The following is a 55,589-nucleotide window of genomic DNA, read 5'->3' on the forward strand; positions in this document are numbered from 1 at the left end:
GCTCGAGGCTTTCCCGCTCTAGTTCGCGCTCTAAACGCGCTCGAGCTTACTGACAATTTACATAACTACGCCTTACTCACAAGCCAAAACCGGGCTTATGTCGGGTCTATTTTGTGTGAGTTTTCTTAAACGCGCTCCAAAAGACTGATTTCTGCGCTTAGCTACGTCTAACTTGTAAGCAAAAATCGCTCACGGCGTTAGTCTAGGCTATGCTCAAAATCAACCCGTCTTTTTTCGCGCTCTGGGTTTGAAACGCGCTCACTAGAGCAAAGCTCTCACCTAACTACGAATTATTCATAAGCGAAGTGCACTTATTTCATAATTCTAGGTTAGTGCTCGAGGCTTTCCCGCTCTAGTTCGCGCTCTAAACGCGCTCGAGCTTACTGACAATTTACATAACTACGCCTTACTTACAAGCCAAGTTCGGGCTTATGTCGGGTCTATTTTGTGTGAGTTTTCTTAAACGCGCTCCAAAAGACTGATTTCTGCGCTTAGCTACGTCTAACTTGTAAGCAAAAATCGCTCACGGCGTTAGTCTAGGCTATGCTCAAAATCAACCCGTCTTTTGTCGCGCTCTTTTACTTAAGATTTAGTCTGGCGGTTGTCAGGTTGGGTAGGAGTTGTTGGTTGATGAGTGTGTGGCTGTTGATGAGGTAGGTTGTGTCGGTTAATTCGGTGAGTAGTTTGGTTAGGTTGCTGTATTCCTTTAGGCTTTTAGACATGATTTTGGCGAACATTAGGCTTTTTTCTTCAGACATTTTAAATAAAATTTCGGTTTCGAAGTCGTTGGCCATTAATAGGTCGTTTGCGGTAGGTTCAAATTCGGGATTATTTAAGATTAAGGAGATGCCATACTGGCTGCCTTGTTTCAAAGTTCTAGCTAAGGGGCCTTTCATGTTAAAATTCAAGGCTTTGGCATTGTCGATGAAAACGGGTAGAGGATGATACATACTGCCAGAGTTGCGGGCTTCTGCTGCAAAGCCGCTTAGCAGGTAATCCAAGACGAATTTGCGCAAAGGTAAGGAAAATGAGCTGCAACGGATGACGTGCAATTCTCCTTGGCCGTCAAAGAAGTGCCGCCATTTTAAGGTTTCTTGATAAGTGAATGGATCTTGATCAATCAGGTCTTTGAGCTTTGTTAAAATGGCTTTATCAGATAAATAAGTGGGTAAATTAGAAAATTTAAAGGTTGCCGTTTGTTTGGTTAGTCCGGTCAGCATGGCTTGGTTAATCTGTTCCACTTGACTGCCGCTTAAATTAAAAGCTGGTCGGCACATGTCGGTGAGTTGGTTAATTAAGGCTAGGGTCGTGGCTTCAGCGTAATGATTGTTAATGCTTTGACGGATAACGGCAAAAGGATCCAAATGAATTGGGGTTTGATTTAAGCTGAGACTTTTTACTTTAGGGAAATCTTGAGCGGTGAAATAGGCGCGATTTTTGTCTTCTGTTAAGAAAATAACCGCACTTAGATTGGCTTGGGTCATTTGTCGTAGGATCTGTTGGATGAATTTGAATTTGGTAGGACTATCATCCCCGAACAACAATAAGTCTCTATCGGATAATTCGGTGTTACCATAAGGCCAATTGACGATCATTTCACTCGTGGTACTCTTGCCTAGGTAAAACTGCATTGTGGCTGGACTTAAATTTTTAACGGGCAGCGGTCGAGCTGGCTCGTAAGTGGTATTGCCAGCGGTCAAAGCCGCTTGAGGGGATGTCCCATCCGTTTCGGCAGCGTTGGCGTCTGAAGCGGCTTTTTTAGCATGGTGGTTAGTCAGCCGCGTTTCATTTGTGAGATGGGTTTGCAGCAGATCTTTAAGCTGAAAATCAAATTCGGCGCTTTGAATGAGTTTTTGAATTTCCTCAGGGGTATTCAAGACATAAGTGTAAATATCGCTCAAAGGGACGTTAACGATAGTATTGCCGGTGACTTCATCCCGTTGTACGGTTCTAAAGGCATTTTGCGTACTGGCAACAAAACGAAAAGCATCCCCATAATAGCGGTGCAGGCGATGACTTACTTCAAAGTCGGCTCGGAATAAGGCATCTTTAACACTATCTATTTTTTTCAAGATGGTTGGGGCAATGGTGTCTTTAGGCAGTTGCTGTAGGCTCGTTAAAAAGATCCGAGCTAAAAATAGTTTGGTGTAGTCTTGCATAAATGAAGGCCCTAAATCTTCAATCATCGTGGTTAAATTAGCTTCAGCAAACGGCTGAGGGCCTAAAATAATTGGCAGTAAATACATTACGGGATGGGCAATATTTTTAAGATCCAAGCCCATCAGCAAAATGTCATCGGTTGCTAAACCAACTTTGGATAAATTATTGACAGTCAGTAGATTATCGTTCGTATCTAGGCCAAAATCACGGGCGTAATGCCGCAGTATTTTGATGGAAATCGGCAGCCATAAGAAATCTTTTTGATAAAGCAGCCCACTAATTTCTTTGTAGGCAGTGATCTGCTGTAAGCTGGATTTTAAAGCGTTATCTGAAGTATTCACGTCCCAAATATCATTAAATAAATTGTGATAATGTAATAAATTATGAATTTGCGGGATAGCGGCAGCCACTTGATTATGCTGGAAGTATTGCTGCCAAGTCGTGACCTTATTCGTATTTTTTGTAACAGAAATAACATCAAAGGCCAAGGGTTCTACGGCATGGTAACGGTTTAATTCAAGTTTTGGATTATCTTGAAGTTTAGAAACCAGCTCAGCTTTTGGCATAAAGAGCGTTGTTTGATAGCTGCTGGCAATGATCTTATCAGTTTCTTTATCTTCCACCACAGTTTCACGAATGGCCCAGGAATTATGGAGAATATAAGGTGATAACTGATGGTGACAAATCAAGGCCAGTGTATTCCAGATCCCCGCAAAGGTAATTAAGTTGGAGACCGGCCGCTCCAAGTCTTTAGTACCAAAGCCTTGAACGCCGATATTTTCAATCATTGTGGTCTGTTTATTAGGAATCAGACCGTCTAAAGCGAAACTAGGTTTCATATATTGATTCAGCTGATTTAATAATTTGATTTGAGATTGAGGCTGATAAAAAGAAATATGATAAATGGACTGTTCTGTTGTGATCGTTTTAGCAGCATAATATAAACTCAAATTTTGTTGAATCCGCTGAATTAATGCTTGCCAATCAGCGGGATTTAATTCAGTTTTGTCTACCGGTTCGCCTAAAAGATTTTCCAGATCAGTCATCGTTTTTACGGTGAAGAATTTTTCAAACACTTGATCGTCCGGATAATTTTGGAAATGCAGTTCTAATGGGGGGATGATCTCATAATAAGGGCTATGGTCAGCAGTCTTGAAATATTCAATGATGCCCTTTAGAATCGTGCGATCCGGATAAATATGGGCAAAGCGAACGACAAGGGGTTGATCCGCATTTAATTGGAATAAAAACGTATTGTGGCGTCGAAAATTTGTTAAAATTTCAGCTAGAATATGGGCGTAGTTTGCTTTGAGATGATTGGTTTGTTTTGCGGTGAACCGAATCCAATGGTTAAAGTACGAGGTATCTGCTTGATATAAGCTACCTTGCATCATCAAATAAGGCAGGAGCCCCGCCGGTGAAATTTGCGTTTGAATTTTTTCATTGAGGGTTACATCGTCTAACATTTCATCATAGACTAAGCGATAGCTCAGCAGTAATGGCGAAAACGGTGAGAAATAAAAAGCATGTTTCGTTTTAATCGCGCCAATGTAAAATAAATTACGGATTGTTTCCGGAAAGGCAATGTCGTGAAGATGGTTATCGATATGCTGTTGAATTTGCGCTAATAATTGGGTCACGTTATCTTTTAAATATTTTGTCCAAGTGGTTAGACTTAAGGTCATTTCGTTATCCAATAAAAATTGGCAAATTTGGTCTAAAGAGGCTTGAATATCTTCAGGCAGTTTTAAAGGTAACGGTTCAAAATCACCTTGATCATTAAGTTCACCATAAAAATGCTGCTTTTTAATCATTTGCGTTTCAATGTTTAACAGCTGTTGCTGGCTGGCATTCAAATAGTAGACTTTATTTCGTTCAATGAGCTTATCTTGATCAAAATAAATCCCATTTGGTGCTTGGCGGCGCAAATTTTCAATAGCAAAATTAGATAAACTCTGTTTCACAATCCGTTCATGGCTGAACTGAAAGCGCAAAGGTACAAGATGATCATAAATGTTCAACGTTAAAATCGTGAACTCAATTTTAGATTGTTGTTTTAATAGTTCCGAGAAATCTAATTCAGTGGTTTGGCTAATAAAAAACTCTTGCAAGTTTTGTTCAGAAATTGGAATTCGTACGGGATTTTGGTTATTGGCCCCTAGAAAAGTAATCGCTGGTGCATCTGTGTGCAGGACAATTTGATAATAACCGCGATTAGAAACGTCTAGACTGAAAAATGGCGCAATAGTTAAAAAGTATTTTGGATCAAACGGTAAGATAGCAAATTTAAAAATTAAAGGTAAGTGTTCTGAACTGGAACCGTAGTGAATTTGACCATAATAAATTTGATTCGGATCAACGTGTTCAATATTTACAATAATCGTCCGGTTAACAATCTTAATCAGATCGCTGAGGTCGGTTTTGCCTTGAAAGAAAAAAGACTGGTTGTGATCAATGGCATCCGGGTCTAAAGGTGCATTAAACGGTAATCTTAAAATAACTTGATCGCTAATCTGGTTTGGCTTTAAGAAGGCCAAAATACTATATTCTTTAGCACTGTGATTTTGTGTTGGTTCATCGGCATAGTGTTTTTGCTGCAGCCAGAAAGTGAAGTGTTGATTCAGCCGTTGAATTTTGTCGGCTTCTAACTGGATTTTAATGCCCGTTTTCTTTAAGAAATTTTGCCGAGCAGCCGTAATTTGATCATAGGTTAAATCGGACCAATTGGCTAAATTCTGATATTTTTGATAATCCTTTGGGTTTTCAAAGTAGACATAGTTATCAATATGCTGTTCGGGACTGTTATTAACGATAATTTGTTTTAATTCTGAAAACAGCTTTTGATTGCTTAATAAGCGCTTGGTGGTGGTCGCTGCGCTCGTTTGTTTTAATTCTGGGTCGTAAAACATTTGATGGGCAACGTAATCGGTAGCGGTTAAAGCGTCTTTTTTATAGAGTTGATAAATGGCCGCCAACTGCTGCGGTAATTGATCGGTTTTAGTTCTCAAAACCCGGTGTAAAATATCAGATACGACGGCACGTTCACCGGCTTTTAAAGGGGAGGCTGCATTGGCCAGCTTTAGACCGTTTAAAATATTATCTAAGGCAAAAGGCCCGCCGCTATCTTCTAAATCCCGCGCATTATAAATAATGTTAGGTGTGGCTTCGGTGATCAGATAAATAATCATAGTTTGTTTAAAAATAGCTTGTTGGCGTGTGACGAGATGCTGTAAATTTAATAGGAAATTGGTATGTGTGCGTTGACCTAATGGGACAATAATAGCCTTAAGCTGGTCTTGTTCTAATGCAATCGTTTGATAAATACTATGGCCGTTATTTACAATAAACGGTTTGACAGGCATTGTTTTTGTTTGTTGAATTTCATTAAATAATTGATCAACCGCTGCTTGGCTTTCCAGGGCTAAATAATAACGGCTGCCCGCTTTAAAATGGCCATCGTGGAGCCAGTTAGTAAGCTGTACGACTAAAAAATCAAAATAATCTTCGTCCAAGGTCACCCCTCCTTGTCTTTATGAATTGGGAACATTTTCAGTGATTTTTAAAGATGCGATTAGTGCCTGGGCAAATTGATCAAACTCAGCGACACTTTGACGGTCTTGCGGTCGTAAGACATAATTTTTTGAAATATGATAAAACAACTCAAATAACGCTAAAGTTAGCTGAAATTGATAATGATGCTCACCGACAGAATCTGTGGCGGCTAAGTGAATGGTAATCGTTGTCTGCGCCACGGACATATAATAAATTGAAATATTTAAAGGATTAATTTTTTGCTGTTTGGCTAGATCAATATTTGCGCCAGCTGAACCTGGTGCATGATACCAGGCTTTTAACCCGGCATAACAGTATTTTGCTAAGGCCTCGTTAAAGTACCCTTGTTGAACTTGTAAATAACTATTTAAATAAAAATCATAAGTTTTATCAGTAAAGAGTTGGGCATTATGGTCGAATAAAAACAAGATTCGGAGCAATAGTTTTGTATGCACCACATCAGAAGTGGGTTTATCAACATAATAACTATAAAAATCGCTGACCCAGTTGCTTGGTAAACTGTGATTGTTTAAGGCACTTAAGACATATTCGCTTTTATCGGACACTTTGTGAAAGCTCCCCAGCAAAATGGCGAGTTCCGGATTGCGCAGAACTATCGGATCACAAGCTGCAAGGCCTTTTAAAATTCGTGTTTGCGGCTTGGGTGGAAACATTAGGAAAAACAAGGTGTTATAAAGTGGCGGTCGACCAATGTTTGGCATAGCAATATCGTGGAGAAAGGTTAAAATTTCACGAATGGAAAAAATAGCGTTATCCGCTAACTGGGCTTTGATGAGCAAATATTTAATGCTGCTGAGCACTTGCGGATGTGTCAAAATATAATAATTTGTGTGCAAAGTAGAGTGGATATTTTGGTTGGTATCCGCTTGATAGGCTTGGTAAAAGGGATTCTTATAAGCATTGGCCGCAAAGATCTTACTTGTCAGCTGATCAAATAGGGCATTTTGAGTTGAGATACTATCCAAAGGACAGGCGGGTTCATCGTCCACAAAAATAATTTGAATGGTCCGCGTAATGACATTTCGTGGTTGATTGTCTAAAATCTTAGTGGCTTGGATTAAGTTGACTAGTTCAGTGTAGGTGCCTAATTTATTCGCCAAACGGTAAAACCGTTTTAATAGATCCGTATGAATAGTCATCAACTGATGGTAAGTCGTTTTAGCAGTGAGCCCCCGGTCGCTGAAGTTATGAAAATCTCGTAACAGCCGTTGATCCATCGGGACTTCAGCGTTGTTGCCTAAACCGGCATCATCTTTAACATGTAAATTTGGGAGTTCAAATAATTTTGATTTTTTAGTGCGTAATGCTGCTAATAACTGTGATTTGCCAGTCCCGCTGGCGCCACAAATCAAAGTTAGACTGCGATTGCTGCCTTCAAGCGTTCCTAAAAGATCGGTTAAGATGGTCTCAGCAGGTAAAGGAACGTTTAAGTAACTTTGTAAATCCGTTAACTCGGTATAGCCGTCCACAACAGATATTGCCGAGGAAATATCCAATTGGCTAAACAATTGGGATAATCGACTTTCGTTAGACGTCTGGGTATCTTTTGCAGCGGCTGAAACTTGGTAGTAGTCCAGTAATTCTTGTAGCACCTGTAATGTTTTTTGGTCAATCATTTCGGGACGATTTATAAATTGCGTTAAGTATTGTAATCGTTGTAAAGAACGTTCAGGAATTAGATTATTTTGATTTAAGAGTTGTAAAATATCGTTAAAGTATTGTGGGGTGATAGGTAAAGCGCGAATAATAGGAAATTGATATTTCAAAGCTGCGATTAATTTTTGCAAAAGTTGGTCAAATGTTACTCGGTTCTTTGCCATGGCGCGATACCTCCTTTTTGAAGTTAACTTGCCTAATATTAACATTTTAATGAAGCTTTATTTAAGCATAAATTGTTGATTTTTCAACGAGATATGATCTGTGATTTAGTGAACGAAATAGATCATAAAAATAATGAGTTTTTATAAGAAAATTGGCCCTATAGGAATAAATTGTAGCAAAAAATAGCAATAAATTACATAGAAAAAGAGATTTAATTCGTAGACGCGTTAAGGACATTTTTTTACGGACAAATAAATAGAACCAGACTTTTCCCAGATTTGGGGATTGACTGGTTCTAATGTTGTGGCGTTAAGGTGTGCATAGCTACTGAATTGGGTTTCTCTAGAATTTTTAAGAAATTTTAGCGCTATTTTGTATTAAATTGGCTTTTAATAATTCTAAGTTCGCTTCACTTAAAGTGGGCGTGCTGTCTTTGACTAAGATCATCAGTGCTTTGATAAAAAAATGCGTTTGTTTTTGATAAAAAAGACTTTTCTGTAAAGGCGTAAGATCAAGTGTTGTTAGATCAAAACCAACTTCTTCAAACAACCAATGGGCTATTAAAGGATTCGCGAGGAGATAGTCAAAGTCTTTGATCATTTCAGTTTTATCAGACCAAAGCTGTTCGGGTAAGATTTCACGATGCGTCAAAATTTTATCATAGACATAATCTTGATAGCGTGATAGCTTTAAGTTTTGATTATTAATAACTTGCTTTTCTAAAACTAAAAGATCTTGATAGTTCAGATTTTTCATCCTAAACACCTTCTTTTTTGGAACCTGTGCGTTTAAATAACTAAGTTAATATGAATTATTTAGTGTAATTATATTTTAAGACAAAATAATGTATTGGGACTTCCAAAAATTTTAATTTCTACTAGGCTTTTTGAAAGTATTTAAAGTAAACGGAGGGATAGATTCATGGCAGTAAAAAAATATTATGCAGTGGCCCGGGGACGTAAAGTTGGTATTTTTACCGATTGGCCGACAACCGAAAGATTAGTTCGCGGCTATCAAAATGCCCGATATAAAAGTTTTACCGATCGTGCCAGCGCTGAGGCTTTTATTCAAGAAAATCAGCACAGCAGTCGTCCACAAGCAGTAGGTAAATCGGCCAAACCAGCAAAATCAGCTGAGGTTGTTGACCTAACCCAAGCAACAGCTGTATTTTTTACCGATGGCGGTTCACGGAATACCGGTAACGTTGCCGGGGGGCATGTGAAGGCCACAGATAAAGCAGCTTGGGCTTATTTAATCGAGTATCAAGGGCAGAAAATTGCAGATTCAGCTGGCGAATATGGTGCGACCAACAATCGGATGGAGATTATGGCATTGCGCAATGCGCTGCAGAAATTTATTGCGCTAGATTTGAATCACGAAAAATTGATTGGTATTTTGGACTCGCGCTACGTGCTGGATGCGGTTAACAAAGGCTGGTTGCAAGGTTGGCAGCGGCGGGGCTTTAAAAAAGCAGATGGGACACCACCGCTAAATGTGGCATTATGGCAGGAAATCAGTCAGTTGTTACCGGCATTCACCGCCTTAACTTTAACTTGGACAAAGGGCCACGCTACAAATACAGGGAATGTTTATGTGGATCAGTTGTTGAATCAGACGATGGATCAAATGCAATAAAACAGTTATTGGTGATAAAAAAAGGGCTAGATCAAATTTTGATCTAGCCGCGCAAACGCTAACTTAATTTTTAGAGCGTCACCGTTTTAAATATAAGCCGCCGATTAAAAGTAAAAGGCAGCCACTGGTAATGAGGCTGATAATCAACCAAATTTTAGCCCAGTCAGGTCCAGTTGCTGTTTGAATTTTTTTTTCGTCCACCGCTTGTCGGGTTTGGTTACTGATCGTAAAGGTTCGGTTTAAATGAAAAACCTTCGCACCAGAAGTAAGCCGCAATTTTAACCGATAAGTACCAGTGGGTAAGGGCTGCTGGTTGGTGGCGATTTTGTGTCTTAAAGTGGAATTGGGTGCCATTTCAAAATCTTTAACCATTTGGCGCAGTAAGGCTTTAGTGGTGCCTTTTTTATAGACGGCAGCCTCTATTTTAATTTTACCGAACATAACGGGACTGGCATTATGGACAACGGCCACTAATTCAGGTTGGCCGCCAGCAGATTGCAGCGACACCTTGTCCAAACTAAGTTGAGGTAAAAGTGGGGTTTGTTTTTCAGCACGAATCATGATCGGAATAATCATCGAAAATTCATTTTGAATTTGGGTCGTCGTTTTTTGTGCCGCTTTAGGCAGACGATGAACATAAATACTACCTAAAAGGGTCCCGATCAGATCAGTTTTTGGTAACTGAATTTGATAAGTAACGGCCTGTTTGGTGTTAGGTGCTAATGAAAACTTTTGGATCGCTGATTGATCCGAGACAAGCAGTTCGGGGAGAGTATGGGCCAAACTTTTATCTTTTGGCTGATCTGTAGGGATGTAATTGATTCGACCATAACTGGAAGTCGTGGCTGTTAACAAGCGGGCTTCAAAGTCTAAAGTCTCCGTAGCGCTTAAATTCGCCACTTGGGTGGTCAATGTATAGCGTTGCTGGGGTTGGGCAATGAGTGAGAAATAATCTAGGGTCGTATCTGATTGTGCGGCGCTATGAATCGGGGTAATTGTAAAATCAGCGCCAGCAGCCGTTACGGTTTTGGGGGCTTGTAAAGCAATAAAGCAGCTTAAAGTACTTAAGATTAGAAATAACAGCCCTTTTTTTAAAAACATGAAACGCTCCTTATCAAAATGTTAGGGGGAAGTTTAACTAATAATAATCATAATATCTAAAATATAATACTATATTATGACTAAAAAATCTAGATTCAAAATTATAATAGTGGGCGATTATTTTTGGAATAAGTGATTTTAAAGGTGATAGGGCACGAGATTATTTAAGTAACGAATATTTTTAGAATATATCCTGTTGAGTTTCGTTTTTTGACAATTTCAGCAAACAGCTTATACTATTTAGTGAAATTAGATACAATTCTTTTTTAATATGTCGCATATTCGGCAACATTATTCAGCGGCTGACCACTTTGGGCAGTCGCCTCGTTTTTTTTTGAAATAAGTTATAAATATTTTTAGGATAGGGTGCAATGGAAAATAGAAAAAAATTCAGCTGGTCGATCATCTTTTCGATATTATCAACATTAGTGTTGACCGGCGTTGTAGTGGCTGCTTTTCATCTACTCAGTGATCAGACGTATATGCAGGGACCAAGTTTTTGGCTTGTCTGGAATACAAAGGTATTGGCGGTTTTGGCCAGTGTGGGCGTTCCAATAGTGATTGGCATGACTTATACAGCTAAGTCGCCGATACCGCATCGGGGTGTTTTGTGTCTGTTAATTTTGGACTTAATAGTTCAAATGCTGACACCAACTTTTAGCGCTCAAATTATCACTGAAACAGAACTATATTTACTTCGGGGCAGTACGGGTATCTTTTTAGCTTATATTGGGTTATTAATCATCGGGCCAACAATTATTAAGGAACTTGATCGGCATGAACTAATTACAATTCGTCGAGGGATTATTATAGTTTTTACCATCTTTGTTGTTGGTAATGTGGTTTTAAATCAAGATATTTTAGGCTTTCGGCAAGGACAAAATTTAATTTGGTATCTTTACTTATTTGTTATTGGTTATTGGCTCAAACGTGAAGATTGGTCCCAGGTCAAACGGCGTCAACTATGGCTAGGCTGGAGTGTCACCCTTATTGCTTCGGGGCTTTTCGCATGGCTGACAACGAACAAAGTTTATTATGATCCTCATCATGGCTTATCGTTATCAGACCATTATTTGGGCAGCATTATTAGCAGTCAGCCGCTATTTTTGATTTTTGCAGTGCTGACCTTCATTTTGATCCGTCAAAAACTAAAACGATCAATTATGGTGACGATGCCATCGCTATTATCATTTGGTTTTGTACTGATTTTGGCGAATAATCCGAAATTATTAATTGTGACCATGTCCGGCCTACATCATAGCGTTTGGACGTTGCCCATCGGCGTACATTTATTACTAATTTTAGGTTTAGCTGCTATTTTTGTGCTGGTTGTCCAGCTGGCATATCAGCAGCTGACACGGTTAAATCAAAATATCTTACCGCTAAAAAATTTTAAATTTGATCTTAATCACGTGCACCAGTATTTAAAACGGGTCTTAGTAGCTTGGCATTTTTGGCTGCCATTGGGTCTGGCCTGGCTCATGACGGTTTTATCCATGGGCCGGCTGTGGTCGTGGGATTGGAGTATGATTCAGTGGCTGGTGTTGCACCGTGAAGCTATTATTTTTGTGAACATTGCCATTGTTTTTGCTATTTTTGGTATTTTCTGGGCGTTGTTTAATACTTACTGGTATGCGTTTGCGTTTACTTTTGGCGCTTATGCGATTTGGCTGATTGCCAGTTTTATTAAGATTGACTATCGTGCAGAACCGATTTTACCATCCGACATGTCCATGCTGACCTCTGTTTCCGAATTGTTGAATATGGTTTCCAAAAATACCATTATTTGGGCGGTCATTGGGCTAGCGCTGTTGATCGGTTTGGCGATTTTTATACAGCATATTGATCGGCCGCATTTGAGGTTGAACTTGAAAAAAAGAGTGGCTTTATTATTAATTGCCAGTGCCGCTCTAGCTAGTTTTTATACCGCCAATCATCCCAAAACACCGATTGCTTTATTGTTAGATGAAATTGAAGACCGGCCTTACTTTTTTGCGCAGTTACGAGGGGCTAAGTTAAATGGGACGTTACTGCAATTTGCGAATAACTTAGATGTTAAGATCATGGCAGAACCTAAGGGGTACTCTGAGGCTAGGATGCAAGCTTTGGCTAAAAAGTACCAAAAAGTCGCTGATGAAATAAACAAGACACGTTCTGAAACGAATTTAAAAGATCAGACGGTCATCTTTAATTTGAGCGAAAGCTTCGCCGATCCATCACGAGTGCCGAATTTAAAAGTCAGCAGTGACCCAATTCCTTTTGTGCACCAGATGAAAGCTAACACTGCTTCTGGCTTAATGTTAAGCAGTGGTTATGGCGGCGGGACAGCCAATGTGGAATATCAAACACTCACTGGCTTAGCGATCAATAATTTCTCACCTACCTTACCAACGCCTTATTCACAGCTCGTACCTTATCAGACAGTCTCACCAGCATTTACCAATTTATTTAATTACAAAGTGGGGATTCATCCTTTTTCGGCGAATCTCTATAGTAGAAAGCAAGTTTATAAGAAATTTGGCTTTAATAAGTTTTACCATCTAAATGGCGGTGATCCACTGTCTTATACGGCTAAAATTGATAACAGCCCTTATATTTCAGATGCATCGGCTTATGCTCAGACATTAAAAGTTTTAAATGATCATCAAGGTGGCCAGTTTATCAATTTAGTGACGATGCAAAATCATATGCCGTTTGACGCTTATTATAAAGAAACGAATTATACGGTCAGCGGGACAGCTTATACAAGTGATACCCGTAAGCAGCAAATTGAAAACTATATCCAAGGGATTCACTATACGGATACAGCGCTAAAAGAATTTATTCAAAAAATTGATCAGTTGCAACGACCAATTACTTTGATCTGGTACGGCGATCATTTGCCGGGCATCTATAATGGCAATGCGATGCAAACCTATGGACTGCAATTACATGAGACAGACTATTTTGTGTATAGTAATCGCTATAGCCGTCAGCAAGATCGAACGCTGCCGAAGACAAAAATTGTCAGTCCTAACAACTTTCCAGCGATGGCGCTAGCAAAAATGAATATGAAAGTTTCACCTTATTATGCCCTACAGACAAAAGTCTATACGGATTTGCCGGCGATGACTTTAGATTCCTTTAATTCAGCAAAAAATAATACGGTTAATGCCAGCTCGGAATACGTCTCTGAAACAGGTAAAGTAGTCAGCAAATTGACTAAGAAACAGCAAACCCTAATGGATGATTACCAATTACTGCAGTATGACATAACCGCTGGCGAACAGTACGCTTTAAAGAATAATTTCATGACCCAGCCAAAATAAACGAACCTGAACTAGCGCAGAAAAATCTAGCCGCTACAATAAATAGCTTGCATTAAAAGACACAAACTTTTAATGCCGGCTATTTTTAGTTAAAAAGCCGATTAAATATGTGATTTTAGCATTTAATTCTATGATGATCGTGCTATACTTTGTTATAGTAAGTGAATTAAAACACAATAGCTTAATTTGGAGGGCTGCTTTTTGACAACTGATAATATGATCTATAAGAGAAGATCTATCCGTGATTTCCGTAAAGAACCATTACCAGATGAGGTGATCACAAGTATTGTAGAAGACGCCAGTCATGCGGCTTCATGGCAAAACACCCAATCATGGCAAGTGTATGTCGCTAAAGGACAAGCTTTAGCACAAATTCACACCCAGTTTTTGGCTGCAGCACAAGCGGACCAGGCCAGTGTTACAGATTTGACGACACCGCATATGGCCCAGCGTTCAGCATTGTCTAAGAGCAACATTGAACAATGGCGGACCGCGGTGGAAGCTGCAGTGGGCCAAGGCGATGCCGCTTGGGCGAAGTTTGCTCAAGCCGGGACCGACTTTTTTAACGCACCCGCAGTGGCCTTTATTACGGCCAGTTCTCAGACGAGTGAATTTACAATTTATGATATGGGTGCTTTCGGTCAAACGCTTATGTTAGCTGCGGCTGATCGAGGTGTCGGTTCGATTGCGGCCTATAATTTAGTGAAGTATCCGGAAATTATTAAAAAAGTATTGGCTATTCCGGCGACCGAAGAAGTCGTCATTGGGATTGGTCTGGGGTATGCTTCTGATAGTCCCATCAATGATGTTTATACAAAACGGATGTCGGTTGCTAATATTTTGCATATTAAAGACTAAGCTAAACCGTAACTTCAATTAAAAAAATCATGAAAAAAGGACTGGCCAAATTTTGACCAGTCCTTTTTATTAACCAAATAAATTGGTAAAGAAGTTTTTAACATTTGTCCAAAGCTGTTGGAAGAAGTTCCGATTTTCTTGAGTGTCTAATTTATTGAAGATATCCTTGGCATTCGCCACAATATCCGTCGATAATTTTTTGGCCTGTGCCTTAAAATCAGAGGAACTTAAGGCCCCAGAGTCTCGAACCTCTACTAATAGGTTAACAATTTGCTGTTTTTGATTGTTGGTAATGACATTTTGCAAGTTGTTTTTTTCGATTTGATTATTAACAATCGTTGTAATGTCACCTGTCGAAATATTAGTGCCTTCTTTAGCCATCTGAGTTTTAGCGCCAGCCACGGCATTATTTAACTGTTCGTCGGTGTAGCCATCTTTATCCTTATTGGCATCGGTAATATCACTGAGCGTATTGATTTCATTTTGAGCGGCGTTCACTTGTTTTTGATTTAAGTTGGCACCATTTTGCGCAAAGGCTGCATAGACGCCAGCTAACGCGCCAGAACCGTCAATTGGGACGGCTGAAGTGACATAAATATTGGCATCGGAGACCCCGGCGGTTAAAGCGGCATTTTTATATTGGTCTTCGGTGATGGTTGTAATATTGTTTTTACCGTTGTAGGGTAGAATCTGAACGTTGATACCCGAACCACTGCTGGTTTTTTCAATGGCAGCACTAGACCAAACATTGGAACTACTGGTGAAACTGCTACCAGAGGGATTCAGATAGGTTACTAAAGTATCGCCAGTGACGGTCAATGTCTGATAATCACTGCTATCAGATAGATTCTTAGTTAATGTATCAATAGTGCCTTGTTTTTGACTGTCGGTTAAGGTAGTCCCTAAAGTAACGACAGCGTTTTGCCACGTATCGGCAGCTTGGGCGGTTTGGGTGCGACTCGTCAAAGTACCAACGGTAACGAGTCCCATGAGTAACAGCCAAAGCGTCAATGTACGTTTTTTAAGCATGATCAAAATCCTTTCTCGTGCTAAATTGCGGGATCAACCTTAAATATATCAAAAAAATATGAAGAAATTATGGTGATGATAATGATTCAAATTCGTCCGCAACAAGTAGCAGGTATCCCAATTTTAGAAGTTGTTGAAGCCAAACAACGCGGGCAAGCACTGCCCTGTGTTATATTTTACCATGGTTGGCGGTCTACCAAGGCATTAGTTCTGACGCAGGCCCGTAAATTAGCAGCTAAGGGTTTACGCGTTATTTTACCAGATGCCTTGAATCACGGCGAACGGTCGATAACGGCAATTTCTGAAATTCCATCATTTACTTTTTGGCAGAGCATCCAAGGTAATTTGGCAGAATTCAGCGTCTTGGTGAATTTTTTGAAAACAGAACAATTACTATTAGATGATCAAATCAGTGTTGGCGGGGTTTCCATGGGGGGCATTACAACTTGTGCGTTGTTGGCCAGTCATCCCGAAATTAAAAAGGCCGCTTGCATCATGGGGACGCCCCAGCCCTTGTTATATCGGGAACGGGTGATTCAACAAGCGACGCACTTTAAAAGATTTGTTTCCTCAGATTTACGGCCGTTGACGGACTGGCTAGCAGCCTATGATTTGAGCCGACAACCAGAAAAAATTGCCCAGCGTAAAGTTTTGTTTTGGCATGGGACTGAAGATACAAAAATTGCGTTTCGGGATGCTTATGAATTTTATGCTCGGCACAAACCAACGACGTATGGCGCAAATATGAATTTTATTATTGGCCGTGAGCAGGGCCATCTCGTGAAGCCAGTAACAATGGATAGTGTGGCTGACTTTTTTGCTGAGGATTAAAGTGAGGTTGGTTAAATGAGATTATGATGAGACAGACGTGAGCCCACTTTAATCATTGTTAAAATAACGATTGTGTACAATTGAATCCGCTAACATTTTTTTAGTTATCCTGAAATTTCTTATTGACTTCTCATCAAGAATGGCATACCTTTAAAGTAGTAATTGAGAATTGTTTTCAATTGTGTCGCCAGGCATAATTGTTGTTATAGATAAACGGGGGATGATACTGTGATACCATTGACAGAAGGCCAAATCGGTATGGTTTATATGGTTACCAATAACCCAAAGATAAATCAGGGGAACCAGCATTTACGCGATCTAGGATTTGTATCTGGTGCAGAAATTCACATTATTTCTACAACGAAAGATTCGATGATTGTGATGGTCCGTGGTAGCCGCTTAGCTTTAAATAAAGAAACCGCTGCACTAGTCTCAATTGAACCGCACAAAGAGGGCAGTCAATCAGACTGGGCATCTTTAGATAAAATACAAGTTGGTAAATCCGGTCGTGTCGGCGCCATTTTAGGCAAAGGCGCGGTGAAACGTCGTTTGATGGATATGGGCATTACCCGAGGTGTATCAATTATGGTTCGCAAAGTAGCGCCATTAGGTGATCCGATACAAGTTAACATCCGTGGTTATGAACTTAGTTTGCGTAAAGCAGAAGCTCAGATGATCCTTGTTGAGGAGGAAACACATGACTAATATCGAACTCGCCCTAGCAGGCAATCCCAATTGTGGGAAAACCACCGCTTTTAACGCTTTAACTGGTGCCAATCAATATGTTGGGAACTGGCCAGGTGTTACCGTTGAAAAAAAAGCGGGCAAATTAAAAAAAGATAAAAATATTGTCTTACAAGACTTACCAGGCATATACTCTTTAGCGCCTTACTCACCTGAAGAAATTGTCGCTAGAGATTACTTAATAGATGATCACCCCACAGCGATTTTGGATATTGTGGATGCAACAAATATTGAACGCAACCTTTACTTAACGATGCAGCTGATGGAAACTGGTTTGCCAGTTGTTGTCGGCATGAATATGATGGACGTTGTTGCAAAGCAAAACAAACAATTTAATTTAGAAAAATTAGCTTATGGCTTAGGGGTGCCGGTAGTGGGCATTTGTGCGCTAAAAGGCAAAGGCTTAAATGAAATTGTTGATAAAGCGGTTACAGCTATCGATGTGCCTTTTGATGAAGATCGTTATCCTCGTTATGACAAGCGCTTAGAAGCAGCGATTAGTGAGATTGAAGCGATTATTAAAGCCTTAGTCCCTTATGATCGCCGGCGTTGGTTTGCTATTAAATTATTTGAACGGGATGTCCGTGTATTTGAGCAAGTTAACTTGACCGATACACAGGCTGCAGATATTGAAGATATTATCAAAACAACTGAAAAGATTTTTACAGATGATAGCGAAAGCATCATGATTGATGAACGTTATGCATTTGTTTCACAAGTGGTTAATCTGGCAGTTGTTAAGAAAAATGACTTTTCATTAAGTACAAGTGATAAAATCGACCGGATTGTCACTAATCGTTTCTTAGCATTACCGATTTTTGCCCTTGTAATGTGGCTTGTTTATTATTTATCAATTCAAACTGTGGGCACGATTGGGACGGATTGGGTCAATGATGTTTTGTTCGGCCAATGGATTCCTAATTCTGTGACGCCAATGTTAGCCAGCTGGTCGGTAGCCCCTTGGATGCAAAGTTTGATTATTGATGGGATTATCGGCGGGGTTGGCTCCGTTGTTGGCTTTTTACCACAGTTAATTGTGCTATTTATTTGTTTGGGTATTTTGGAAGACTGCGGCTACATGGCTCGAATTGCTTTTGTCATGGATCGTATGTTCCGTAAATTTGGTTTATCTGGGAAATCCTTTATTCCAATGCTTGTGGCGACAGGTTGTGGGGTACCCGGGATTATGGCTAGCCGGACAATTGAAAGTGAAAATGATCGACGCATGACGATTATGGTGACAACATTTATGCCGTGTTCAGCTAAGTTGACCATTATTGCGTTAGTCGCTGGGGCGTTCTTCCCACAAAGTTCATGGGTTGCGCCATCTGCTTATTTTGTTGGTATTTTTGCAATTGTTGCGTCTGGTATCTTCTTGAAGAAAACCCGGTTGTTTGCAGGTGATCCAGCACCATTCATTATGGAATTACCAACGTATCACGTGCCACAATTTGGCAATGTGAGTCGGCAAGTTTGGGAACGAAGCCGTTCATTTATTAAAAAAGCCGGTACAATTATCTTCGTCAGCTGTATTATTATTTGGTTCCTTTCTAACTTTAACTTCACGATGCAGATGGTTCCAGAAACACAAAGTATGTTGGCTGCTATCGGTAGTTTCATCGCAATTATCTTTGCCCCATTAGGCTTTGATAACTGGCGGGCTGCTGTAGCTGTCATCACTGGTTTAGTTGCAAAAGAAAACGTTGTTGGTACTTTTGGGGTATTATATAGTAAAGCAGGTATTGGCGAAACAGGGCGTCAAATTTGGCCATTGATGCGTCAAGCATTCACACCAGCTGCAGGCTATGCATTCTTAGTATTTAACTTGTTATGTGCCCCATGTTTCGCGGCTGTTGGTGCAATGCGTCGGGAATTTAATGACGTAAAATGGACATTGACGGCAGTGGCTTATCAATGTGGTTTAGCGTATGTCGTTAGTTTGATGATCTACCAATTTGCACATTGGATCTTTGAAGGCGGGACGTTTACTGTTGGTACAGGGGTCGCATTTGTAATTCTAGCCCTTTGTACTTATGGATTGTTTATCTATAAACCAAAACATTTGCACAATGCAGAATCACTTTCTGCTGCAGAATTATAGTAAGGAGGCATTCACCATGGCAACAGTTGTTTTAGCAGTCGTTATCTTTGGTGCGGCGGGGTATGTAATTTGGTCTCGGTTTTTGAAAAAAGATCGGAAACCAGTTTGTGACGGCTGTCATGAATCCGGCTGTCCCTTAGTCGAAGAAGAACACGAACATAAAGCTTAAATATAAATTGAATCAAAAAAACGTTGGTTGTCGCAACGGGTGCCATAAAAGGCTGGCCCATTGCTAAACACAACGTTTTTTTTATTTATTTAAAGATTTGAGCGGCAGCGACGGCTTGATGCCAACCGGCGTAAAGTTGCTGGCGGGTTTTAGCATCGAGTGCCGGTTCGAAACGTTCACCACCGATATTAAGCTGCTGTAAAGTTGCAAAGTCTTTGAAGAAACCTGTATTTAACCCAGCAATCATGGCAGCGCCTAAAGCGGTTGTTTCCAAACTTTGGGAACGCTGGACAGAGGTTTTGGTCATGTCGGCTACAAACTGTAGTAAATAAGCGCTTTGTGAAGCACCACCATCGACTTTCAAACGGGCCAGCGGTAAATGGGTATCTTGACTCATCGTTGTCAAAATATCGGCAGTTTGATAGGCAATGGCTTGTAACCCAGCTTTGATTAAGTCATCTCTAGTGGAACCGCGGGTTAAGCCTAAAAAAGCACCACGGACGTTGGGATCCCAATAAGGCGCCGCTAAGCCATTAAAGGCTGGCACAAAGTATAATTCATTTTCGTTTTGAGATGTATTTGCTGCGGTATCAGCGGCTTGATAGCTCGTCAAAAAGTCTAATTGCTCAATAAACCAGTCAATCGCGTCCCCGGCTGTTAAAATATAGCCCTCCAAAACATAATGGGTTTGCTGGCTGAGACTATAGCCCACACTGGTTAGTAGATTATTGTTAGAAAAGCGGGGTTTTGTACCTGTATTCATTACAATAAACCCACCAGAGCCAAAAGTAGCCTTAACCATACCTTCGTCAAAGGCTGTCTGACCAAATAAAGCCGCTTGCTGGCTACCGATCATAGCCGCAATGGGAATATTTTGATTCAAAAGTGGTTGATGATTTGTATGACCAACAATTGTATCATTAGCAACAATTGTTGGCAGCATTGCCTGGGGAATATCAAATAAGCGACAAAGTTCTTCATCCCAAGTTAAAGTATGAATATTAAATAATAAAGTTCGGCTGGCATTCGTATGGTCGGTTACAAAAATTTCACCATCACTTAAGCGCCAAGCAAGCCAAGTGTTGATTGTGCCAAATAATAATTCGCCGGCTTCCCCACGGGCTTGGCCATCAGGGACTTGATCCAAAATAAACCGAATTTTACTGGCGGAGAAGATGGCATCCAGACGTAAGCCGGTTTTTTCATGAATTAAGCGGGCATCAATTTGATTTTTATATTGATCAATGATGGCTTTTGTTTGGTTAGAGCGCCAAACAATGGCGTTATAGACGGGATGCCCAGTTGCTTTATCCCAGACGACGGTGGTTTCACGTTGATTTGTCAACGCTAAACTTGCCAATTGATTTGCTGAAATATGGCCGTTGATTAAGACGTCGGCGATGGTGGATTGGACAGTGTCATAAATAATTTCAGGGTCTTGTTCTAACCAGCCAGGATGCGGGCTAATTTGCGGCACTTTTTTGATTTCCTTAGCAACGATTTGACCGGCAGCATCAAAGATGACACCACGAATGGTTGTTGTACCAGCGTCAATGCTTAAAATATACGTATTTGTCATAGGGCACCACCTTGCGTTTTAGATTGTGACACTTTAAATTTGCGAGTAGCAGCAACGGCTTTTTGCCAACCTTGATAAAGGCGCTCTTTTTCAGTAACGGCCATTTGCGGTTTAAACCGTTGGCCTTTAGTGATCAGCTGCTGAATTTCATCGGTATTCTGCCAAAACCCAACGGCTAGGCCGGCCAGATAAGTAGCGCCTAGCGCCGTTGTTTCTAACAGTTGGGCCCGTTGAATGGGGATGTTCAAAATATCTGCTTGAAATTGCATCAAGTAATCATTGCGTGCAGCGCCACCATCTACTTTTAATTCTGGGACTTGAATGTCTGTATCCGCTTGCATAACGGTTAGGACATCTCGGGTTTGATAAGCCAAGGCCTGTAACGTTGCTCGAACAAGATCCGCCCGCTGTGTTTGCCGGGTGATACCAAAGAGGCCACCTCTTGCATCTGGGTCCCAATAAGGGGCGCCTAAACCGGTGAATGCCGGCACTAAGTAAAGTTGATCATTATGACTGGCTTGTTGGGCTAATGCTTGAGTATCACTGGCTTTTTCAACAATTTGTAAACTGTCCCTCAGCCATTGAACGGCAGAACCGGCCACAAAAATGCTACCTTCCAGGGCGTAATTAATTTGGCCGTTAATACTGTAGCCGATTGTCGTTAACAGCTGGTGTTTAGAGAACTTAATTTTAGAGCCAATATTCATGACTAAAAAGGCCCCTGTGCCATAAGTATTTTTAACCATCCCAGGTTTTAAAGCGAGCTGTCCGAATAAAGCGGCTTGCTGATCCCCAATTAAGCTGGCAATGGGTGTTGCACTGCCATAAAACTGTAGTGGATTAGTGTAGCCGTAAATTTCGGAGTTGCCGTGAACTTCTGGTAATATTGCCCGGGGAATATTTAGAATTTCCAAAATTTCTGAATCCCAAGTGAGGTCATGAATGTTAAAGAGCATTGTGCGACTGGCGTTGGTGTAGTCGGTGGTGTGCACTTGGCCGCCGGTTAACTGCCAAGTTAGCCAAGTGTCGATCGTGCCAAAGCACAGCTCGCCTTTTTCCGCGCGGGCTTGGGCGCCAGGAACTTGATCTAACAGCCAGCGAATTTTAGTTCCTGAAAAATAAGGATCTGTGGTCAGGCCAGTTTTTTCGTGAATCAAGGGCTGATAACCAGCTTGTTCTAAATCCTGAGCAATGCTAGTACTTTGCCGGGACTGCCAAACAATTGCATGATAAATGGGTAGTCCGGTTTGCTTATCCCAAATGACGGTGGTTTCACGTTGGTTTGTAATGCCAATGCTGACAATTTGTGCAGGGGTAATCTGGGCAGTAGTGAGGGCCTTGGCGATGGTTAGTTGAACCGCCTGCCAGATTTCTAAAGCGTCATGTTCTACCCAGCCGGGTTTAGGAAAGATTTGGGTGAATTCCTGTTGGGCACTGGCAACGATCTGGCCGTCATGGTTGACGATTAAAGCGCGGGTACTCGTTGTGCCTTCATCAATGGTAAGAATGTAATTTTCAGCCATTTATAAGCCTCCTCATAATAAGATAATCAGTCCTATGATGAGTAGGACTAAAATACTGATGGGTAATAAAAGCATTAAAATGGTGATGATAATTGGACCGATTGTAAAAATACCTAGGGTTACGACAATTAATAGGCCTAGGGCAATCACTGCCAACAAGGTGAAGCTAAGGGCACCAGCAAATAAGTAAAAAAAGCCGTAAAAGATAGCGGTAATGACAATCGCTAGGAGAATTAACCGGATTGCCCACCAGCTAAAGCCGTGATTTTCATTGTTATCTAAAGATTTTCGTGTCATTGGATTACACTCCTTTGTCTTTGTATAGAATACCGTATTGTTTGAGGTTGGGCAAAAATTTATTGACTTTTATAAATAAATTCGTTAGGCTTGTTACATTAAATTAAAGGAGCAAAATTTAAGCCAATGAGAATCTAAATCTGTTATCAGAAGTGTACTAAATCAAAATAGCGTAAACGTGTTCACCTAACGACGTCTGATTTATGTCGTGATAGTTTTTCTGAAACGCGTTCACCAACACTGATTTCTGCGCCTAACGACGTCTAACTTGTAAGCAAAATCTGCTTACGGCGTTAGCCTAGGTTATGCTCAAAATCAACCCGTGTTGGTTCACGCTCTAAACGCGCTCAGGGACACTGACTGCTCACATAACTACAAATTACTTGTAAGCCAAAAGCGGGCTTAGTGTCGTGATAGTTTTCCTGAAATGCGTTCACCAACACTGATTTCTGTGCCTAACTACGTCTAACTTGTAAGCAAAATCTGCTTACGGCGTTAGCCTAGGTTATGCTCAAAATCAACCCGTGTTGGTTCACGCTCTTGATTTAGTGCTGTTTTCCTTTAGATAACGTTGGTTTTCGGTTAATTTTGCCCATATTGGACAAGTTTTTTTGTGCCGTTAAACCTGCTATCTTTAGGCGATAGGAGGTTTTTTCTATGTCTACTGCAATGTTGTTATTTTAAGCTGAGATATGAACTTTAATTTTTAGGGGGCTTATAGATATGCAATATTATCAAATAAAACATGTAACGCAGACATTTGGACCACGGACGCTTTTTACAATCAAACAGCTTGGGTTTCATAGTGGGGATCGTATTGGTTTAATTGGTGCTAACGGAACAGGTAAGACAACTTTATTAAGATTATTAGGGGCGGCGGATAGTCCGATTACGCCCAGTGCTTCAAAATATGTATTGCCGCAAATTAAGCCCAGTGCGCAGCTAAGCGGTGGCGAGATTGTGAAGCGGTATTTGGATGAGGCGTTTGCCAGCCAGGCAGATATTTTGTTTTTAGATGAACCAACGGCGAACTTGGATGTTGAAAATATCAAAACATTAGAAAATCGTTTACGGCATTATCCGGGAACGTTGATTATTATTTCTCACGATCGGGCATTTTTGGATAAGATTGCCACTACGATTTGGGCGTTAGCTGATCAAAAAATTTCGGTTTGTAAAGGTAATTATACAGATTATCAAGCGCAAAAAGATCAAATGTTACGTAAGCAGCAACAGGAATATCAAGCTTATGAAAAACAAAAAAATAAGTTGGAAAAGGCGGCTGAAAAACGACAGATTAAAGCAAAACGGGCAGCAACTATTCCAAGAAATAAGGTGAACACCCAAGAGGCTTACAAGGCCAAGCCGCATTATAATAAAATTGCTGCAAAGCTGGCAAAGACCGCTAAATCAATTGAAAAACGAGCGACACAGTTAGATGTTGTGGCTAAACCGCAAAAGGCTCAAGATATCAAAATGACTTTAAATAATGGCACTGCGCTGCGACAAGGTAAGGTGCTTAACATTGAAAATTTTGATTTGTATCAAGGGCAGCAATTGTTGATCAAACAGATTAACTTTGGACTCAAGGGTGGTGAGAAGGTCGCACTGACTGGCCCAAACGGTAGCGGTAAGACAACGTTAATTGAAGCTATTTTAAAACAGCAAGCACCAGAAATCTTCTTGAATGAAGCTGTAGAGATCGGGTATTTTAAACAAGATTTGCATAATTTAGATTTGAAAAAGACGGTTTATGAAAATGTAAATGCAGCGTCATATCAAACCGAGAGCTTAAATCGGACGATTTTGGCCCGGCTCGGTTTTAAGGATGAAGCCTTAGCTAAACCGGTGGGGGTTTTGAGCGGTGGTGAACGGGTAAAAATAAGTTTTGCAAAAATCTTCGTCAGCAAAGCAAATTTCTTGATTTTAGATGAACCGACTAATTTCTTGGATATTGTGGCTTTAGAGGCGCTACAAGCATTATTGGCGGCGTATCCGGGCACTGTTTTACTGGTTTCTCATGATCGCTATTTTGTATCAAAGGTGGCCACGCGACGGTTGATTTTTGATCCAAAACAACACGTATTACAAGATCCGACAAAAGCTAATTTACCGTCTAAAAAAGCGGTTGTCGCCACTGAGTCCGTGGATCAAGCAGCAATTTTATTGCAATTAAAAAACCGCCAAGCCACTTTATTAAATGCTTTGACGGCAGAACCGGATAATACGGATTATGAACAAGAATTTTTAGAGATCAGCCGTAAAATTCGGCAGTTATCTTAATCTAAATAACGGTTTAAAAAATCATTGACTCGTTTGTGATAGGTTTCAGGATCCGTCCAGTAGCTTTTGGCATGCTCTGCATGTGGGACAATCCACATATCTTTAGGCGCATCAGTAGCCGCAAAGTTTTGATAGCACATTTGGGTTGGGACGTAAGTATCAGCTTCACCATGGATGAAAAAGATAGGTGTTTTATTGCGCTTTAACTGGTGTAAGGCAGAAACGCTGTTTAATGAAAAACCTAAAACGAGTTTATTAATTCGACTAACCATGGGCAATAAAGGATATTTTGGCAGTTTAAAGGAACGTTTTAGTTGGTAGGCAAGTTCATCTTCAGCGCTTGTATAACCGCAGTCTTCAACGATTGCCTTAACTTGAGGGGGTAAAGGATCACCGCTCATCATCATTACCGTTGCCCCACCCATACTGATACCATATAAAACAATTTGAATCTCAGTACCCAAACGGGCAATCAGATGATCTAGCCAATCGGCGTAGTCTAGGCGATCTAACCAGCCAAAATTAATATATTTACCACTACTTAAACCATGGGCGCGATCATCAGGTACTAAAACCGTAAAGCCGTCATCATAAAATAACTTGGCGGAAGCCGCCATTGAAGCAGCGCTGCCTTTGTAACCATGGGCGATAACCGCCACTTTTTTTGTGTTTTTTGGATTAGGTATAAAATACGCATGAAGTTTATTTTCAGGATCCGTCGCATTGAGCCACCAATCTTCTTTAGGCTGATCTTGAAACCAATGATAACTTGGATAGTAGATTGTATCTTCGGTGGGATTAGATGCAGAGCCTTTAGGAAAACGTTCTAAACTTTTGAAAGCATAATTATAAAAATAGGAACTAGCAAGACCAGAGCCGATTGCGGCTAAACCGGGGATAGTTGTTGCTAATAATAACGTTGATTTTTTCATAAAGTCACCTCTACTTGGATAATTCACTTCATTATAACACGGGTTAAATGCCTGCTTTTTTACAAAAAGTAAGTAACACTTGGCAGATTGATCATTTCGTATTAGAATTAGGGTAGAGGTAAATGCTGCTATCAATATTTGTTTATATTAAGGAAGTGAGCAGGTATGCATTGCATGGTTACGTTACAACAAGGCTTTTTCATATTGCCGAACTTTTTTGCAGTTCTAAGTTTTATTGCGCTAGGTCTATTTCTTTGGGTTGTGATGACACGCCTACAGCGTCAACGTGTACAGACACATCAAGCGGATTTACAACGGATGTTATCCTTATTAGACGATGCTTATCATGACGGGCGGATCAACAAAGAAACATATTTAAGACAGCGCACACTGTTGTTGAAAAATAATAAATAGATGAGTATAATATTAAAGCGAGCTTATAAAATAACCTTTTTATAAGATTGCTTTAATTTTTTTTTACTTTTGTTTTGTTTAAGAAAAGAGGACAAGTATGGCAGACGTCAAACAATATATTGCTGAAATTAAACAGGTGATCGAACAACGAGATCCGTACCAAGCTGAATTTAAAGAAGCCGTTTTTGAAGTATTAGATACGCTAGTACCTGTTTTGGAGAAACATCCCGAGTATGTTCAACAAAATCTTTTAGGTCGCTTAGTAGAACCCGAACGCGTCGTTCAATTTAGAGTACCTTGGCAAGATGATGCTGGAAACTGGCAAGTTAATCGGGGCTTTAGAGTGCAATTTAACTCAGCAATCGGCCCTTATAAAGGTGGTTTGCGGTTACATCCAAGTGTTAATTTAAGTGTTATCAAATTCTTAGGTTTTGAACAAATTTTGAAAAATAGTTTGACGGGCTTGCCAATTGGCGGCGGTAAAGGCGGTAGTGACTTTGATCCAAAGGGTAAATCCGATGCAGAAGTTATGCGTTTTTGCCAAAGCTTCATGACTGAATTACAAAGACATATTGGCCTTGATTTAGATGTCCCTGCTGGGGATATTGGTGTCGGCGGCCGAGAAATTGGTTACTTATATGGGCAATACAAACGGTTAAGAGGGTCTCAAAATGGGATTTTAACCGGAAAAGGGTTAACTTACGGCGGCAGCCAAGCCCGGACAGAAGCCACTGGTTATGGGGTACTTTATTATACAAATGCCTTATTAGAAGCACAAAAAGATACATTAGCCGGCAAGCGTATTAAAGTTTCTGGTTCTGGGAACGTGGCCATTTATGCGGTTCAAAAAGCAACGCAATTAGGCGCTAAAGTCATTACAGTTTCTGATTCCAACGGTTACATTTATGATGAAACTGGGATTGATTTTGAGATCGTGAAACAAATTAAGGAAGTAAAACGCGATAGAATTAAAACTTATGCGGATCAAGTCGCAACGGCAACTTACCACGAAGGCTCTGTTTGGGCTTTTGATACGGCTTATGATATTGCCTTGCCATGTGCAACACAAAATGAAATTGATTTGGCCGCAGCTGAATTAATGCAAAAAAATGGTGTTAAATATGTGGCTGAAGGGGCAAATATGCCAAGCGAACCCGCAGCAATCGAATTTTATCATCAAAATGGTATTTTATTTGGCCCGGGTAAAGCCGTAAATGCTGGTGGGGTCGCTGTTTCTGCTTTAGAAATGAGCCAAAATGGAGAACGCTTGTCTTGGTCTTTTGAAGAAGTTGACCAACGCTTGAAGCAAATTATGGAAAATATTTTCCACAATTCAGAAGCAGCCTGCCAAACTTATGATTTAGGTAAAAACTATCAAGCTGGTGCAAATATTGCCGGTTTTGAAAAAGTTGCTGAAGCCATGACAGCACAAGGCTTAGTTTAAACAAAACAATCATCATTTTACAATGTGCAACAAACCACTTCGGTGTTTATGTAGGCAATCGCTTTTGCTAGCGATTGCCTTTTTGCGTCATTTCAAATTTTTATTGAAAGAAAACCTCTAACCTATAGCAAATAATAGGGGGGTGTTAACCGGCAAGCAGCGCAAGGGCCTTGTAAAAGGGCGTAAATTAAAGGCAATAGAAAAAATCCTTGAGTAAATCAGAACTCAGGGATTTCTTTGCGGTTAAATTATAAAAATAAAGTAGATATTTCAAAATATCAATGATTGTTCACACCTTTTTCACGACCTGTTGTTAGTATAGTTAGTATAGAAAACTGAAATGTCGTTTAAAGCATTACTTTGGAGCTGGTTTTTTAAAAAAGGGGTAGTCTGGATGGTCGTTTTGTTCAAGCGCGTTGAAAAGCGAGATAGCTTTAGGAGGTTGTCATGAAAATTATGAAAAAACATGCCAGTCATGATGATGGCGTTCAACCTTATTGGGGATTAAAAGATATTCCCGATCTATCTAATAAAACCTTTTTAATTACGGGGGCTACGAATACGTATGGCCGATTAATTATTCGCGCAATTTATGCAAATAACGGTTCTGTAATTATGGTGGACGAAGCTCAACAAGCTGGGTATGACCTGATCCAATCTTTAAAAGAAACGATTGTGTCTACTGGAACTTTGCAATTTCGTCAATTAGATTTAAGTGACACGAATGCCATTCAAAAATTTGCGGCTGATCTGCAAAATGAGATTGTGCAATTAGATGTTTTGATTAATAACGCCAGTATAAAAAAATTAGAACGGCGGCAAGTCAATACGGAAGGGGTCGAAACTCACTTCCAATATAATTTTTTCGGACCGTTTGTATTAACAAATTTGTTGTTGCCTTTGCTGCAAATGGGGGAAAATCCCCGCATTGTCAATGTTTCAGCACCGTTACCAGCCTATGCAAATCTAAAATTAAATGATTTGCAGTTAGAAAATAACTACTCTAATCAACGGGCTTATTTACAGTCTAAGCTAGCCACCCAAATGGTTACTTTTTATTTACAAAATATTAGCGAGGCGCAGATGCTAGGGGTAAAAGTGATGACGGCCCATGCCGGAATTCATCGTAATTTCTTAGCACCGGCAACGATGAATCAATCATCGTTAACTCGATTCGTACGGTCGGTGATCAATCCACTGATTGGTACAAATGAAACAGGTGTCTTACCAATTTTATTTGCGGCTATAGATGAACATGCTAAAGGTGGAGCGTTATATACACCAGCAGGCTTTTTGCATTCCCAAGGCCGTCCGCAAGCAACTCGGCCGATTGCAGCCGCTTTGGATAAACAGCGTCAAAGCGAACTGTGGGTGACGGCCAGTGAATTAGCTGGTTTTTCCAGCTGGGCTTCAATGGCCAATTCGTTTTAGAATAATAAAAAAGTTCAATTCGATACAGGCCCTGTCAATTTGGCAGGTGTGTAAATCGAATTGAACTTTTATTTGTTGGTATTTGAATCACATAAATAGGTAGATCAGCATTGGCGCATTATTTAAGAAATGCAGGACTAAAGTAATTTTTAAATTATTTGTCCGCTTATAAATAAACCCTAAAATAGCCCCTAAAGCGATATAAAGCAATGCCCCGGTCCATGTACTATTACTATGGGATAAGCCAAAAACTAAGCCACTGAGCAAGACACTAAGCCAGAAACGATGCTTGAAAAACATATTCATTAAGATGCCTCTAAAGAGTAATTCTTCAGCTAATGGGGCGAAGAAAACGCCCATCATAATCGTCATTAAGGCGATATTTCTATTTTGGCCGCCGATTAAATTCATAATGGCCTGATCATTTTCGGTAACTTGCTGATGACTGATGGCAATGTTTAAGCTGCTAAATGCGAATTTGGCAATAAACATGACAACATAGCCCCAGCCAATGGTAATCCAAGCTTTTCGATCTAGTTTTTGAATGGTCTCTGTCCGATATTTGTGGTAGAAATTTATATATAAGACATATAGTAGGAAGTAACTACCACCGAAAAGCAGCCAACTTAATAAAGCGGGTACTTTAGTATACATTGGTAGTAGTAAACATAATTGTGGCAAGAATAGGGCAATCAATAACCCAATGAATTTACCGATTTTTACAAAAACCCCATCTTGATATGGCGTTTGAGGAGATTTCACATTTAAGGCCTCCACTTTTTCAGATTATAGAACTCATTTAGTGTACCTGTTTCTACGGTATTGGTCAAAGGGCAGGTTTAAGCGGCTAGCTTGTTTCAGAAATTGTCGGTATAATAGTAATTTGAAGGGATTGAGCGATTTATGGAACAGCCACTTTTGTCAGTTGTCATTCCGGTCCATAATGTGGCCGCATATATTGATCGAAATTTAAATAGTGTGGTGACACAAACTTACACCAATTTAGAAATTATTATAGTTGATGATGGTTCAGAAGATCAAACTGGGCCCATAATTGATGGTTGGGCAAAAAAAGATGCCCGGATTAAAATCATTCATTTAACACAAAACTTGGGAATTTCTAGAGCCCGTAATGTGGGGTTAACGAATGCGCAGGGGACTTATGTGACTTTTTTAGATGGGGATGACTGGTGTGAACCGCAATTGTGCGCGTTTTATGTGACCCATATGCAGCGCTACCAGTTAGATTTGATGAGCTGCGGCTATTATATTGATCCTAAAGGGGCGTTGTCTGATACGCAATCTGTCGGGGATCAGTGGCTGTCTCAACGTAAGCTGATACGCTTAGTTCGCAAAATGAATAGCCCAATTCGTGGCTATAATTGGAATAAATGTTACCGATTAGATATTATTCGAAAATATCAGCTGTATTTTAATGAATCATTAATTTTGATGGAAGATCAAGTTTTTAATGTGGCTTATATTTTGAAATCAAAGCGTTATATGTATAACAGTCAGCCCCTATACCATTATTGTCAGCGGACGGGCAGTACCATTCATCAGCCGTCTTTGCGTAAAGGCAAAGATGTTGTAGTGGCCATTACGGCGATTCAAAGTCAAATTTGGTATCAGGATTTGACTAAGGTTGGACAACGAGCTGCAACGGCTAAAAAGCAATTAGCAACTACTGGACATTTAAAAAGAGATCGCCGCCAAAATTAAGGCGTGCGATCTCTGAATTAATTATAATTAAACGTGTTTTTGAACTTTGTAAGCAGTTTTGTCGGTATTGGCTTCTTTAGAAGCGTCATCGGCGAAATAAACCGAAAAACCGGCGGCGTCATCTGCAGTGGGTTTGACAATAACTAAGGGCGATTGTAGTGGATCTTTAGTTCTGTAAATTTGAGCACTACGCATCACTTCGCTAAAGTCACGGCTGTTAGCAATGGCATCTCCTGGGTTAAAAAATACGATTTCATCCATATAGATCAGCTCCTTTTCTATAATTATACGCTATTTTACAAATAATAGGTTAGACGTTTTTTTGAAGAAATATTGGAGGTATTGTTTTAATGAGTGATGTTGAAGATTATATTAAAAGCCACATGTATGGCAATCCTCAAATTAAGTCCGATGAAAAGCGTGCTTTTTTAGGTAATTTTAAAGAGCGGGTTGCGTTAGCTTTGACGGTCGGTCAACTGCGTAATGCGCAGACTGAGGCATTGGTTGCCAAGGTAATGAAGCGTTATCCGCAATATCATTTGTATTTAAACGCTAGGCTTTCTCAAAGTTTTATCACAACTTATATGGGGCTGGCAGTTAAAATGAATTACCCATTCACCATTATCACCCAGGAAACAATGCGGGTGAAAAATGGGGATTTGGCTGAAGCAGATATGGGGTTAACGATTGCTGATCCACAAAATAAGATTACGCGGCCCATTGTGTTGTAATTTTGGGGTGTTGAAATTTGTTTAAGCGCAGAGATTGCGCTTTTTTTTTGGTTGTTTGAAACGCGTTCCAAGCTACTGCCAATTTGCATAACTACGCCTTACTCACAAGCCAAGTTCAGGCTTATGTCGTAAGTCTAGGTTATGCGCATTGTCAAAACCGTAGCTTGTCACGCTCTGGTTTTGAAACGCGTTCAAGGTCACTGACTTTTCACATAACTACAAATTGCTTGTAAGCCAAGAACGGGCTTCCAGCGTAATTTTAGGTTATGCTCAAAGTCAAACCGTGCCCTTTCACGCTCTGATTCTGAAACGCGCTCCCAAAGACTGATTTCTGCGCTTAGCTACGTCTAACTTGTAAGCAAAGTACGCTCACGGCGTTAGCCTAGGCTATGCTCAAAATCAACCCGTCTTTGGTCACGCTCTGGTTTATGATAATTTTATGATTTCATCGACGGTTTGGTTTAAAAAGGCGATGGTGTTTTTTAATGGTTGGTCGGTGGTGATGTCGATGCCGGCGGTGGCTGCGGCGGCGATTGGGGATTGGGTGTTACCTAATTTTAGGAAGGTGAGCCAGTCGTCAACGGCGTTTTGGCCGGTTTCGATGAGTCGCAAGTAGGCTTGGGTGGAAACGGTTAATGAGGCGGAATAAGTGTAGGAATATAGGCCTAGATAGTAGTGGATTTGGCGCATCCAGGTGAGCTCGGTTCCTGGGGTTAAGGTTAGGGCATCCCCGAAGAATTGTTTAAAGACTTTGAGGGTGATGGTATTTAAGGTTTTTGCGTCAAAGGTTTCACCGTTGTCAATTAAGGTATAGACTTCCCGTTGGTAAGCGGCTTCCAATAAATGTGTCACAAAGTTATGGAAGTAGGTGTTGGCTAGCATTTTAGTCAGCGCAAAACGTTTTTCTTGGCCGGTTTTTGCTTTGGTCAAGAGGCTGTGGGTCAATAGTAGTTCATTAAAGGTAGAAGGGGCTTCTATAATGTAAGTAGAGGGTTCAAAGTCTAAATAAGGGTGGTTTTGTTGGGCCAATAAGCCTTGACCGGCATGACCTAATTCGTGAATTAGGGTGTAAAGATCAGAGAGCTGATTATGCCAAGACAATAGGATGTAAGGCTGTTTGCCGTAAGGCTGGGCGCAAAAGCCCCCGGTTTCTTTACCGATATTTTGAGGATAGTCTACCCAGCGGTCAGGATAGGCTTTTAAGATCATCTTTTGATAATCTGGACCCAAAATTTTAAGGGCATCGGCGATATATTGTTTTGAAGCGTCAATGCTGATGGTGGGTCCAAAATCTGGCTCAAAATCAATGAGCCGATCCGCAAAGGTTAGTGTGTCTAATTGCCGGGTTTTTTGAAGCTGTTTGAGATATTTTTGCATCACGGGGCCAAATTCGGTCATGATTAAATCAATTTGGCGGTCAAATAATTGGCGGTCGACGTTTTGGTCATACAATAAGTAATCCATTACAGAATCAAAACCACGTAAAGTAGCCAGCTGTTTTTCTTTAGTAACTTGGGTTAAGTAGGCTTGGGCAACGGTGTTTTGATATTGGGCCAGCGTTTTTGAGAAAGCTTTGAAAGCTTGGCGTCGAACTTGGGTATCCGGATGATAGGCGTAATGATCTTCATAAAGGGTAAAGGAGAGAGGATAGGTTTTTCCAGCGACTTCAAAATCGGGAAAGGCCATATCTGCCGAACGTGCTTGGCTATAAATGTTGCTGGGGCCATCTAAGGCTGGCTGTAAAGTGGCTAAGGCGGCTTCGGTAGCTGGGTTCAACTGAATTTTTTTCTGCCGGGCAAGCTGGGTTAAAAAACCATGATAGTTTGGCAGCTGGTCTTTGAGTTGTGTCAGCTGATCGGCGGATAGTTGGGTTAAATACGTTTCAAAAGCAGTCAACTGGCTTTGCCAATGGGCTAAATTAGTCGCGGTTTTATGGCTGAAGGCATTGCGCTTTGTGTCGGTGAGGTCTTCGGCTTGCTGTAATTCAGCGTAATTGGCAATGTTGTCGATTTGGGCCAAAATAGCATCATATTTTAAGATGGCTTGTTTTAACTGGGAGATACGGCTTAACTTGTCATTGGTTGCGGCAGTGACAAAACTGTCAATGCTGTGGCTGACTTCGATTTGTGCTTGCTGGCAGGCTTGGGGGCTGGCAAAAAGGGCGGTTAAGTCCCAAGTTTGGGCTTTATCGACTTGTTGGCGTGGTGGCAGTTGATTTTGTGACATGTAATCACCTTTCTGAACTTGATTTTCCTATTGCAGGCTTGTTACAATATCCAAAGATAGGTGCAAATCCTGCATGGATACCCTATAATATACATTAGTCATAATATAATTGAAATAAATGGAGGCAAGCGTAGTGGCAGAAAAGCATGAATCACAGTTAAAAATCTTTGCTTTGAATGGGAATCCAGACTTAGCGCAAAAAATTGCGGATCAGGTGGGTGTGCCGTTAAGTGGGGCAACTGTGAAACACTTCAGTGATGGTGAAATTCAAATTGGAATCAATGAGAGTGTCCGTAATGATGATACGTTCATTGTTCAATCTGTTTCAGATCCTGTTAATGAAAATTTTATGGAACTCATGATCATGATTGATGCCTTACGTCGGGCTAGTGCTCGGACGATCAATGTGGTGTTGCCTTATTTTGCTTATTCTAGAGCAGATCGTAAATCTAGACCTCGTGAACCGATTACTGCAAAATTAGTGTCTAATTTAATTGAAATGGACGGGGCAACACGTGTCCTAACGTTAGATTTACACGCGGACCAAATTCAAGGTTTCTTTGATATTCCAGTGGATCATTTACAAGCGATCCCATTATTAGCCCACTATTTCATGAATTTGAATTTGGGTGATAGTGAAGATGTTGTGGTCGTGGCACCTGATCATAGCACTACGAAACGGGCGCGGGCTTTAGCTGAATATTTTGGCGCACAAATTGCAATCGTTGATAAACGGGATAATAAAGAAGCGGTTGATCCTTTAGATATTATCGGGGATGTGGCTGGCAAAACTTGCATTGTTATTGACGATATGATTGATACAAGCACCCGGGTTGTTTATTCAGCAAATTCTTTATTAGCCGCTGGCGCCAAAGAAGTTTATGCTGGGGTGACCCACGCCCTATTTTCAGCAGGCGCTGCAGAATCATTACAAGCTTCAGCGATTAAGCAAATTGTTGTCACAGATTCAATTAAGATTCCTGAAGAAAAGAAATTTGCAAAGTTAGCGCAAGTTTCTGTAGGCCCCTTATTGGGTCAAGCCGTGGAAATGACTTATGAACGCCAAGCTGTTGATGAATTATTCCAAGAAACTGCTGCTGAAAAACTTTATATGGAAAACAAACTTTAAACAAAGTGTCATAAAAAAACTAGCAACTGGATCAAAAGGCGACTTTTGATTTGGCGGCTAGTTTTTTTGCTTAGGCAGAGATTGTCGGAAAAATAAAAAAGTTATGCACTTGTGGATAAACCAAAAATCAACTAGTTACTGACAAAGGATTTAATTTTTGATAAAATAGTTATAATAAAGAAAACCCCTACGATCTACTTCAAAACTTACCAGTCCAGTCTATTAAGTTGGTTAACTATGAATGGCTGGATAAAGTCTTGCGATATCTGTGGGATTCTTTTATGAGGAATTCAATATATTTAAGATATTAATGAAAAGGTGAAATTATGATTTTATCACATTATAAAATTAAGCATCGCTTTGGAAAATTACGTTGGCTTTTTGGGACTGGTATCGGTGCGAGCGTAGTGGCTTTTGGCATGGATATCGCCGGGCCTCTCTTAGCCGGAAGTTCGCCTGATAATCCTGCATTCAAGATTATTATATGGGCCGTTGGTGCTCTGTTCGTCATGATAGGTAGTGTAATTATTGGTTGGCAATTATATCGGTTGATCAAATTGTTGCCTTTCAAAGGTGGCATTCAAGCGCCAACTGTACGTAATCGCTGGTATCGTCGTTGGTGGCAGTCATTAAAACATCAAACGTTACCCCATGCTTTAAGACCAAAGACGCATAAACGAGTTTATGTAATGTTTCGCGATAGTGAGCAATATACCGATTATGCGCAACCGTTTAATGAATTCGTCAATCTAATGAATGGCCGCGCATTACCAGAAGTCGCTCAGTGGCAAAGTGAGTATCAGGTGTTATTGACTCAGATTGAGCAATATGGTGATGATCATCAATTTAATAATCAGGATTTACGACAACGGTCGGCTCAGTATAAGTGGCCAACTTTAATTTGGCATAATCATTATCGAGCACTGGCAGTGACGCTACCAGATTTGAACTTGTACCAACACACGATGACTCGTATGTACCAGGCTTTAGACACAGTTGCTGATGGGGGACTCTGGGAATTTGATTACCTTAATCAAATAAGGTATGAACAAATAACACTAAAAGGGGCTGCTGAATTAAGGCGTATGATCAATCAGTATGCGCGTTCACATGATGGTGAATTAAATATTGAGGAGATGCCTGAGAATCAAACAGAACAGTTTGGCGTTGCTAATGATCATCGAGATCACTACTGGTGTTATGTGTTGTTGTTAGCTAACGGGCGTTTTTATGTGGGGATTACTAATAACCCTTCTCGTCGGATGAAAGAACATCAATCCGGTTCAGGTTCAAAGGTGACGCATAACGGTCAGGTAGTCGGTATGGCAGCACTTAAAGATCTTGGGACGATGACTTACGGTGCGGCTGAGCGATTAGAAGATGAAGAAACATTACGACTTATGACGCGTTATGGCGTGACTAATGTCCGCGGTGGGCATTGGGCCATTGACGAAACAAAAAATACGATTTTTCGGTTATTACGTCAGCGCGGTGATATTTTGGCTACACACAATATTAGTCCTTATGATATGCTCTGGGGCGATTAGTATTGGTGATTATGACCTTATTTTAGAATTATAGTTAACCAAATAAAAAGCTAGACCCGCTGGCCTAGCTTTTTTGCATTAAGCATTGTAAATAAATGAAATAATTACGTTACAAACAAAAACAAAGATGATGACACCCCAAGATAAACTCCGCAATCGATCGCGACTGCTCGTTTCTAAAAAAGTGTAGATCACGGTTACCAAAAATAAAATTAAGATGATCGTCTGAAAGATCGCAAAAAATGAATTTTCCATGGCAACTTGCATGATGTTAAAAACCACTGTAGCCAAGGCTAAAACAATGGAGCCTACAAAAGGGCCACGACCACTTTTTTCCATAGTAAGACCTCCGAATCAATACTGATTATCTTACTGAATTCTAGCGCTGTTGGCAACTAGTAACTTAACGCCAATTAATTCTAGAAAAGACCCGCTTGCCTAACACTTCGCGCATGAAGACAAAAACCGGAACAGCGCTAAAGCCTAACGGTAGATAGAAAATTGCTAAACGCCAAGAAATTAGAGAAACAAATTTAAAGATACCGCCTAAACCTAAAAAGACGGCAAGAAAGGCCACAATTAAGCTGACAATCAAAACGAGTTTGCCGCGGTTTAATGGCCAGGAGATAGCCGCTAATGCACAAAAGCCGACGATGCCCGTCATTAGAACAGTTAACGTTGAGGTGGTGCTGTAGGATAAACTAAAGATTCGACCAATAACTTGAATGATCACGGTATAAAAAACCACACTTAAGGCGCCGGGAAGCGCAGTTTCCATGACATTAAGCATAAAGCGTTTTTTGATCGCTTGATAATTGGGCTCTAAAGCTAAGATAAAAGATGGTAGCCCCACAGTTAACGCAGAAATAGGGGTTAACTGTCTTGGCCGGAAAGGATAGTCGCTGTTTAAGAAGATGAATAAAATGGTTAAAATAACCGAATAGATCGTTTTGATTAAGTATAAAGAAGCCACACGTTCTACGTTGTTAATGACCCGGCGGCCTTCGTTTAAAACGAAGATCATCGCGTCAAAGTTAGAATCTAATAGTACAAAATCCGCAATACTTTGCGTAGATTCAGCACCGCTGGCCATGGCCACGCTACAATCAGATTGGCGCAAAGCTAAAATATCATTAACGCCATCTCCCGTCATGCCTACAGTGTGCCCGGCTTTTTGGTAAGCGGCAATTAAGTGCTGCTTTTGCACGGGACTGACTCGGCCAAAGACGGTATATTTGGCCACCAGCGCATCAAAATCACCATCTGGGCCAATTGTGGACATATCAATGGCCGCACTGGCATGTTCAATCCCCGCTTGCTGAGCCACATGGGAGACGGTTAAAGGATTATCTCCGGAAATAACTTTAATCGCTACTTGTTGTGCCCGTAAATACGCAAAAGTTTCTTCAGCATTGGGCCGTAATTCATCAGTAATCAATAATAAAGCCACGGGGGTTAACGTATCATTATTTTCTTGTCGCAGGGGTGTTTGACCAGCGGTGACTAATAACACCCGAAAGCCTTCTTTGGCAAATGTTGTGATTTGCTGTTGCTGCTGGTCAGATAATGGCGACTGCTGATAGATAAATTCAGGCGCCCCGATAATGACACTCATGCCATCCGTAAATTCCACACCGCTCCATTTCCGTTGTGAAGAAAACGGGATGGTCGTTTTTGTCTCAGGGGTCGTTTTTTCAAAAAAATGCTTTAAAGCCGTTGCTGTTTGATTTTCGTCATTGATGCCGTAGACCGCATTTGCAATTAAGTCTTGTAACTGCTGGTCGGGCTGATCACTTAAATTAATTAAGCGATGCACCGTTAGATTCCCAGTTGTGATGGTGCCAGTTTTGTCTAAGCAAAGGGTATCGACCCGGGCCAAAGACTCAATGGCACTTAAAGAACGAACGAGGACCTTTTTTCGACTCAAATTGACAGCCCCGACGGCTAAAGCGATGGAAGTCAATAAGACGAGGCCTTCTGGGATCATGCCCACCATCGCCGCAGCAGTATTCAAAATAGATTGATTTAAACTGCTGCCTCGATGTAAGGTGGCCACCAATAAAAGGGCACCTAGGGGCATGATCACAATGGTTAAGACTTTAATGATCCGATTAATCGTGTTTAATAATTCGCTGCTGTCACGTTTTTCCTGCTGGGCTTGATTCGCTAATTTGGACACAAAACTCTGATCACCAACAGCCGTTACTTGGCACAGTATTTGGCCGCTGATTAAAAAACTACCAGACATTAAAGGATCGCCCACATTTTTTAAAATTGCATCGGTTTCACCGGTGAGTTGCGATTCGTCCACCTCGGCGTTACGCGTCTGTAGTACGTGGCCATCCACTGGGATGCTGTCACCACGTTTAAGTAAAAGGACATCATCTAGTACAATATCTGCACGGTGCAAGGCCACTAATTGATGGTTACGAATCACTTCATAACTTTCTTGAGTCAATAGCGACATACTATCAATGGCCCGCTTAGCCCGAATTTCTTGAACAATACCAATCACCGTGTTAAAAAAGACAGTACCCATGAAAAGCAGATCTAAATAACTATGGGTATACGAGACGAACACAGCAATAATGACGTTAATCAAGTTGAATAACGTCAAGGTATTGTCGGAAATAATCCGCTTAATACTACGGGTTAGTGGTTTTGGCGGTGTATTTTGTTGGTGATTGGCGATCCGTTGTGCAACTTGTGCATCTGTTAGACCAATCGACGCAATATCTTTTATTTTAGCCATCTGCTATACCTCATTTATTTTTACCATAGTTTAATTTTACTTCATTTCTGTGAAAAAAATGCGTTAAATTAAAAAATCAGCCCCAAGTTGGATAAAGGCTGAAAAATTTAAAGTTCTAAGTTTATTTAAGGCAAAATAAAGAGCCGCTAGTTGGGAGTTCCAGCGACTCAGGAGTAAGGGTTGTCTGTGTTCAACAACACAGACCTGATTTTACTTTGGAGGAGTAAAATGAAAAAGCTAATACTGATAGAATATTGGGGGTATTGCTATCAGTAGTGGGGTTGGATAAAATGACTATTGATTAATAATCATTTACAAGTGCTACTTTAATATGGAAATGTGAAGAAATTATGAATAAAATGGGGTAAACACCAAAAATCAGACTTAAGGAGTAGGCCAATGACAAGAACAGTTTTTTTCGATTTAGACGGGACTTTAACCAATTCTAAAAAAGGAATTTTAAGTGCCCTGCATTATGCTTTTGACCAGATGCATCAGCCGCAACCAGACGGGGTGACACTGATGAAATTTATTGGACCGGCCTTGCCAGATTCTTTACGGGAATTCACCGCAATGCAGACGTTACCGGAAATAAAGCGATTTATCGAAGCCTTTCAAGAATATTATGGGGCAAAAGGCTGGTCTGAAAATGAAGTTTTTCCAGGTATTTCACCAATGCTGCAACATTTAAATACTGCTGGGATCCAAGTGGCTGTTGCGACAGCTAAACCTGAGAAATTTTCAGTTCGTATCTGTGATCACTTTGAGTTTACGCCCCAATTAATTGGGATTAGCGCCGCAACGAATGATGAAGTTACTCGGACACAAAAGGCAGATATTGTGGCTTATGGCCTGACCGAATTTAAGATTGAAGATTTAGCCAATACGATTATGGTGGGTGATCGGGCCAGTGATATTCATGGTGGTCAAGTGAATCATTTAAAAACAATCGGTGTAGGCTATGGTTTCGGTACTTTAGAGGAATTAAATGCGGCTCAGCCAACGTATTTAGCACCAACTGTGGCGGATTTAGAACAAAAACTTTTAGATTGGAGCATTTAAAATGGCTTATCGGATCGAAAAAGATGCCTTAGGACCGGTTGAAGTACCGGATAATGTCTTATGGGGCCCCCAGACACAACGGAGTTTAAAAAACTTTGAGATTGGCCCTAAGATGCCTTATGACGTGATTCAAGCGCTAATAACGGTCAAAATGGCAGCCGCAGCCGTGAATCAGAAGCTCGGCGTTTTGGACAAAGCTAAAGCCGAGCTCATCGTGGCCAGCTGTCAAAAATTGTTGGCTGGCGATTATCAAGCTCAATTTCCGTTAGTTGTTTATCAAACTGGCAGCGGCACACAAACCAACATGAATGTGAACGAAGTGATTGTGCACATGGCCCAGCAAATCAATCCTAATTTACCCCTGCATCCTAACGATGATGTGAACCATAGTCAAAGCTCCAATGACACTTTTCCAACGGCAATGGCCATTACTGCAAGTTTAAAAATACCCCTGCTTTTAAAAACTTTAACGCAGCTGCGACAGACGTTAAAACAAAAAATTGTTGAATTTGACAGTGTGATCAAAATTGGGCGTACCCATTTACAAGATGCCACACCATTAACTGTTGGCCAAGAATTAAGCGGTTATGAAAGTGCGCTAGCCCACGATCAAGCTTATTTGACACAACTGCAAGCCACACTTTTGGAATTGCCAATTGGGGGGACTGCGGTAGGTACCGGTTTAAACGCACCGGCAGAATTTGCGGTGGAGATGACCCATTATTTAGCCCAGCATTATCAAATGAATTTTGTGCCGGCACCTAATAATTTCCAAGGCTTAGCCAATCATAGTGGGTTAAATATTGTCCACGGCGCTTTAAAAACATTAGCCAGCGATCTGGTCAAAATTGGCAACGACATTCGTTTTTTGGCATCTGGACCTAGAGCTGGCTATGGTGAGTTTCAAATTCCAGCCAATGAACCGGGCTCATCAATTATGCCGGGAAAAGTGAACCCTACCCAAGTAGAAGCGTTAACGATGGTTTGTGCCCGTGTTTTTGGCAATGATACGACCTTAACTTTCGCAGCCAGCCAAGGTAACTTTGAATTAAATGTTTATAAACCAGTGATTATTGCCACTTTTTTGGAAAGTTGCACATTATTAACGCAAGTGATCCATTCTTTTGACGTTCATTTGATGAAGGGGTTAAGTGTGCATCCAAAACGCATTGCGGCATTGATGACCCATTCGTTGATGACGGTTACAGCGCTGACGCCGCACATTGGTTACAGTAAGAGTGCAGAAATTGCCCAAAAGGCGCAAAAAGAAGGCACCACCTTAAAAGATGCTGCCTTAGCTTTAAATTATTTAACAGCGGAACAGTTTGATGCTTGGATGGATTTCAAAAAAATGGTCTAAGCCTTATCGGTCAATAAAAAGCCTTGCTGATGAACGACGTGTAATAATTCACCACGGGCATCTGGTTGGGTCATTAAGCTGCGTTTGACTTGATTCGTGAACGTGTCCACCCGCTTGTTCGCTTCTCGTAAGTCGTAATATTCGTGGACGCGGGCATCGTAGTCTTCTAACTGCGGTAAGATTGGCGTTGGTAATTGATAGCTATTTTCAAAGTGCATAAATGTTTCAGGTAAGCGGGGTTTGAGCTGTGGCTGTTGATCAGGATAACCAACCGCTAGTCCTAGAATTGGGAAAGTTAATTTTGGCAAGTCTAAAATATCTATGATCTTTTGGGCATCATTTAAAATACTGCCTAAAATAACCGTACCCAGGCCTAAACTTTCAGCAGCATTTACCGTATTTTGAACGGCTAAGACGGTATCGGAGAAGCCAGCAAAAAATTTTGCGGCAGAGCCTAGTTTATTTTCATCTTGGCCTTGTTCATGACCAATTTGTAAATTACGATATTGGTCTAGCACGAAAACAAATAAATGACCGTTGTTAGCTATGTAAGGTTGGTGGCTAACTTCAGAGATCGCTTGTTTTTTAACGGGATCGGTCACACTAATTACTGTGCAAGCTTGTAGAAATTGAGAGGACGCTGTATGTCGGGCCACATCAATTAGCGCTTGGACAGTTTCTTTGTCTAACGGGATTTGTTTAAAAGCTCGGATGGTCTTGTGATTAATCTGGCGTTGAATGGTATCGTTAAAAGCTTCGTTAACTGGTTTCATGGGTTAAACTCCTTTATCTTTAGTTGCGGATGTTCATACAATTTAAACTTCCAGGTACTTTCATTCTAAGCTAAATAGTAGATTAAAAAAAGAGATATGGTAAATATTAGAATAAGTGGTATAATTACAAAAATTTTACTGTTTCTTGCTTGTATCTGACGTTTGTGATTGTTATAACTGAGTTAGTGACGACACTTTAGTGGCAGATCCTTTGGGTTTGCCATTATTTTGATTCCAAATTCATGGCAAAGTTGGCGGGATTGTTGTTAAAATCTTTGTATTGGAGCGATTTGTATGATAAGTTTTATCATCAATTGGTCAGATCAACGGTTTAAAACCCGTAAGCCAGAGGCACGCCGTGAGGGTTATGGTCTTGTATCTGGATTCATTGGTTTGGGGACAAATGTATTGTTGGCAGTGATGAAATTAATGATCGGCCTTTTTTCAGGTAGTGTTTCAATTATGGCAGACGCACTAAATAGTGTGACAGACACTTTTGCTTCAATTTTGACGTTGATGGGTTTTAAAATTGCGGCCAAAGATCCTGATGAAGGCCATCCCTATGGCCATCAGCGGTTTGAATATATTAGTGGCTTGTTTATTTCAATTTTATTGTTATTTGTGGGAATACAGTTTTTACAGACTTCTGTCAAAAAAATTATAACGCCCCACAGTGTGAAAATATCACTGTTAGTCTTAATCGTGTTGGCTATTTCAATTTTGATGAAATTATGGCAAAATTTATTTTATGAACGCATTGGGCACCATATTAATTCTCAAACATTAATTGCCACCGCTAAAGACAGCTTTATGGATGTTTTAACAACGGCCGCGATTTTAGTTTCGGCATTGATTTATCAAATTTGGCAGTTAAATATTGACGGCTGGGTTGGCTTAGCGGTGGCGATTTACATTAGTATTAGCGGTTTTTTGATGTTGCGGGAATTCACCAATCAATTGTTAGGCAATCGCCCAAGTTTTAAAGCGGTAGACCGGATGACTAAAGCGTTGGAGCAGTATCATGCGCTGTTAGGCTTTCACGATTTGTTGATTCATAGTTATGGGCCTAATGCAATTTTTGCCACAGTTGATGTGGAGATTGATAGTCGGTGGACATTGGACCAGGCCCATGAGATGATCAATGATATTGAACAAGATTTTAAAAAACAATTGGCGGTGACGTTAGTTTGTCATCTGGATCCGATTGATCTGGATAATCGCCATTACAATGAAATTCATAGCGCGATTAAACGGATTATTAAAGCTTATGATATGAACTTGCATACCCATGACTTTCATGTGGAACAAGAAGAAAGTGGTGAAGTGGTGCAGTTTGATATTGTGGTCCCACAAAAGATTGACGTTAGCGATCATGATTTAAATCAACAAATTACCCGGGATTTAAAAGAGGAATTTCCGGATATTGCTACAGATATTAATTTTGATCATAACTATATTGGTGAAGATAAAAGCACTTTTGATGATGATTCAGCAGCTTCTTAGTTTTTGGATAGTCGGGGCTTATTTGGGAGGTATTTATGAACAATACAATTGTCAGTAATTTGAACTTAATACTTTGGGTTTGGGCGTTTATCAGTCTTGGTATTTTTTTGGCATCTTGGACTTATGAACGTCGGCGACTCCTGAATGGGATTTTATTTAATCTTTGTGTCTTGAGCTGCCTACTGCCAATTGGCTTATTTGTAATTCGTTCTGCGGATACACGGCCGCGCTTAGTTGCCGTTGTGGTCGTATTATTTGCAATTGTGGCCGGCATTGTTTTATTGCTATTCTTATCTTTTGTTTTCCTACTACTGTGGAATGCCCGCATTGTTTGGCAGCGCGAAGCCCATACAGTGGCCAATAGTTTAACGTTGATCTTGGCCCTTGGGATCATTGCATTGTGGATTATGAACTTAGTGGCCGTGAATCGATTTTTGCCGGATTGGATGAATCAGTTAATTGCGATTTTACCGCTGATTGTTTTTTATGTATTAGCCTCGTTTTATAATTATTTGACCAATCTATTTTTGTATCAATTTAATCGGCCCCGTTATCGCCAAGATTACGTGATTGTTCTAGGCGCTGGCTTGTTGAACGGCACTGAAGTATCGCCTTTATTGGCGCAGCGGATTGACCGTGGTTTGAAATTTTATCGCAAGCAAGTCCAAAAGACCGGAGTCGGGCCTAAAATGGTTTTTTCCGGTGGTCAAGGCGGGGATGAAAAAATCGCAGAAGGCGCAGCCATGGCAAAATACGCCATTGCGCAAGGCTTGGCGCCGACGGATGTCTTAGCAGAAACGGAATCTAAAAATACATTAGAAAACATGCAATTTTCTAAAGCTTTAATTCAAAAAGATGCAGGCAAACCTGCCAGCGACTGCCGGGTTATTTTTGTCTCAAATAACTATCATACGTTTAGAGCAGGTATCTATGCTCGGCTGGCGGATTTAAAGGCAAATGGCATTGGCAGCAAGACTTCAAAGTACTTTTTGCCTAATGCTGTCATTCGTGAATACATTGCCATTTTTATGATGAAAAAAAAGCAGCATATGATCGTAATTGGGACGATTGTTGGCTTAGATGTTTTATCGTTACTTTTTAACAAAATTTTTTCAGTGTAATGGTGGTTTTTTTATAAAAGTTGATGTAGGCTTAAGACGGGTTATCCGCTTTCAAGCCGGATAACCCCGAAGTAATTTAGCCTTCGACATTCAAAGCTATTTTGCAGATAAAACTAGATCAGGTTTTTAAACCAGAGAGGGGTTATCAGTGTGTCACTTATCTTATTTATTTATTTGGTATCTATCGTTGCGGGGTGTAGCATTTGTCTACTCACCCATTTGCCAGAGGTTGGCCTACATAGATACAGACCGGGCAATCGACGTCATTTAAAGCGCCTGCCCTAGAAATTAATATAGCATCACACAAAAAGCCTTGAGGGCAATTAAACGCTCAAGGCTTTTTGTATTAATCTTTATCTGAAGTTTCAGGTTCACTGGCTTCAGTTTTTTTAGTTTTAAAATTATCAGTGCTGGTAACTTCAAACCAATTAACATAGGCATGTTCATAATCAACGACTTTAAAAGAAAAGCGATCAATTTTAATCACACTATCTTGCTTTAAATCTGGATAATTATCAATAATGTAACCGGCAACTGTCGTGACATCAGAAGCTTGAAATTCTGGAATGCGACATTTGAAGAAACGCTCAAAGTCATACAAAGTAGTTTTGCCGCTGACATTATACGTATGGGCATCTTTTTTGATGATGTATTCATCAGAGACATCATCAATTTCATCTTTGACCGTTCCGAATAGTTCTTCATAAATATCTTTATCCGTGACAATCCCACTAGTCCCGCCATATTCGTCCACGACCACCACAATAGGGGTCTGCCGTTTGATCATTTGGTTCAAAATATCTTGAATTGGCATACTTTCGGGGACCGTAATCATTGAACGCAACAGGCGGCTGATGCCAATATGGCCATCGACTTGATCTTGGCGGACGAGATCATAAGCATAGACGTAACCAAGAATTTTGTCTTTATCATTTTCAGCGACCACTGGAAAACGACTGTAGCCTTGTTGCAAGTAGTCTTTGATCACATCGTCAACTGTGTCTGTAATATCTACCACGTACAGGCTTGTTCGGTCAACCATAATATCCTTAGCCACTTTGTCATTTAAGTCAAAGGCACGTTGCATGTACAAATAATCGTTTTGATCCATCTCACCGTTCGTCACGGAAAGCTGGGTTAATTTTAAAATCTCAGATTGTGAGAAGACTTCATTTTCTTCATCTGCAGGCTTCAATCCAATCAGCCGCACAATCCCTAAAGCAGATTTGTTCAGTAACCATACGAAAGGATAGAAGACGGTATGAAAGGCTTTTAACGGGGTTACAACGATCATTAAGACCCGAATCGGCATATCAATACTGATGTTTTTAGGCACAATTTCAGTAATCACCACTTCCAGGTAAGTTAACAAAGCAACCCCTAAAATGGCCCCGACTAAGTTTAAACTCTGACCGGCCAATAAATGGGTCCAGCCAAAAAACTCTACCAGCAAAGTGCGGATGGTATCTTCCCCAATCCAACCTAAGATAATCCCAGTCATACTGGTCCCAACTTGGGTGGTAGAGAGATATTCATTCAAATTTTTGACCATATACAGGGCATTTCTCAGCTTACGCTTATTGCCTTGACCTTCATTAAGCCGTTCTTCCAGCTGACTGACACGTGCTTGTACTAGGGCAAATTCAGCAGCTACGAAGAAGGCGGCTAAGATGAAGGTGACTAAGATAATAATGATATTGTTCAACAGCTGACCCTCGTCCAATTAAATTCCTCATTTCTAAAACTTATTTTTAGTTATTCATTCACGGTTACGTTGGTACTAGGCACCCATTGATCGGCACCTAGATTGTACCAGTCAATACCGCCAATGTTTACAACTTGATGATACCGCCAAGCGCTGCCAGTTGCAAAAAGTCGGCCGGTAACTTGTTGATCATAATAAGGCGAATTATAAGCGGCGATTTGTTGACCATAGGCTTTGTCAATCGTAAGCACACCTTGTTTTTGCACATTGCTTAATTCTAAAAAGCGGCCGTTTACCCATTGGTTTTTACCGATGTTATAAAAATATTGCTGGTTAATGAAGGTTTTACCATAAGTCCGCCATTGGGTATTGTTCGCCAGTTTTTGACCGGTGGCTTGCCCATTGATTGGGGCAGTGAGCACTTGAGTTTTACCGCCAGGGGCATTTTTAATTGTTCCGATACCAGCTTCTTGAATATCAATTTGCTGTAAAGCACTGGTTTTATCCACGAGCTGAGTATCATCTGTAATATTAAACAGTTTAAATTGATAGGTGTAGCCGTTAGGATAGTTTTGCAAACCATTTAAAGTCACGGTATATTGATGGCCGCTGACTAAAGGCAAGGTAGGTGTAAAAGTATAAACGCTCTTATAGCTGCCGTATTGGTAAATACTGGCATCTAAAAGGTCATTGGCGTTTTGCTGCTGATTGGTTGTTTCGTCTTTAATAACAACATTTAAGTCGCCACTAGCTTGCTGTTTTTCAGAGAAATAAATGGACCAAGGGACTAGGTGATGGTTGTAGACAGGTTTTGTCAAGGCTTCCAACGGGAAAACACCGGCACTAGGATAGGTCACGATATTTTTTTGCGGCTGGGCACTGCTTGCCGTTAGCCAATTGTCGTTCATCACCATCATATCTACATATTTCCAAGAATTAGTACCATAAGCGGCCCCGATCCCAAAGTTTTGTAGGTAAGGGGATAAAATCCAAGCCCGGTGACCGGTATCATTACCGTCAATATTGTTATTATCAGCGATCAGACCGTCTACCGTAGAGCCTGCACTCTCACCATTAGCTCTAAAGTACAAGTTGCTGGCATTCGTCACAAATTGAGCTTGCTGCCACACATACGTTGAAATGTAATCGGGGCGGGTGGCATTGGCGAGACCATGTTGACTGAGCATCGGATTGGCGTTAACACCTGCCAGAACACTAGCGCCAACTTGGGAAAGATAGTTTTGGTCGTTAGTGGTCTGTACACTAGGCAACCCCACAAGTCTGCGGTAATAATTTAGCCATTGGGTTGTTGCATCAATATAATTATGTTTAATTTGACCCACTCTAAAAGGCGCGCCACTTAGGTTGGTAGGTGAGGCGTAGATCGTTTGGGCATTGTATTCCGTCTGATCCATTTTTTTGTATAAAGCGGTCAGTTCCCGGATTTGGCGCTGTTCCGCTGTGGTATATGTATGATCGTCGGTTGGTGCGGCTACTGTAGCAGCAGCTGTGGTAGTGGTTGCTTGGACTTGATCTAAGCTAAGACTCAAACTCAAAGCCCCCAAAATAGCGGCTGAGTAGCATCCAAATTTTGTTAAGTTCATTTAAAGCACTCCCTTCCCAATATCTAATATTAATTATAACGAATTTTCCGTGTAAAAAGTATTAATAAGTAGATTTTACCGTAGATAATGGGGATAATTAATTAAGTAGACTGAAAAATTTTTTATATTTTTTCAAGGTCGGCTTGCGACCCGCTATAACGCTGTCTATAATGGTGGTATAACGGTCAAATTAAAGTAGGAGGTGTGGACATGGCTGGTAACCATGAATTTAAGGAATACAAGACACCAAGTCAAGTAGCGCAACTTATTGGCGTCAGTGTGCCAACGTTACGCAAATACTCACTAATGATTGAAAAAGCAACAACTGAGCGTTATTTTGAACGCAACCAGCAAAACACCCGCTTATATACACAAGAAAATGTAGAACGTCTAAAAGAATTAACAAAATTAAGCAAAAGCCCGGATCGGACACTACAAGACGTGATTGCCCAGCTGTATACCATCACCGAGTCAAAAGCAACGACAGCCACTGGGAATGCACCTACTGGCACGGCTCAGCCGGTTCAGCGGCCGACAGCAACGAATGAAATTGCCCCGGTGGAGCAGTTTATGAATGTTTTGACAAATATGCAAGATACGGTCACCCAGCAAAAACAAACCATTGACGCCTTGCAGCAGCAATTAAAAATTGTTCAAGAACAAAATTTAGCTATTTTAGAGCATCTGAATCATACCGACGGGGCAACGGATTTTGAAGAAGGGATCCGTTTGCCAGATGAAAATAAATTGCATATTACGGAAATGAGTCAGCCTGAAAGCGTTGCTGAAAACTATGAAGCGCTAGAAAATAAACACGCTATTGTAGACGATGATTTAGACGCTGCTGAGAAAGTAGTTAGACCTCGGACTTTGCAAGATATGCAGCTGGAGCCAGAGCCTAAAAAGCATTGGTGGCAAAGACTGATGGATCGTTCGTAATAAATAAGTTTCGTCGGTGGTAAAGTTTGATAAAATAAGAATAGACATGTGATAAAAGGAAATGGGGGAAGCGACTATGGCACTTTTTGGTAACAATCCAGATAACAACAATCTCCAAGATCCAAAGGAAAAACGGGATAAACAAACGAAGCGACCTAATGAATCGGTACCGCAGTCTGAATTTGCCGGACTAGATTTTGATGACTTAAACGGACCGTCTCAACCGTCAATGCCCACTAATGACCCAACGCCTTATTATGAAGCACCCACTGCACCCATGACGGCGCCAACAGAATTTGCAGAAGGACAGCCAGACTTTTTGGCTGAAAATACACCGCATAGTGTCAACCAGCCGGCACCAACACCGACTGCAGCGCCATTCAAGGCCACACCGGATGTGTCACCAGTCCCACCGTTGAACCCTGAACAAAACACCATGCCTTATCAATCACAGCCAACACCATCTGCGACGTACCCTTGGAAGCAGACACAACAGCAGTTGGTTAACTTACAGCAGCAAGAAGATACGTTAAAACAACAATTAAAACAAGAACTATTAGATCAACGGAGCTTTTTAAAACATGATTTGCGGCGGCAGAATTTAAATTTAATTAATAGCCAAACAAAAGTCGGGGATGGCGCTCAAAAGATTCAAAGTCAAATTGATGAAGTGAATGACGGCCTCGTCCAATGGTTCGGTACTAAAAAAATTGCCAATCATGTTTTCTTTAATAAAAAACGAACTTATTACTTACTGGAAGATAGTCTAGCCATCACGAATGATTCCGTGCAAAAGGGATTGTTGGGCCAATTAAAACAGCTATTTGAGGGCATGCAAATGGCTTTAGGGCATATTTCCGCAAATTATAACGATCAGCTGAATTTAGTCGGGCAGGAATTGCGGCAGCAAGGTTTGTTGACGAAAAATACACAGCTGATTAATAAATATCAAGACTTGCAAGAATATAATAAAAATCTAAATCATAGACCGGTAGATGTGCCAATTGCCGGCAATATGTCCACCGTTCATGACACCGAAAATCGAGCGGATAAAGTTTATGATGCCAAGCAACAGCTGATCATGATCATTTACTATCAATCTGAAAAACAGATTCATGTCATTGAACATTATCGGGAAAACGTCGTGATTAGCCGGGATATTTTTGACCGGAACGGTGCGATTTCAGCAACTCAATATTTTGATCAAAGTAATAACAAACGCATTATTCGAGAAAATTTCTACCGGACCGATGGCTCACTGGTTTTAATTAAAAGCTATCAAGATAATGAACCTTATATTCAATTATTAAGTCGTTCCAACGTTTTAATGGCGATCTTTAATTCAGAACTAGAATTAACGTTGTGGTGGTTAGAAAACCATGTATTTGATGCGGAGACAACGATTTTAATTAGTGTCGATTCACCGTTATATCAGCCGTTATTAACGTTAGAAAATCGTCAAGTAGAGATTCTGCCAATTTTGGACAATTATGAAGCCAATACTGAGATTACGGACCAGTTAATGCAGGAAAATGCGCCAATTGACAGCTTACTAGTGACACAGTCAGCGGCTAAAACTTATCTTGAAAACAATACGCAACATGATTTAGATATTTCTGTTTTACCGGCCGGGACAGCGACGCCGGATTTTGAAGCAGAGTCTCAGAAGTTTTAATTTAAGCTGACGTCAGAAATGGGGCATTTGATGACAAAGTTAAAAGTAGCACTGGCTCAGATGGATATTGCATTTGGGGCACCGGCGCAAAATTTTGAAAAAGTAGCCGCTTTTGTAGCACAGGCGGCTGAACAGCACGCGGATATTGTGGCCTTTCCTGAAATGTGGAATACCGGCTATGCCTTGAAGCAATTAGGGCAGTTGGCTGATGTAAATGGCCTGGAGACACAAAAAAAATTGAGTCAGCTGGCTAAAACGTATCACATTTATATATTTGGCGGCTCAGTGGCCGTTGCTGCAGATCAAAAATTTTATAACACCACTTATGTCTTTGATAATGAAGGCCAGTTATTGAGTACGTACCAAAAAGTACATCTATTTGGGTTGATGCATGAAGGCGATTTTATGGCTGCTGGCCAGCAAGCGAGTCATTTTGATGTTTTGGGCGTTCCGGCAACCAATGTGATTTGCTATGATATTCGTTTTCCAGAATGGCTACGAAAATTGAGTGCAGCTGGCAGCCAACTTATTTTTGTACCTGCGGAATGGCCAAGCGTGCGCACGCCGCAGTGGACACGCCTATTAGCAGCTCGGGCGATTGAAAATCAAAGTTTTGTAGTCGCCATTAATCGAGTGGGACAAGATCCAGATAACGTTTTTGGCGGCCATTCTTTAGTGCTGGATCCATTAGGCAATGAATTATTATGTCTTGACGACCAAGAACAGCTGCAGGTGGTAACAATTGACTTAGCAGAAATTGATAAAATTCGTGGCGAGATTCCAGTTTTTGAGGATCGCCGCGTAGATTTATATTATGACTAAAATAAAATAGCGATTGAAATACTCCAAATTGTTAGATATGATTCTAACGACTTAGAGTATTTTTTTGTGAATGGCCCCTTGAGATTAAATTAATGATACTATTGGGGTGCAAATAATTTTCTGAGCGCAATGCTCAATTAACATATTGACTAAACAGGGTCTGATCCCGATGGAATTAGGACCCACAAAGGAGAAAGTTGTGGCTGATCTAGTCTATCAACGCGTGATTAAAGCGTTACAAAATCAAATTGATGCCGGCAAGTTTTCAGATTTGAAATTACCGAATGAACGTATTCTAGCTGAAGAATTTCAAGTGAGCCGGAGCAGTATAAAAAAAGCTTTAAATAGTTTGATTCAGCGGGGCGTTGTCTTTCAAAAGCAAGGCGCCGGCACCTTTATTAATCCCTTATATTTAAAAAATCGGCCTATGTTTGATATTGCTGGCGATAATGTCGGGGTTACAGATACCTTTCAACGCAATGGCAAACGGCCGGATATTAAAGTGATTGATTTTAATGTTGTACCGGCTAGTCCAGAAGTTCAAGAATCTTTATTTTTGGAGCCCGGCGAATTTGTTTATGAAATTCAGCGGCTGCGGTCTTTTGATGATCAGCCTTTTATGATTGAAGATGGTTTTGTCCCAATTAAGCTAGTTCCAGATTTGACTAAAAAAAATATTGCTGGTTCATTGTACAAATACTTGCATGAATCCCGAAACATTGCGGTAACCCGGTCATTTCTGACGATCTCTGCAGATGTCTCCACGGCAAACGACCAAAAGTTATTAAATCTTAAACCGGTGGAACCGGTGGGCGTGATGGAAGGGATTTTCTTCATGGATCGGGGCACACCCATTGAATTTTCGCACATGCGATTGCATTATAAATTTATGCGCTACAACACTTTCACCTTGTTAAATTAAAATTGGTACGTTCCTTTTGCGAAATTGGTTGACATATTGATTTTTTTTGCTTATGATAGAACCATAAACTAACAACTGTCATACAAATAGGAGGATCACAATGGTAGCTAAAACTAAAAACACTGATTATTCCTCAAAAGCATATTTCGGTTTACTGAACAAGTATTGGCGTGCTGCAAATTATGTTTCTGTTGGTCAACTTTATTTAAAAGATAATCCCTTATTAAAACGGGACTTAAAACCCTCTGATGTCAAGGTTCATCCTATTGGTCACTGGGGTACTATTTCAGGACAAAACTTTATTTATGCCCATTTAAATCGGGCAATTTTAAAATATGATTTGAACATGTTCTACATCGAAGGGCCCGGTCACGGTGGCCAAGTGATGGTTTCTAACTCATATTTAGATGGCAGCTATACGGAAATTTACCCACGCATTACCGAAGATGAAACTGGGATGAAACGGTTATTCAAACAATTCTCTTTCCCTGGCGGTATTGCATCACATGCTGCTGCTGAAACACCAGGTTCTATCCATGAAGGTGGGGAATTAGGTTACTCACTATCCCACGGTGTTGGCGCAATTTTTGACAATCCAGACGTGATTGCTGCAACAATTATCGGGGATGGGGAAGCTGAAACTGGCCCATTAGCTGGTTCTTGGTTCTCTAATGCATTCATTAACCCAGTTACCGATGGGGCTGTTTTACCAATCTTGAATTTAAACGGCTTTAAGATTGCCAATCCAACAATCTTAGCCCGTAAAACAGATGAAGAATTACAAAAATATTTTGAAGGTTTAGGCTGGGCACCAATTTTTGTTGAAGGCAATGATCCTGAAAAATTACATCCAGAAATGGCTGAAGCTGTGGATACAGCGGTTGAAAAGATCCGTGCCATCCAAGCTGAAGAACGTAAAGGTTCTGCTGAAGATGCAACACGTCCAGTATGGCCAATGATTATCTTCAGAACACCAAAAGGCTGGACTGGGCCAAAATCTTGGGACGGCCAACCAATTGAAAATTCATTCAGAGCCCATCAAATTCCAATTCCAGTAGATCAAACAGATTTAACACATGCGGATGCTTTAATTGACTGGTTGAAATCTTATAAACCAGAAGAATTATTTGATGAAAATGGGACATTGTTACCAGAAATCAAAGCAATGGCACCAACTGGCGATCGCAGAATGGCTAAGAACCCCATTACAAATGGTGGCTTAGATCCTAAACCATTAAACTTACCAGAATGGCAAGATTATGCTTTAGATAACAGCAAGCGCGGTCAAGTTGAAGCGCAAGACATGGTAGAATTGGGTAAATTCTTCCGTGGTGTCATTGAAAATAATCCAAAGAACTTCCGGATTTTTGGCCCTGACGAAACAGCTTCTAACCGCCTACAAGAAGTATTTAATGATACAAAACGGCAATGGTTGGAACCTATTATGCCAGGTAATGATCAATGGATGGCCCCAACTGGCCGAGTAATTGACTCACAACTTTCCGAACACCAAGATGAAGGTTGGCTAGAAGGCTATACATTAACAGGCCGTCATGGTATTTTTGCCAGCTATGAAGCTTTCTTACGGGTTGTGGATTCAATGTTGACACAACACTTCAAGTGGATCCGTAAAGCTGATGAATTGGCTTGGCGGAACAAATACCCTTCATTAAACGTGATCTCTGCATCAACTTCTTTCCAACAAGATCATAATGGGTATACCCATCAAGATCCTGGTGTATTAACACACTTGGCTGAAAAGAAACCTAAATATATCCGTGAATATTTACCAGCAGATACAAATACGTTGTTGGCAGTGATGCATAAAGCTTTAGGTATGACACAAACTTTGAACTTAACGGTTGCGTCTAAGCACCCAAGACCACAATTTTACTCTGTTCAAGAAGCGGAACAATTAGTGGCTGACGGGCTTAAAGTGATTGACTGGGCAAGTACAACAAAACCTGGTGAAACACCAGATGTTGTTATTGCTGCAGCAGGAACTGAACCAAACTTAGAAGCTTTAGCTTCAATTACAATCTTGCATCAACAATTCCCTGACTTGAAGATTCGGTTCATCAACGTTGTGGACTTATTGAAACTACGGCATCCATCTGAAGATCCTAGAGGTTTAAGTGATGTTGATTTTGATAACTACTTCACGACAGACAAACCAGTGATCTTTGCTTTCCACGGTTACGAAGACTTGGTTCAAAGTATCTTTTTCCGTCGCCATAACCATAATTTATATGTTCATGGCTACCGTGAAGATGGGGATATTACAACACCATTTGATATCCGGGTAATGAACGAATTAGATCGCTTCCATTTGGCTAAGGAAGCTGCTACAAGTGTTTATGGCACAAAAGCAGCTGAATTTAACTCAGCAATGGATGATAAATTACAAGAACATCATGATTTCATCCGTTCAGAAGGTACCGATTTACCAGAAGTTGAAAATTGGCACTGGAAAGACGTTAACTAAATTAAAAAATTGTATTAAAAAAGAAGCTAGATTAGAAAAATTTCTGATCTAGCTTCTTTTTTGTTCTGGGTTTGAAACGCGCTTACCAACACTGATTTCTACATATAACTACGCCTTGTTGCCAGTCGCCAGCGACTGCCTGCCAAGTCTAGGTTATATTGCGAAATCACCCGTGTTGGTTCACGCTCTGCATAAACGCGTTCAGGGGCACTGACTTCTCACCTAACTACGAATTATTTATAAGCGAAATACGCTTATTTCATAATTCTAGGTTAGTG

41 protein-coding genes are annotated in these 55,589 nt (G+C 40.6%); 24 read left to right on the forward strand and 17 right to left on the reverse strand.

Going from position 1 to position 55,589, the window contains the following annotated elements:
* Positions 1-578: 578 nt before the first annotated feature.
* From EKM93_RS11825 to EKM93_RS11835, 3 genes are all read right to left on the reverse strand, one after another.
* Positions 579-5,672: a hypothetical protein gene (locus EKM93_RS11825; protein WP_125715784.1), complete on the reverse strand. Its 5,094-nt coding sequence runs from the start codon at positions 5,670-5,672 to the stop codon at positions 579-581.
* Between the two features lie 18 nt (positions 5,673-5,690).
* Positions 5,691-7,553: a DNA phosphorothioation-dependent restriction protein DptF gene (dptF, locus tag EKM93_RS11830; RefSeq protein WP_164507085.1), complete on the reverse strand. Its 1,863-nt coding sequence runs from the start codon at positions 7,551-7,553 to the stop codon at positions 5,691-5,693.
* Between the two features lie 352 nt (positions 7,554-7,905).
* The gene (locus EKM93_RS11835; protein ID WP_125715786.1) at positions 7,906-8,310 is read right to left on the reverse strand and encodes a hypothetical protein; all 405 of its coding nucleotides are present in this window, start codon (positions 8,308-8,310) and stop codon (positions 7,906-7,908) included.
* Positions 8,311-8,475: 165 nt separating this feature from the next.
* On the opposite strand from EKM93_RS11835, the gene EKM93_RS11840 reads away from it, so the two are divergent.
* Positions 8,476-9,189, forward strand: coding sequence for a ribonuclease H family protein (locus EKM93_RS11840; protein ID WP_125715787.1), 714 nt, complete (start codon positions 8,476-8,478; stop codon positions 9,187-9,189).
* 78 nt (positions 9,190-9,267) lie between these two features.
* On the opposite strand, the gene EKM93_RS11845 is transcribed toward EKM93_RS11840, so the two are convergent.
* Complete coding sequence (locus EKM93_RS11845; RefSeq protein ID WP_125715788.1) at positions 9,268-10,290, reverse strand: DUF3324 domain-containing protein; 1,023 nt, start codon at positions 10,288-10,290, stop codon at positions 9,268-9,270.
* 371 nt (positions 10,291-10,661) lie between these two features.
* Between EKM93_RS11845 and EKM93_RS11850 the strand changes: the two genes are divergently transcribed.
* The gene (locus EKM93_RS11850; RefSeq protein WP_125715789.1) at positions 10,662-13,598 is read left to right on the forward strand and encodes an LTA synthase family protein; all 2,937 of its coding nucleotides are present in this window, start codon (positions 10,662-10,664) and stop codon (positions 13,596-13,598) included.
* Between the two features lie 201 nt (positions 13,599-13,799).
* A complete protein-coding gene (locus EKM93_RS11855) occupies positions 13,800-14,456 on the forward strand; it encodes a nitroreductase (RefSeq protein ID WP_125715790.1) in 657 nt (218 codons plus the stop codon).
* A gap of 69 nt (positions 14,457-14,525) precedes the next feature.
* On the opposite strand, the gene EKM93_RS11860 is transcribed toward EKM93_RS11855, so the two are convergent.
* Positions 14,526-15,485, reverse strand: a complete 960-nt coding sequence (locus EKM93_RS11860; RefSeq protein WP_191988500.1) for a DUF1002 domain-containing protein — start codon at positions 15,483-15,485, stop codon at positions 14,526-14,528.
* A gap of 78 nt (positions 15,486-15,563) precedes the next feature.
* Here EKM93_RS11860 and EKM93_RS11865 point away from each other — a divergent pair, with 78 nt between their 5' ends.
* The 4 genes from EKM93_RS11865 (at position 15,564) to EKM93_RS11880 (ending at position 19,330) form a co-directional block, all read left to right on the forward strand.
* A complete protein-coding gene (locus EKM93_RS11865; RefSeq protein ID WP_125715823.1) occupies positions 15,564-16,316 on the forward strand; it encodes an alpha/beta fold hydrolase in 753 nt (250 codons plus the stop codon).
* 228 nt (positions 16,317-16,544) lie between these two features.
* Positions 16,545-17,021 (forward strand): FeoA family protein, encoded by a 477-nt coding sequence (locus EKM93_RS11870; RefSeq protein ID WP_125715791.1) that lies wholly within the window; start codon positions 16,545-16,547, stop codon positions 17,019-17,021.
* The gene (gene feoB, locus EKM93_RS11875; protein WP_125715792.1) at positions 17,014-19,161 is read left to right on the forward strand and encodes a ferrous iron transport protein B; all 2,148 of its coding nucleotides are present in this window, start codon (positions 17,014-17,016) and stop codon (positions 19,159-19,161) included. Before EKM93_RS11870 ends, feoB begins: the two co-directional genes overlap by 8 nt.
* A gap of 16 nt (positions 19,162-19,177) precedes the next feature.
* Positions 19,178-19,330 carry a FeoB-associated Cys-rich membrane protein gene (locus EKM93_RS11880; protein WP_125715793.1) on the forward strand — a complete coding sequence of 51 codons (153 nt, stop codon included), beginning with the start codon at positions 19,178-19,180 and terminating at the stop codon, positions 19,328-19,330.
* A gap of 85 nt (positions 19,331-19,415) precedes the next feature.
* Here the strand turns inward: EKM93_RS11880 and glpK (EKM93_RS11885) are convergent, their stop codons facing one another.
* The 3 genes from glpK (EKM93_RS11885) to EKM93_RS11895 are packed head-to-tail and all read right to left on the reverse strand — an operon-like array spanning position 19,416 to position 22,729.
* Positions 19,416-20,909, reverse strand: coding sequence for a glycerol kinase GlpK (gene glpK, locus EKM93_RS11885; protein ID WP_125715794.1), 1,494 nt, complete (start codon positions 20,907-20,909; stop codon positions 19,416-19,418).
* Positions 20,906-22,432 carry a glycerol kinase GlpK gene (glpK, locus tag EKM93_RS11890; protein WP_125715795.1) on the reverse strand — a complete coding sequence of 509 codons (1,527 nt, stop codon included), beginning with the start codon at positions 22,430-22,432 and terminating at the stop codon, positions 20,906-20,908. The genes glpK (EKM93_RS11885) and glpK (EKM93_RS11890) overlap by 4 nt, the downstream gene beginning before the upstream one ends.
* A 12-nt stretch (positions 22,433-22,444) precedes the next feature.
* Positions 22,445-22,729 (reverse strand): hypothetical protein, encoded by a 285-nt coding sequence (locus tag EKM93_RS11895; protein WP_125715796.1) that lies wholly within the window; start codon positions 22,727-22,729, stop codon positions 22,445-22,447.
* 723 nt (positions 22,730-23,452) lie between these two features.
* Here EKM93_RS11895 and abc-f point away from each other — a divergent pair.
* Entirely contained in the window at positions 23,453-25,012 is a 1,560-nt protein-coding gene (gene abc-f / locus EKM93_RS11900; RefSeq protein WP_125715797.1) for a ribosomal protection-like ABC-F family protein, read from the forward strand.
* Here the strand turns inward: abc-f and EKM93_RS11905 are convergent.
* Positions 25,009-25,944: an alpha/beta hydrolase gene (locus EKM93_RS11905; protein ID WP_125715798.1), complete on the reverse strand. Its 936-nt coding sequence runs from the start codon at positions 25,942-25,944 to the stop codon at positions 25,009-25,011. The genes abc-f and EKM93_RS11905 overlap by 4 nt on opposite strands.
* 165 nt (positions 25,945-26,109) lie before the next feature.
* Between EKM93_RS11905 and EKM93_RS11910 the strand changes: the two genes are divergently transcribed.
* The 3 genes from EKM93_RS11910 to EKM93_RS11920 all read left to right on the forward strand — a co-directional run bounded on the left by EKM93_RS11910 (position 26,110) and on the right by EKM93_RS11920 (position 29,233).
* Complete coding sequence (locus tag EKM93_RS11910; protein WP_125715799.1) at positions 26,110-26,358, forward strand: hypothetical protein; 249 nt, start codon at positions 26,110-26,112, stop codon at positions 26,356-26,358.
* A 97-nt stretch (positions 26,359-26,455) separates the two neighbouring features.
* Positions 26,456-27,802, forward strand: coding sequence for an NADP-specific glutamate dehydrogenase (gdhA, locus tag EKM93_RS11915; protein WP_125715800.1), 1,347 nt, complete (start codon positions 26,456-26,458; stop codon positions 27,800-27,802).
* A gap of 447 nt (positions 27,803-28,249) precedes the next feature.
* Entirely contained in the window at positions 28,250-29,233 is a 984-nt protein-coding gene (locus EKM93_RS11920; RefSeq protein WP_125715801.1) for an SDR family NAD(P)-dependent oxidoreductase, read from the forward strand.
* A gap of 87 nt (positions 29,234-29,320) precedes the next feature.
* Here EKM93_RS11920 and EKM93_RS11925 read toward each other — a convergent pair whose 3' ends face one another.
* Complete coding sequence (locus tag EKM93_RS11925) at positions 29,321-29,995, reverse strand: CPBP family intramembrane glutamic endopeptidase (RefSeq protein ID WP_125715802.1); 675 nt, start codon at positions 29,993-29,995, stop codon at positions 29,321-29,323.
* A gap of 141 nt (positions 29,996-30,136) precedes the next feature.
* On the opposite strand from EKM93_RS11925, the gene EKM93_RS11930 reads away from it, so the two are divergent.
* Entirely contained in the window at positions 30,137-30,955 is an 819-nt protein-coding gene (locus EKM93_RS11930) for a glycosyltransferase family 2 protein (protein WP_125715803.1), read from the forward strand.
* A 27-nt stretch (positions 30,956-30,982) separates the two neighbouring features.
* Here the strand turns inward: EKM93_RS11930 and EKM93_RS11935 are convergent, their stop codons facing one another.
* Entirely contained in the window at positions 30,983-31,216 is a 234-nt protein-coding gene (locus EKM93_RS11935; protein WP_125715804.1) for a hypothetical protein, read from the reverse strand.
* Between the two features lie 89 nt (positions 31,217-31,305).
* Here EKM93_RS11935 and EKM93_RS11940 point away from each other — a divergent pair, with 89 nt between their 5' ends.
* Positions 31,306-31,686 (forward strand): DUF1694 domain-containing protein, encoded by a 381-nt coding sequence (locus EKM93_RS11940; protein ID WP_125715805.1) that lies wholly within the window; start codon positions 31,306-31,308, stop codon positions 31,684-31,686.
* Between the two features lie 426 nt (positions 31,687-32,112).
* Here EKM93_RS11940 and pepF read toward each other — a convergent pair whose 3' ends face one another.
* Positions 32,113-33,912 carry an oligoendopeptidase F gene (gene pepF / locus EKM93_RS11945; protein WP_125715806.1) on the reverse strand — a complete coding sequence of 600 codons (1,800 nt, stop codon included), beginning with the start codon at positions 33,910-33,912 and terminating at the stop codon, positions 32,113-32,115.
* A 133-nt stretch (positions 33,913-34,045) separates the two neighbouring features.
* Between pepF and EKM93_RS11950 the strand changes: the two genes are divergently transcribed.
* The gene (locus EKM93_RS11950; RefSeq protein ID WP_164507086.1) at positions 34,046-35,041 is read left to right on the forward strand and encodes a ribose-phosphate diphosphokinase; all 996 of its coding nucleotides are present in this window, start codon (positions 34,046-34,048) and stop codon (positions 35,039-35,041) included.
* 326 nt (positions 35,042-35,367) lie between these two features.
* Positions 35,368-36,588 carry a GIY-YIG nuclease family protein gene (locus EKM93_RS11955; RefSeq protein ID WP_125715808.1) on the forward strand — a complete coding sequence of 407 codons (1,221 nt, stop codon included), beginning with the start codon at positions 35,368-35,370 and terminating at the stop codon, positions 36,586-36,588.
* A gap of 78 nt (positions 36,589-36,666) precedes the next feature.
* On the opposite strand, the gene EKM93_RS11960 is transcribed toward EKM93_RS11955, so the two are convergent.
* Both EKM93_RS11960 and EKM93_RS11965 read right to left on the reverse strand, forming a co-directional pair.
* On the reverse strand, positions 36,667-36,927 hold the full coding sequence (locus EKM93_RS11960; protein ID WP_125715809.1) for a hypothetical protein: 261 nt from the start codon (positions 36,925-36,927) through the stop codon (positions 36,667-36,669).
* Between the two features lie 64 nt (positions 36,928-36,991).
* Complete coding sequence (locus tag EKM93_RS11965) at positions 36,992-39,340, reverse strand: HAD-IC family P-type ATPase (RefSeq protein WP_125715810.1); 2,349 nt, start codon at positions 39,338-39,340, stop codon at positions 36,992-36,994.
* A gap of 399 nt (positions 39,341-39,739) precedes the next feature.
* On the opposite strand from EKM93_RS11965, the gene EKM93_RS11970 reads away from it, so the two are divergent.
* On the forward strand, positions 39,740-40,402 hold the full coding sequence (locus EKM93_RS11970) for an HAD hydrolase-like protein (protein ID WP_125715811.1): 663 nt from the start codon (positions 39,740-39,742) through the stop codon (positions 40,400-40,402).
* Between the two features lies 1 nt (position 40,403).
* Positions 40,404-41,762 (forward strand): class II fumarate hydratase, encoded by a 1,359-nt coding sequence (locus tag EKM93_RS11975; protein ID WP_125715812.1) that lies wholly within the window; start codon positions 40,404-40,406, stop codon positions 41,760-41,762.
* Here EKM93_RS11975 and EKM93_RS11980 read toward each other — a convergent pair.
* Complete coding sequence (locus EKM93_RS11980) at positions 41,759-42,535, reverse strand: NADPH-dependent oxidoreductase (RefSeq protein ID WP_125715813.1); 777 nt, start codon at positions 42,533-42,535, stop codon at positions 41,759-41,761. The genes EKM93_RS11975 and EKM93_RS11980 overlap by 4 nt on opposite strands.
* Positions 42,536-42,829: 294 nt before the next feature.
* Here EKM93_RS11980 and EKM93_RS11985 point away from each other — a divergent pair, with 294 nt between their 5' ends.
* Positions 42,830-44,038: a cation diffusion facilitator family transporter gene (locus EKM93_RS11985; protein WP_125715814.1), complete on the forward strand. Its 1,209-nt coding sequence runs from the start codon at positions 42,830-42,832 to the stop codon at positions 44,036-44,038.
* A gap of 35 nt (positions 44,039-44,073) precedes the next feature.
* Positions 44,074-45,159, forward strand: coding sequence for a YdcF family protein (locus tag EKM93_RS11990; protein ID WP_125715815.1), 1,086 nt, complete (start codon positions 44,074-44,076; stop codon positions 45,157-45,159).
* 346 nt (positions 45,160-45,505) lie between these two features.
* Here EKM93_RS11990 and EKM93_RS11995 read toward each other — a convergent pair whose 3' ends face one another.
* Both EKM93_RS11995 and EKM93_RS12000 read right to left on the reverse strand, forming a co-directional pair.
* On the reverse strand, positions 45,506-46,882 hold the full coding sequence (locus EKM93_RS11995) for a hemolysin family protein (protein ID WP_125715816.1): 1,377 nt from the start codon (positions 46,880-46,882) through the stop codon (positions 45,506-45,508).
* A gap of 32 nt (positions 46,883-46,914) precedes the next feature.
* Positions 46,915-48,468 (reverse strand): SLAP domain-containing protein, encoded by a 1,554-nt coding sequence (locus EKM93_RS12000; RefSeq protein ID WP_125715817.1) that lies wholly within the window; start codon positions 48,466-48,468, stop codon positions 46,915-46,917.
* A gap of 210 nt (positions 48,469-48,678) precedes the next feature.
* Between EKM93_RS12000 and EKM93_RS12005 the strand changes: the two genes are divergently transcribed.
* The 5 genes from EKM93_RS12005 (at position 48,679) to EKM93_RS12025 (ending at position 55,311) form a co-directional block, all read left to right on the forward strand.
* Positions 48,679-49,407: a MerR family transcriptional regulator gene (locus EKM93_RS12005; protein ID WP_125715818.1), complete on the forward strand. Its 729-nt coding sequence runs from the start codon at positions 48,679-48,681 to the stop codon at positions 49,405-49,407.
* Positions 49,408-49,483: 76 nt separating this feature from the next.
* Positions 49,484-51,082, forward strand: coding sequence for a hypothetical protein (locus EKM93_RS12010; protein WP_125715819.1), 1,599 nt, complete (start codon positions 49,484-49,486; stop codon positions 51,080-51,082).
* A 30-nt stretch (positions 51,083-51,112) separates the two neighbouring features.
* Complete coding sequence (locus EKM93_RS12015; RefSeq protein ID WP_125715820.1) at positions 51,113-51,904, forward strand: carbon-nitrogen family hydrolase; 792 nt, start codon at positions 51,113-51,115, stop codon at positions 51,902-51,904.
* A gap of 199 nt (positions 51,905-52,103) precedes the next feature.
* Complete coding sequence (locus tag EKM93_RS12020; protein WP_125715824.1) at positions 52,104-52,826, forward strand: GntR family transcriptional regulator; 723 nt, start codon at positions 52,104-52,106, stop codon at positions 52,824-52,826.
* A 100-nt stretch (positions 52,827-52,926) separates the two neighbouring features.
* Positions 52,927-55,311 (forward strand): phosphoketolase family protein, encoded by a 2,385-nt coding sequence (locus EKM93_RS12025; protein WP_125715821.1) that lies wholly within the window; start codon positions 52,927-52,929, stop codon positions 55,309-55,311.
* The last annotated feature ends 278 nt before the right edge of the window (positions 55,312-55,589 follow it).

The organism is Agrilactobacillus yilanensis, from assembly GCF_003946725.1.
Taxonomy (GTDB): domain Bacteria; phylum Bacillota; class Bacilli; order Lactobacillales; family Lactobacillaceae; genus Agrilactobacillus; species Agrilactobacillus yilanensis.

Coding starts and splice junctions, on each gene's coding strand:
- dptF (WP_164507085.1), bottom strand. CDS start 7,553: ATGGCAAAGAACCGAGTAACATTTGACCAACTTTTGCAAAAATTAATC.
- EKM93_RS11835 (WP_125715786.1), bottom strand. CDS start 8,310: ATGAAAAATCTGAACTATCAAGATCTTTTAGTTTTAGAAAAGCAAGTT.
- EKM93_RS11840 (WP_125715787.1), top strand. CDS start 8,476: ATGGCAGTAAAAAAATATTATGCAGTGGCCCGGGGACGTAAAGTTGGT.
- EKM93_RS11845 (WP_125715788.1), bottom strand. CDS start 10,290: ATGTTTTTAAAAAAAGGGCTGTTATTTCTAATCTTAAGTACTTTAAGC.
- EKM93_RS11850 (WP_125715789.1), top strand. CDS start 10,662: ATGGAAAATAGAAAAAAATTCAGCTGGTCGATCATCTTTTCGATATTA.
- EKM93_RS11860 (WP_191988500.1), bottom strand. CDS start 15,485: ATGCTTAAAAAACGTACATTGACGCTTTGGCTGTTACTCATGGGACTC.
- feoB (WP_125715792.1), top strand. CDS start 17,014: ATGACTAATATCGAACTCGCCCTAGCAGGCAATCCCAATTGTGGGAAA.
- EKM93_RS11880 (WP_125715793.1), top strand. CDS start 19,178: ATGGCAACAGTTGTTTTAGCAGTCGTTATCTTTGGTGCGGCGGGGTAT.
- glpK (WP_125715794.1), bottom strand. CDS start 20,909: ATGACAAATACGTATATTTTAAGCATTGACGCTGGTACAACAACCATT.
- glpK (WP_125715795.1), bottom strand. CDS start 22,432: ATGGCTGAAAATTACATTCTTACCATTGATGAAGGCACAACGAGTACC.
- EKM93_RS11895 (WP_125715796.1), bottom strand. CDS start 22,729: ATGACACGAAAATCTTTAGATAACAATGAAAATCACGGCTTTAGCTGG.
- abc-f (WP_125715797.1), top strand. CDS start 23,453: ATGCAATATTATCAAATAAAACATGTAACGCAGACATTTGGACCACGG.
- EKM93_RS11905 (WP_125715798.1), bottom strand. CDS start 25,944: ATGAAAAAATCAACGTTATTATTAGCAACAACTATCCCCGGTTTAGCC.
- EKM93_RS11910 (WP_125715799.1), top strand. CDS start 26,110: ATGCATTGCATGGTTACGTTACAACAAGGCTTTTTCATATTGCCGAAC.
- gdhA (WP_125715800.1), top strand. CDS start 26,456: ATGGCAGACGTCAAACAATATATTGCTGAAATTAAACAGGTGATCGAA.
- EKM93_RS11920 (WP_125715801.1), top strand. CDS start 28,250: ATGAAAATTATGAAAAAACATGCCAGTCATGATGATGGCGTTCAACCT.
- EKM93_RS11930 (WP_125715803.1), top strand. CDS start 30,137: ATGGAACAGCCACTTTTGTCAGTTGTCATTCCGGTCCATAATGTGGCC.
- EKM93_RS11935 (WP_125715804.1), bottom strand. CDS start 31,216: ATGGATGAAATCGTATTTTTTAACCCAGGAGATGCCATTGCTAACAGC.
- EKM93_RS11940 (WP_125715805.1), top strand. CDS start 31,306: ATGAGTGATGTTGAAGATTATATTAAAAGCCACATGTATGGCAATCCT.
- pepF (WP_125715806.1), bottom strand. CDS start 33,912: ATGTCACAAAATCAACTGCCACCACGCCAACAAGTCGATAAAGCCCAA.
- EKM93_RS11955 (WP_125715808.1), top strand. CDS start 35,368: ATGATTTTATCACATTATAAAATTAAGCATCGCTTTGGAAAATTACGT.
- EKM93_RS11960 (WP_125715809.1), bottom strand. CDS start 36,927: ATGGAAAAAAGTGGTCGTGGCCCTTTTGTAGGCTCCATTGTTTTAGCC.
- EKM93_RS11965 (WP_125715810.1), bottom strand. CDS start 39,340: ATGGCTAAAATAAAAGATATTGCGTCGATTGGTCTAACAGATGCACAA.
- EKM93_RS11970 (WP_125715811.1), top strand. CDS start 39,740: ATGACAAGAACAGTTTTTTTCGATTTAGACGGGACTTTAACCAATTCT.
- EKM93_RS11975 (WP_125715812.1), top strand. CDS start 40,404: ATGGCTTATCGGATCGAAAAAGATGCCTTAGGACCGGTTGAAGTACCG.
- EKM93_RS11980 (WP_125715813.1), bottom strand. CDS start 42,535: ATGAAACCAGTTAACGAAGCTTTTAACGATACCATTCAACGCCAGATT.
- EKM93_RS11985 (WP_125715814.1), top strand. CDS start 42,830: ATGATAAGTTTTATCATCAATTGGTCAGATCAACGGTTTAAAACCCGT.
- EKM93_RS11990 (WP_125715815.1), top strand. CDS start 44,074: ATGAACAATACAATTGTCAGTAATTTGAACTTAATACTTTGGGTTTGG.
- EKM93_RS12000 (WP_125715817.1), bottom strand. CDS start 48,468: ATGAACTTAACAAAATTTGGATGCTACTCAGCCGCTATTTTGGGGGCT.
- EKM93_RS12005 (WP_125715818.1), top strand. CDS start 48,679: ATGGCTGGTAACCATGAATTTAAGGAATACAAGACACCAAGTCAAGTA.
- EKM93_RS12010 (WP_125715819.1), top strand. CDS start 49,484: ATGGCACTTTTTGGTAACAATCCAGATAACAACAATCTCCAAGATCCA.
- EKM93_RS12015 (WP_125715820.1), top strand. CDS start 51,113: ATGACAAAGTTAAAAGTAGCACTGGCTCAGATGGATATTGCATTTGGG.
- EKM93_RS12025 (WP_125715821.1), top strand. CDS start 52,927: ATGGTAGCTAAAACTAAAAACACTGATTATTCCTCAAAAGCATATTTC.